This is a genomic window from Lutibacter maritimus (assembly GCF_900116115.1).
In the GTDB taxonomy this organism is placed as follows: Bacteria; Bacteroidota; Bacteroidia; order Flavobacteriales; family Flavobacteriaceae; genus Lutibacter; species Lutibacter maritimus.
Genome location: NZ_FOZP01000008.1, coordinates 65,172 through 122,842 on the forward strand (window position 1 = coordinate 65,172; position 57,671 = coordinate 122,842).

A 57,671-nucleotide genomic window follows, 5' to 3' on the forward strand; every position below is an offset into this window, starting at 1 on the left:
TAGCCGTTGTATTATTTGCAATTTCAACAATGATATCTTGGTCTTATTACGGACTACAATCTTGGAAATTCTTGTTCGGTAGAAGCAAAATAGCAGATATTACTTATAAGTTATTATTTATAGTATTTATTGTAATTGGTGCAGCTGCATCTATGAAAGCTGTATTCGATTTTTCTGACGCCATGATTTTAGCGTTAGTATTTCCAAATATGGTTGGTTTACTATTCTTATTTCCGATTGTTAGAGCCGAGTTGGTTAAATATTTAAAAGCAATAAAAATTAAATTGACTTTAATTAAATAGAAAGATTAATGAAAATATTAAAATCCCATTTCAGTTACAATAAAAGGCAACGAAGTGGGATTTTATTTTTATTATTGTTAATTATTGCATTTCAAATTACCTATTTTTTTATCGATTTTTCTCCAAAAAAAGATTCAAAAGATTATTCAAATGAAATGATTTCATTTTTAAAAGAAGTGGATTCATTACAGGAAATTAAAAATGAAAAAAGTAAACCTAAAATTTATCCATTTAATCCTAATTATATTACCGATTTTAAAGGATATCAATTAGGAATGAGTACTGCTGAAATTGATAAATTATTAGAATATAGAAAATCGGGTGCTTTTATTAATTCTGCGGCACAATTTCAAAAAGTTACAGGAGTAAATGATAGTTTACTTTATATTATTTCTCCATATTTTAAGTTTCCAGCGTGGGTTACTTCAGCTAAAAATAATGAAAAGGAAAAAGAAATTGTAACAAAGGAAGCGATTGTAATTAAAGATATAAATACAGCATCACTTGAAGATTTTAAATCAATTAACGGAATTGGTGATAAATTAGGACAAAGAATTATTAGTTACAGAACAAAACTACAAGGATTTACTTTTAATGATCAGTTATATGAAGTTTGGTATTTAGATAAAGAAGTTGCAGATAAAGTATTAGCAAATTTTAAAGTACTTGAAAAACCTATAATTGAAAAAATAAATGTGAATAAAGCCACTTTTAAAGAGGTACTTTCTATACCATATTTAGATTATGAATTAACAAAAAAGATTTTTCAATATAGAGATGAAGTTGCTGAAATTCAAACAATTGAAGACTTAAAAAAAATTGATGGCTTTCCTTTAGAAAAATTTAATAGAATAGCCTTATATTTGCAAGCTAAATAATAAAGCAAGCCTAAATGAGCAGCATGTATTTTACAGAAGAACACAATGCGTTTCGTCAAAGTTTTAAAGATTTTTTACAAAAAGAAGTATTTCCTAATGTTGATAAATGGGAAAAACAAGGCTTTGTAGATAAGGAAATATGGAAGAAATTTGGAGAAATGGGCTATTTTGGTTTAAATTATCCTGAAGTTTATGGAGGTTTAAACTTAGACTTATTTTACACTACTATTTTTTTAGAAGAGTTGCAAAAAGTAAATTCAGGTGGATTTGCAGCAGCAATGTGGGCACATGTATATTTAGCAATGACACATCTTGAAAAGGAAGGGAGTGAGCTAATTAAAGAAAAATATTTAATACCAAGTATCACCGGTGAAAAAGTTGGTTGTTTATGTATAACAGAACCTTTTGGAGGCTCGGATGTTGCAGGAATGCGAACTACAGCTGTAAAAAAAGGTGATTCTTATATTTTAAATGGATCTAAAACTTTTATAACAAATGGTGTTTATTCTGATTATTTAGTAGTTGCAGCTAAAACAAATAACGAATTAGGTTATAAAGGAATGAGTATTTTTGTTGTTGATAGAGATACTAAAGGAATTTCCTCAACAAATTTAGAGAAATTAGGTTGGAAAGCTTCTGATACTGCAGAAATTGCTTTTGATAATGTGATTGTTCCAAGTGAAAATTTGTTAGGTGAAGAAGGTAAAGGCTTTCCTTATATCATGCAGCATTTTGCTTTAGAAAGAATTGTTATGGGAATTAATGCCCATGCAAGAGCAGAATTTGCTTTAGAATATGCCATACAATATATGTCTGAAAGAACTGCTTTTGGAAAAACCATTGATAAATTTCAAGCTTTGCGTCATAGAATTGCCGATATGTCTAGTGAAGTTGAAATGTGTAAAGAGTTTAATTATTCTGTTATATATAGATTGAATAAAGGAGAATACGTTGTAAAAGAAGCAACCATGTCTAAATTGGTTTCAACAAAAATTGCAGATGAAGTAATATACCAATGTTTACAGCTACTTGGCGGGTATGGTTATATGGAAGAATATCCAATGGCGCGCTTGTTTAGAGATAGTAGATTAGGTCCAATTGGAGGTGGAACTTCAGAAATTTTAAGAGAAATAATAGCTAAGATTATTATTGATAAAAAAGAATACAAACCAATTACACAATAAATTAATATATAAATGCTTGGATATTAAAATTTAATAGTATCTTTGCAGTCCAAAATTAAAAGATAGAACAACTTGAAAGGAGGTGCCAAAATATGTTAATCATACCAGTTAAAGACGGAGAGAATATCGATAGAGCGTTAAAACGTTATAAGAGAAAATTTGATCGTACGAAGACAATGAAAAATTTACGTTCTCGTAAACAATTCGAAAAACCTTCAGTTGTAAAACGCGCACAAGGAATAAAAGCTCAATACGTACAAAGGTTAAGAACAGCAGAAGAGCAAGCTTAATTTTTAGTTAATAAAATTAGAACCGTTAGTTATTACAAATTACAATTCGTAAATTTGTTTACTAACGGTTTTTTTATGCCTATAAAATCCTTTTTAAATTACTTAGCTTTAGAGAAAAAATATTCTCAACATACAGTTATTGCTTATCAAAACGATTTAAACACTTTTCAAGAATTTTGTAAAAATGAATTTGGTACAGATAACATTGTATATGTAAATTATGCTCAAATTAGAAATTGGATCATCAGTTTAGTCAATTCAAATATTTCAAATAGAAGTATTAATAGAAAACTTTCAGCATTAAAATCGTATTATAAATTTCTTCAAAAAACAAAACAAATTGAAATTAGCCCAATGGTAAAACATCAGGCGTTAAAAGTTTCAAAAAAAATTCAAATTCCTTTTTCTGAAAATGAAATTAAAAACGTGTTAAATTCTTCTGAAAACAACACTGATTTTGAGTCTATTAGAAATAAGTTAATAGTTGAACTTTTTTATTCAACAGGCATAAGAAGGGCAGAACTTATCAATATAAAAATAGCTGATGTTAATTTTGTTAATGAAACTGTTAAAGTGTTAGGAAAAAGGAATAAAGAAAGGTATATTCCGTTAATAAAAACAGTTCAAATTCCATTAAAAAAATATTTAGATATTAGAGCTCAAATTGTTAGTGATGAGCCGCGTTTATTTATCACAAAAAAAGGTAAAAAATTATATGATACACTTGTGTATCGAATAATAAATAATTATTTTAGTTGTGTGTCGTCAAAAGTAAAAAAAAGTCCCCATATTTTAAGGCATTCTTTTGCAACACATTTATTAAATGAAGGAGCCGATCTAAACTCAGTTAAAGAATTACTTGGGCATTCAAGTTTAGCATCAACTCAAGTTTATACCCATAGTAGTTTGGGTAAGTTAAAGGAAATATATAATCAAGCTCACCCAAGGAGCAATAAAAACTAATTTATTATGAAAGTGTACGTACAATCGGTTAATTTTAATGCAGACAAAAGTTTAATTGAATTTATTGAAAAAAAACTAAATGGTTTAGAAAAATTTTATGATAAAATAGTAGATTCTGAAGTGTATTTAAAGGTACAGCAAACAAGTGAAAAAGAAAATAAAACAGTTGAAATTAAAGTTAACGTTCCAGGAAATGATATTGTTGTAAAAAAACAAAGTAAAACCTTTGAAGAAGGAACTATGTTGGCAGTAGATTCTATAAAAAGATCATTGGAAAAAATTAAAGAAAAAGTTAAAGTTAAATAATTAAAAAAATAATTAGAAAAGTTTTGTTTAAATATAAAACTTTAATACATTTGCAGTCCGTTAGAAATAGCGGACTTCTTTTATGGAGTAAAATGCCGATGTAGCTCAGCTGGCTAGAGCAGCTGATTTGTAATCAGCAGGTCGTGGGTTCGAGTCCCTCTATCGGCTCAGATCTTTGAAAGAATGGTGAGATACTCAAGTGGCCAACGAGGGCAGACTGTAAATCTGCTGCGCAAGCTTCGGAGGTTCGAATCCTCCTCTCACCACAAATAGTTTTTAGGAATAAAAATTATTGAGGAATTGAAAAAAATATTGCGGGAGTAGCTCAGTTGGTAGAGCTTCAGCCTTCCAAGCTGACTGTCGCCGGTTCGAGCCCGGTCTCCCGCTCTTTTTTTTGGCCGGTGTAGCTCAGGGGTAGAGCGTTTCCTTGGTAAGGAAGAGGTCACGGGTTCAATTCCCGTCATTGGCTCAAAAGTAGAATTGAATTTAACACTATATATAACTAAGATTTAAAAATTAAATAATCATGGCAAAAGCAACCTTTGATCGTTCAAAACCACATTTAAACATTGGTACTATTGGACACGTTGACCACGGTAAAACAACTTTAACAGCAGCAATTACTGTTGTATTAGCAGAAAAAGGTCTTTCTGAAATTAAAAACTTTGATCAAATTGATAACGCTCCTGAGGAGAAAGAAAGAGGTATTACAATTAATACTGCTCACGTAGAATACCAAACAGCAAATCGTCACTACGCTCACGTTGACTGTCCAGGTCACGCGGATTACGTAAAGAACATGGTAACTGGTGCTGCGCAAATGGATGGTGCAATTATCGTTGTTGCAGCAACTGATGGACCAATGCCTCAAACAAGAGAGCATATCTTATTAGGTCGTCAGGTGGGTATTCCTAGATTAGTTGTATTCATGAATAAAGTGGATATGGTTGATGACGAAGAGTTATTAGAATTAGTAGAAATGGAAATCAGAGATTTATTATCATTCTATGAGTATGATGGTGATAATACTCCAGTAATTCTAGGGTCTGCTTTAGGAGGTTTAAATAAAGAGCCAAAGTGGATGGAGAAAATTATGGAATTAATGGATGCTGTTGATACTTGGATTGAGTTACCTCAACGTGATGTTGATAAACCATTCTTAATGCCAGTTGAAGATGTATTCTCTATTACAGGTCGTGGTACTGTTGCAACAGGTCGTATTGAGACTGGTGTAGCTAATACTGGAGATGTAGTTGATATTATTGGTATGGGTGCTGAAAAATTAGGATCTACAATTACAGGAGTAGAAATGTTCCGTAAAATATTAGATAGAGGAGAAGCTGGAGATAACGTTGGTCTTTTATTAAGAGGTATCGCTAAAGAAGATATTAAGAGAGGTATGGTAATCTGTAAAAAAGGTTCAGTAACTCCACACGCTAAATTTAAAGCTGAGGTTTATATCCTTAAAAAAGAAGAAGGTGGACGTCACACTCCATTCCACAACAACTACCGTCCACAGTTCTACGTACGTACAACTGACGTAACAGGTACTATTAATTTACCTGAAGGAGTTGAAATGGTAATGCCAGGTGATAACTTAACAATTACTGTTGATTTACATCAAGCAATTGCTTTAAACGTAGGTTTACGTTTTGCAATTCGTGAAGGTGGTAGAACAGTAGGTGCTGGTCAGGTAACAGAAATGTTAGACTAATTTTTACACCTAAAATAAATTATATACAATATATAGGTGCTTCTTTATAGAGGAGCACCTTATGTTTACGGGTGTAGCTCAGTTGGTAGAGCACTGGTCTCCAAAACCAGGTGTCGGGAGTTCGAGTCTCTCCACCCGTGCAAAATTTGAAAAAATGAATTTAGTTAACTATATAAAAGACTCATTTGAAGAGTTGCGCAATAAAGTATCTTGGATTTCTTGGGAAGAAGCTCAAAAATCAACAGTAGTTGTTGCAGTATTTACTGTTTTATTTGCATTAGCAGTATTTCTAGTGGATAAAGTTTTTCAAGCAGGTTTGACTGAATATTTTAAATTATTTTAATTATAGAAGTTTCTTATGACTGATTCTGTGAAAAAATGGTACGTAGTTAGGGCTATAGGTGGGCAAGAAAATAAAGTGAAAACTTATATTGAGAATGAAATTGCCCGTTTAGGTATGACAGACTATGTAGACAGAGTAATAGTTCCTACAGAAAAAGTTATTCAAGTTCGTAATGGGAAAAAAATAAACAAAGAACGTGTATATTTCCCTGGTTATGTAATGATTGAGGCAAACTTAAGTGGAGAATTACCACATATAATTAAATCAATTACAGGTGTAATTGGATTTTTAGGTGAAGTAAAAGGAGGAGATCCTGTGCCAATGAGAAAATCTGAAATAAACCGTATGTTAGGTAAAGTTGATGAGTTGTCAGTTCAAAATGATAACGTTGCAATACCTTATATTGTTGGTGAGACAGTAAAAGTAATTGATGGACCTTTTAATGGTTTTGATGGAACTATTGAAAAAATAAATGAAGAAAAGCGTAAACTTGAAGTTATGGTGAAAATTTTCGGAAGAAAAACACCATTAGAGTTAAGTTATATGCAAGTTGAAAAAATTTCATAATTGTTACATATATAATGTGGTATTGCATATCGCTTCCAAAAATGTGTAATATCTAATTTAAGATTAAAAAATGGCAAAAGAAGTTAGTAAAGTAGTAAAATTACAAGTTCGTGGAGGTGCGGCAAACCCATCACCACCAGTTGGACCTGCTTTAGGTGCTGCCGGAGTTAACATTATGGAGTTCTGTAAGCAGTTTAATGCTAGAACTCAAGATAAACAAGGAAAAGTTTTACCTGTTGCAATTACTGTATATAAGGATAAATCATTCGAGTTTGTTGTAAAAACTCCTCCAGCTGCTGTTCAAATATTAGAAGCAGCTAAAGTAAAAAAAGGTTCAGCAGAGCCTAACCGTAAAAAAGTAGCCTCAGTTACTTGGGATCAATTGAAAACAATAGCAGAAGATAAAATGGTAGATTTAAATGCATTTACAATTGAGTCTGCAATGCTAATGATGGCTGGTACAGCTCGTTCAATGGGTATTAAAGTAAGTGGAGTAGCTCCAAAAAAACAATAAAACAGTTATTAAAAAATGGCAAAATTAACTAAAAAGCAAAAGGAAGCGCACGCTAAGGTTGATCATAATCAAGCTTATTCTTTAAAGGATGCTTCTGCTTTAGTAAAAGAAATTACTAATGTAAATTTCGATGCATCTATTGATATAGCTGTTAAATTGGGAGTAGATCCTCGTAAAGCGAATCAAATGGTTAGAGGTGTGGTAACATTACCTCATGGAACTGGTAAAGATGTTAAAGTTTTAGCATTAGTTACTCCAGACAAAGAAGCAGAGGCTAAAGAAGCTGGTGCAGATTTTGTTGGATTAGACGAATACCTTCAAAAAATTAAAGAAGGATGGACAGATGTTGACGTAATTATTACAATGCCTAGTGTTATGGGTAAATTGGGGCCATTAGGGCGTATATTAGGACCTAGAGGTTTAATGCCTAACCCAAAAACAGGTACTGTAACTATGGATGTTGCAAAAGCTGTTACAGAAGTAAAAGCTGGTAAAATAGATTTTAAAGTTGATAAAACAGGGATTATTCATGCTGCAATAGGAAAAGCTTCATTTGATGCTGACAAAATTGTAGATAATGCTCACGAGATTATTCAAACTTTGGTCAAAATGAAACCAACTGCTGCGAAAGGAACATATATTAAGAGTATTTACCTATCTAGTACTATGAGTCCTAGTGTAGGTGTAGATCCTAAATCAGTTTAATTAAAGTTAAATCTTAGTAATTATGACGAGAGAAGAAAAATCACAAGTAATAGAAGTTTTAACAACTCAATTAACTGAAGGTAATATTATTTACTTAGCAGATATATCAGGCTTAAATGCTTTAGATACTTCTAATTTACGTAGAGCTTGCTTTAAAGCAAATATAAAATTAGCAGTTGTTAAGAACTCATTGCTTGCAAAAGCAATGGAAAGATCTGATAAAGATTTTGGAGAATTACCTACAGCATTAAAAGGGAATACTTCATTAATGTTTTCAGAAACAGGAAATGCTCCTGCAAAATTAATTAAAGAATTCCGTAAGAAATCAAATAAACCTTTATTGAAAGGAGCTTATGTTGAAGAAGCAATTTATATTGGAGATGACCAATTAGATGCTTTAGTAAACATAAAATCAAAAGAAGAGGTTATTGGAGATATCATTACGTTATTACAATCGCCAGCTAAAAATGTTGTTTCAGCATTACAATCTGGAGGTAATAAATTGTCTGGTATAATTAAAACATTATCAGAGAAATAAATAAGTGCACTAATAAAACTAAATAATAAAATTTAAACAAAGAGAAATGGCAGATTTAAAAGATTTCGCAGAACAACTTGTTAACTTAACAGTTAAAGAAGTAAACGAGTTAGCTAAGATTTTAAAAGACGAATATGGTATTGAACCAGCAGCAGCTGCAGTAGCAGTAGCAGGTCCAGCAGCAGCTGGAGGTGATGATGCAGCTGATGAAAAAACTGAATTTGATGTAATCTTAAAAGCAGCAGGTGCTTCTAAATTAGCAGTTGTAAAATTAGTTAAGGAATTAACTGGTTTAGGATTAAAAGAATCTAAAGAAATTGTTGATAGCGCACCAGCACCAATTAAAGAAGGTGTTTCTAAAGACGAAGCAGAAGGTTTAAAAGCTTCATTAGAAGAAGCTGGAGCTGAGGTTGAGCTTAAATAAGCTCTCAATAGCAAAATCAATTTAAGGTTTAGGTCTTAGGTATACCCTTAGACCTAAACCATTTTGCATATATATTCGTTCTTATATTTTAATAGTTTTTAACCTAAAGTTTTTGTCCATTGGCAACAAAAAAATTTACCGAAAGAATAAACTTTGCATCAGCTAAATTGGTAACTGAATATCCTGATTTTTTAGATATTCAAGTAAAATCTTTTCAAGATTTTTTCCAATTAAAAACAAAAGCTGACGAACGAAGTACAGAAGGATTGTACAAAACCTTCTTAGATAATTTCCCAATTACAGACACTCGTAATCAATTTGTATTAGAGTTTTTGGATTACTTTGTGGATCCTCCACGATACTCTATACAAGAATGTATTGAAAGAGGTTTAACATATTGCGTACCGTTAAAGGCAAGATTAAAGCTTTACTGTACGGATCCTGAACACGAAGATTTTGAAACAATTGTACAAGATGTTTATCTTGGAACGATTCCTTATATGACTCACAGTGGTACCTTTGTAATTAATGGTGCTGAAAGAGTTGTAGTTTCTCAATTACATCGTTCGCCTGGAGTATTCTTCGGACAGTCATTCCATGCAAATGGAACCAAATTATATTCAGCAAGAGTAATTCCTTTTAAAGGTTCTTGGATTGAATTTGCTACCGATATCAATCAAGTGATGTATGCGTATATCGATAGAAAGAAAAAATTACCTGTAACTACATTATTTAGAGCAATTGGTTACGAAAGAGATAAAGATATTTTAGAAATTTTTGATCTTGCAGAAGAAATTAAAGTTTCAAAAAGTGGTCTTAAAAAATATTTAGGTAGAAAATTAGCTGCACGTGTTTTAAAAACTTGGTTTGAAGATTTCGTTGATGAAGATACCGGTGAAGTTGTTTCAATTGAAAGAAACGAAATTGTATTAGATCGTGATACTATTTTAGAAAAAGAACAAATTGATGAAATTGTAGATTCTGGCGCTAAAACTATCTTACTTCACAAGGAAGATAATGAGATGGCGGATTATGCAATTATTCATAACACTTTACAAAAAGATCCAACAAACTCTGAAAAAGAGGCTGTTGAACATATATATAGACAATTACGTAACGCTGAACCACCAGATTTTGAAACAGCAAAAGGAATTATTGATAAATTATTCTTTTCAGAGCAACGTTATAATTTAGGTGAAGTTGGTCGTTACAGAATGAATAAAAAGTTAGACCTTTCTATCGATATGGATGAGAAGGTATTAACAAAAGTTGATATTATTACTATCATTAAAAACTTGATAAAATTAGTAAATTCAAAAGCTGAGGTTGATGATATTGACCACTTATCTAACCGCCGTGTAAGAACTGTTGGTGAGCAATTAGCTAGTCAATTTGGTGTAGGTTTATCTCGTATGGCTCGTACAATTCGTGAAAGAATGAACGTACGCGATAATGAAGTATTTACTCCAATTGATTTGATTAATGCTAAAACATTATCATCTGTAATTAACTCATTCTTCGGTACAAACCAGTTATCTCAATTTATGGATCAAACAAATCCATTGGCTGAGATTACTCACAAACGTAGACTATCAGCATTAGGACCAGGAGGTTTGTCAAGAGAAAGAGCTGGTTTTGAGGTGCGTGACGTTCACTATACACATTACGGACGTTTATGTCCTATTGAAACACCTGAAGGTCCAAACATTGGTTTAATTTCTTCACTAGCTGTTTTTGCAAAGGTGAATAACTTAGGTTTTATTGAGACACCTTATAGAGAAGTAATTGATGGAAATGTAAACATTTCTGATGAACCAAGATATTTAAGCGCTGAAGAGGAAGAAGGAATGAAATTTGCACAATCTAACTTACCTTTAGATGTTACAGGTAAGTTTGAAAGTGAAAAAGTAATTGTAAGAGAAGAGGCAGATTATCCGGTAGTAGATCCAAAAGAAGTAAACTTTATGGATGTAGCACCTAATCAAATTGCATCTATTTCTGCATCTTTAATTCCTTTCTTGGAGCACGATGATGCAAACCGTGCATTGATGGGATCTAACATGATGCGTCAGGCTGTTCCATTATTACAACCTGAATCTCCTATTGTTGGTACTGGATTAGAATTAAGAGTTGCTAAAGACTCTCGTATTTTAATGAATGCAGAAGGTGCTGGTGTAGTAGAATATGTTGATGCAAATACCATCATTATTAAATATGATAGTACTGAAGAGGAAAGAATGGTAAGTTTTGATAGCGATAGCAAAACATACGATTTAATAAAATTCAGAAAAACAAACCAAGGAACTTCAATTAACTTAAAACCTATTGTTAAAAAAGGAGATAGAGTTGAAGAAGGACAAGTATTATGTGAAGGATACGCTACTCAAAAAGGTGAATTAGCCTTAGGTAGAAATATGAAAGTTGCCTTTATGCCTTGGAAAGGATATAACTTTGAGGATGCTATTGTGATTTCTGAAAAAGTTGTAAAAGAAGATATTTTCACTTCTATACATATTGATGAATATTCATTAGAAGTTAGAGATACAAAATTAGGTGCTGAAGAATTAACCAACGATATTCCAAACGTTTCTGAAGAGGCTACAAAAGATTTAGATGAAAACGGAATGATTCGTATTGGTGCTGAAGTGAAGCCTGGTGATATTTTAATTGGTAAAATTACGCCAAAAGGAGAATCTGATCCAACACCTGAAGAAAAATTATTAAGAGCAATTTTTGGTGATAAAGCAGGAGATGTAAAAGATGCATCATTAAAAGCTTCTCCATCATTAAGAGGTGTTGTTATTGATAAAAAATTATTTGAAAGAGCAGTAAAAGATAAATCTAAGAGAGCTCAAGATAAAATAAGTTTAGCTAATTTAGAAAGTAAATATACTGCTAAATTAGAAGATTTAAGAACTGTTTTAATTGATAAATTATTCACTTTAATTAGTGGAAAAACCTCTCAAGGTGTTATTAATGATTTAGGTGAAGAAATACTTCAAAAAGGTAAAAAATTCACTTTAAAAATGTTAAATGCTGTACCTGATTATAGCTATTTAACAAAAGGTGTTTGGACAACTGATGATCATATTAATGTTCTTGTAGCTGAGTTAATTCATAACTATAAAATTAAAGTAAATGACTTACAAGGTTCTTTGCGTCGTGAGAAATTTACGGTTTCTGTAGGAGATGAATTACCAGCAGGTATCTTAAAATTAGCTAAAATTTACATTGCTAAAAAACGTAAATTAAAAGTTGGTGATAAAATGGCGGGTCGTCACGGTAACAAAGGTATTGTTGCTCGTATTGTTCGTCAAGAAGATATGCCTTTCTTAGAAGACGGAACACCAGTTGATATTGTATTAAATCCACTTGGGGTACCATCACGTATGAACATTGGTCAGATTTATGAAACTGTTCTTGGATGGGCAGGTCAAAATTTAGGTAGAAAATTTGCAACACCAATTTTTGATGGAGCAACTATAGACCAAATTAATGCATTAACTGATGAAGCGGGAATTCCAAGATTTGGTCATACTTATTTATATGATGGAGGAACAGGGCAACGTTTTGATCAACCTGCAACAGTAGGTGTAATATATATGATTAAACTAGGTCATATGATTGATGATAAAATGCACGCACGTTCTATTGGACCATACTCTTTAATTACGCAACAACCATTAGGTGGTAAAGCACAATTTGGAGGTCAACGTTTTGGTGAAATGGAAGTTTGGGCACTTGAAGCATACGGTGCATCAAGTACATTGAGAGAAATTTTAACAGTAAAATCGGATGATGTTCTTGGTAGAGCAAAAACATACGAGGCAATTGTTAAAGGAGATTCAATGCCAGAGCCAGGTTTACCAGAATCATTTAACGTATTAATGCACGAACTTAAAGGTTTAGGTTTAGACGTTAGATTAGAAGAATAATAACTAAAAATAGTAAGGAGGTAAAATCCTCCTTACTATTCAATATATTTTTACATTTTTAAATTATCCATCATTATTATGGCAATTAAAAGCGATAAATACACTGTAAAAAAATTTAATAAAATTTCAATCGGTTTAGCATCTCCAGAAGCAATTCTTGAGAAATCAAACGGTGAAGTTTTAAAACCAGAGACTATAAATTACCGAACTCATAAACCTGAAAGAGATGGATTATTTTGTGAGCGTATTTTTGGTCCAATCAAAGATTATGAATGTGCCTGTGGTAAATACAAAAGAATTCGCTATAAAGGAATTGTTTGTGATCGATGTGGTGTAGAAGTTACAGAAAAGAAAGTACGTAGAGATAGAGTTGGACATATTAATTTAGTAGTTCCTGTTGCTCATATTTGGTACTTTAAATCATTACCTAACAAAATGGGATACCTTTTAGGTTTACCATCTAAAAAGTTAGATATGATTATTTACTACGAAAGATATGTAGTAATTCAACCTGCAGGAGCTAAAAATGCAGCAGGAGAACCATTACAAAAAATGGACTTCTTAACCGAAGAAGAGTATTTAGATATTCTTGAAAGTTTCCCTGTTGAAAATCAATATTTAGATGATAACGACCCAGATAAGTTTATAGCTAAAATGGGAGCTGCTTGTTTAATTGATTTATTTAATAGAATTGATTTAGATGAGTTGTCATATGAATTACGTCATAAAGCAAATACAGAAACATCTAAACAACGTAAAACTGAAGCATTAAAAAGATTAAATGTTGTTGAATCTTTTAGAGATGCTGCCAAAAATAGAGAAAATCGTCCTGAATGGATGATTATGAAAGTAATTCCGGTGACTCCACCAGAATTACGTCCATTAGTTCCTTTAGATGGTGGTCGTTTTGCAACTTCAGATTTAAATGATTTATACCGAAGAGTAATAATTAGAAACAATCGTTTAAAACGTTTGGTTGAAATAAAAGCTCCTGAGGTAATTTTACGTAATGAAAAACGTATGTTACAAGAATCTGTAGATTCATTATTTGATAACACACGTAAATCTTCAGCAGTAAAAACAGAATCTAACCGTCCATTAAAATCATTATCAGATTCATTAAAAGGTAAACAAGGACGTTTCCGTCAAAACTTACTTGGTAAACGTGTGGATTATTCAGCGCGTTCTGTAATTGTTGTTGGACCAGAATTAAAATTATACGAATGTGGATTGCCAAAAGATATGGCAGCTGAACTATACAAACCTTTTGTAATTAGAAAATTAATTGAAAGAGGAATTGTAAAAACAGTAAAATCTGCAAAGAAAATTATAGATAAGAGAGAACCAGTTGTATGGGATATATTAGAGAATGTTTTAAAAGGACACCCTGTAATGTTAAACCGTGCTCCTACGTTACACAGATTGGGTATTCAAGCTTTTCAACCAAAATTAATTGAAGGAAAAGCAATTCAATTACACCCATTAGTATGTACGGCATTCAACGCCGATTTTGATGGTGACCAGATGGCGGTTCATTTACCATTAGGACCAGAAGCTATTTTAGAATGTCAGTTATTAATGTTGGCTTCTCATAATATTTTAAACCCTGCTAACGGTGCGCCTATTACAGTACCATCTCAGGATATGGTTCTTGGTTTATATTATATGACCAAAGAAAGAAGATCAACACCAGAAGTTCCTGTGAAAGGTGAAGGGTTAACATTCTATTCTCCAGAAGAGGTTACAATTGCTTTTAATGAAAAAGCTGTTGATTTAAATGCTGTTATTAAAGTTAGAACAAAAGACTTTAATGATGAAAAACAATTAGTTACTAAAATTATTGAAACTACTGTAGGTAGAGTTTTATTTAACGAAGTTGTTCCGGAAGCAGCAGGTTATGTAAATGAGGTATTAAATAAAAAATCTTTAAGAGATATTATTGGTGAAATATTAAAACTTACCGATGTTCCAACTACTGGAAAATTCTTAGATGATATGAAAGATATGGGATATAAATTTGCATTCCAAGGAGGTCTATCATTTAGTTTAGGTGATATTATTATTCCACCAGAAAAACATAAAATGATTGCTGACGCAAACGAACAAGTTGATAATATTATAGCAAACTATAATATGGGTATGTTAACTAACAAAGAGCGTTACAATCAGGTAATTGATATTTGGGGATCTACAAATAACCGTTTAACTGAGTTATCAATGAAACGTTTACGTGAAGATCAACAAGGATTTAACTCGGTATTTATGATGCTTGATTCTGGTGCAAGGGGTTCAAAAGAACAAATTCGTCAGTTAACAGGTATGCGTGGATTAATGGCAAAACCTAAAAAATCAACATCAAGTGGAGGAGAAATTATTGAAAACCCAATTTTATCAAACTTTAAAGAAGGGTTATCAATTTTAGAATATTTCATTTCTACTCACGGTGCTCGTAAAGGTTTAGCAGATACGGCGTTAAAAACTGCCGATGCAGGTTATTTAACACGTAGATTGGTAGATGTTTCTCAAGATGTTATTATCAATGAATTTGATTGTGGTACATTAAGAGGTTTAAATGTTGAAGCACTTAAAAAGAATGACGAAATTGTTGAATCATTAAGTGAAAGAATTGAAGGTCGTGTTTCTTTATATGATGTAGTTGATCCAATTACAGAAGAAGTTTTAGCAAAAGCTGGAGAAGAAATATCTGGAGATATTGCTAAAATAATTGAAAAATCTGCTGTTGAAGCTGTTGAAGTAAGATCTGCATTAACCTGCGAATCTAAAAAAGGTATTTGTTCTAAATGTTATGGACATAGCCTTTCAACTAAAAAAATGGTTCAAATTGGAGAAGCAGTTGGTGTTGTAGCAGCACAATCAATAGGTGAACCTGGTACACAGTTAACACTTAGAACGTTCCACGTTGGTGGGGTTGCAGGTAATATTTCAGAAGAAAATAACTTAAAAACTCGATTCTCTGGTATTGCACATATTGATGACTTAAAAACTGTTCAAGGAAAAGATAATGATGGAAATGAAATTAACATTGTTATTTCAAGAACATCAGAAATTAAAGTAATTGATGAGAAAACAGGTTTAACTTTAAGTACCAATAACATTCCATACGGTTCTATAATTTATTTTGCTGATGGAGATAAAGTTAAAAGAGGTGATGTAATTTGTAAATGGGATCCATTTAACGGTGTTATTGTTTCTGAGTTTGCTGGAAAAATTGAATTTGAAAGCATTGAAAGAGGTATTAACTATCTTGTTGAAATTGATGAGCAAACAGGTTTCCAAGAAAAAGTTATTATTGAATCTAAAAACAAAAAAACAATTCCAACATTATTATTGAAAGATAAGAATGATGAAGTAATTAGATCATACAACTTACCAGTTGGAGCACATTTAATTGTTGAAGACGGAGAGAAAATTGCTGCAGGTAAAATTGTAGTTAAAATTCCACGTAAATCAGGTAAAGCAGGTGATATTACGGGTGGTTTACCAAGAGTAACAGAGTTGTTTGAAGCTCGTAACCCATCTAACCCAGCTGTGGTTTCTGAAATTGATGGTGTTGTTTCATTTGGAAAAATTAAGCGTGGTAATAGAGAAATTGTTGTTGAATCTAAATTAGGTGAAGTTAAGCGTTATTTAATAAAACTTTCTAATCAAATTTTAGTTCAAGAAAATGACTTTATTAAAGCAGGTATGCCATTATCTGAAGGATCTATTACTCCTGATGATATTTTAAATATTGAAGGTCCAGGAAAAGTACAAGAGTACTTAGTAAATGAAATTCAAGAGGTATATAGACTACAAGGTGTAAAAATTAATGATAAGCATTTTGAAGTTGTAGTTCGTCAAATGATGCGTAAAGTTAGAATTATTGATTCTGGAGATACATTATTTTTAGAAGGTCAATTAGTTCACAAAAATGACTTTATTGAAGAAAATGATGAAATTTACGGAATGAAAGTTATTGAAGATGCTGGAGACTCAAAAGTTCTTAGAGTAGGACAGATAGTTACACCTCGTCAATTAAGAGATGAAAATTCTGTTTTAAGAAGAGAAGATAAAAATTTAGTTTCTGCCAGAGATGCAAATCCTGCTACAGCTGAACAAATTCTTCAAGGTATTACCAGAGCTTCATTACAAACAAAATCGTTTATTTCTGCGGCATCGTTCCAGGAAACTACTAAAGTATTAAATGAAGCTGCTGTAAGTGGTAAAGTTGATGATTTAGAAGGATTGAAAGAAAATGTTATTGTTGGTAAACGAATTCCTGCAGGTACTGGAATGAGAGCTTATGATAATATTATTGTAGGATCTAAAGAAGAAATGGATTCAAAACTTTAATTTATGAGTAATCAAAAACCTAAAAATGAGGGACAATTAAATATTGAATTGGATGATAAAACGGCTGAAGGAACTTATTCTAATTTAGCAATTATTAATCATTCGGTATCTGAATTTATTGTTGATTTTATTAGCGTAATGCCTGGTCAACCAAAGGCTAAGGTAAAGTCGAGAATAATTTTAACACCTCAACATGCAAAACGTTTAGCGAAAGCTTTAGCAGAAAATGTTCATAGGTTTGAACAAAGTCATGGAGAAATTAAAGATTATGAACAGCACCCTATTCCAATAAATTTTGGACCAACAGGAGAAGCATAAAAATAAAAAAGCCGAACATTTGTTCGGCTTTTTTATTTTAGAATCATTTTATCATAAGCTCTTTTTAATTTTTTAATAACCGATTCTATTTCTTCTTCATTTAAATGTCCAAAACCAAAACGAATCGCACAAGTGTTTTTATCTTGATAAAGAATTGTTTTTGGAAGAAATAAATCATTTTTTTCAGTTTCTTTAGCTAGTTTTACTAGCGATATTTTAGAATAGAATTTTAGCCAAATAGCTAATCCACCTGATGGAATTTCCCATTGCGCAAATTCTGAAAAATATTTTGTTAAAAGGGTGCATACCAAATCTCGTCTTTTTTTATAAATTACAATATTCTTTTTCATTAGGCGGTATATTTCACCTTCATTAATTAATTCTGAGAGTAGTTGTTCTTGTATTAAGTCGCCTTGTTTATCTAGTAATTCTAAATAATTTTTAGCTTCTGTAATTAGATTTTCGGGAGCTATTATAAATCCTGTTTGAAAACTAGGAAATAAGGATTGCCCAATTTTACCTAAATAAATAACCACACCGTTTGCATCTGCACTAGCCATAGGTAACATTGCTGAACCATCAAACTGAAAATCGTAATCAAAATCATCTTCAATAATAGCAAATCCATACTCCTTAGCAAGTTGTAGTAGTTCTAAACGGCGTTCTGCACTTAATGTTACTGTTGTTGGATAATCTCTATGGGCGCATATATATACACATCTAATACTATGTTTTGCAAAATGCTTTTTTATGTACTCGATATCTAAACCATTCGTATCTACAGGAATTGTTTTTATGCTAGCACCTGTTTGTTGAAAAATCATATTAGATGCATAATTACTTAAATGTCCGACTAATACAATATCGTTTGGTTTTATTAAGAGTTGTGATACAAGGTACAAACTCATTTCTGTACTACGTGTATTTAGTAGGTTATTAGGAATAATATGAAACCCTCTAGTTGCATTTAAATAATTGCTTAATTGAGTTTGAAATCTTGAACTGAAAGATTTGTCTATTCTCTTCCATTTATGTATCAACGTTTTTCGTTTCATGGCAGCGCTATACCATCTTGTAAATTGATGCACAGGATGTAAGCGTAAATCTGGCTTACCATCGTTAATAGTATACTTAGCATTTGTATACTCAATAGTTGATGCTAAATGAAATGATTTTTGAAAAGGAAACCCTGTTGTTTTAGCATAAGTATAGGCTTCATTTACTTTTTGTGAAGTTGCTTTTATTTTTGCTGTATTTTTTTCTGGTTCTAAAACAAATGTGCCTTTATTTGGTATAATTTCAACCCAACCTTGTGAAGCTAACTCTTCGTAAATAGCAACTGCAGTTTTTCTATGGATTTTTAATAATTGACTTAATACCCGGGTTCCTGGTAGAATTGTACCTTTGGTTAAATAGCGGCGCTGTATAGCATTTGTAATTTGTGTTGAGACCTGTAAGTATATAGGTTGGGATATAGATTTATCTATACTGATTAGCTGTTTAAACAGCATATTAACCGGACTATCTATCATTTTAAAATGGGACTATGTTAATCGTCCGGAAAGTTACTATTTTTGTAACGTTTTTAAATTACTATTTATGAAAATTAAAGTTATAATACTATTTGTGTTTACAATTACATTTTTAAATGCACAAAATGATACCATTAAATTAAAGGAAGTAATTGTTTCTGCAAATAGAATTTCATTACCAATATCTGAAGATTCTAAAACAATTTCATTTATAAGTAATGCTATGATTAAAAGTTCACCTGCAACTAACTTATCTGATTTACTACAATCAGTTGCAGGAATTGATATTAGAAGAAGAGGAACTGATGGAATGCAATCAGATTTATATATTAGAGGTGGAAATTTTGACCAAACGTTGGTATTAATTGATGGTGTTAAAATGGATGACGCTCAAACAGGTCATCATACAATGAATGCTATTTTATCATTAGACAATATAGAAAGTATTGAAATTATAAAAGGACCTGCTGCACGAGTTTATGGTCAGAATGCATTTGCTGGTGCAATTAACATTGTAACTAAAAAAATTAATGATGATTCTTTAAATTTTAAATTAGGCTATGGATCATTTGAAAATAAAAAAGTTTCAATAGGTATTCAGGAAAAGTTTACTGACGATGCTTCAATTTTAGCGCATATTGAAAGACAAGAATCTGATGGTTATAGAGTAAATTCTGATTTTAAAAATACTTCAGCATTTATAAAATCTCAACTAAAAAATTACACGTTAATATCTTCTTTTAATGATAGAAAATTTGGTGCAGAAAATTTTTATACTTCCAATCCAAATTTTAAAGAATATGAAGAAACTCAAAATAGTTTAGTTGCTTTATCTTCTTCATATTTTGCAAGTGATTTATTAATAAAACCAAGAGTTTACTGGAGAAGAAATCAAGATATATTTTTGTTAAAACGTGATGAACCATCTTTTTATAGAAATTTGCACATTTCAAATAAAATTGGATTTGAAACAAATATAGTTTATAACTCAAAATTAGGGAAAACCGGTTTTGGAATAGATTTATCAAAAGTTTATTTAAGTAGTAATAATTTAGGAGATAGAAATCGGGTAATGTTTAATTCTTTTTTAGAACAACGTTTTGATAATTTAGAAAAATTTGATGTAACATTAGGGATAGCAATAAGTTCTTTTTCTGATTTTAAAACTCAATTTTTACCTGGTTTAGATTTAGGTTATGACATTAATGATAATTTTAAAATTTTTGGTAATATAGGTTATACCTACAGAGTTCCAACTTATACAGATTTATATTATTCTGATCCAGGGAACGAGGGAAATTCACAGCTTCAACCAGAATCCGCTATCTCTGAAGAGATTGGGATTAAATATTTTGCAGAATCATTTAATTTTACAATGTCTTTATTTAATAGAAATTCAAGTAATTTAATTGATTGGACAAGAAATAATACAACAGAAAAGTGGAAAGCACAAAACTTTAGTGCAGTTGAAACCAAAGGTTTTGAAACCTCAGTTAATTATATTTTTAAATTGGCTAATTTTAATCAAAGACTGGATGTAAGTTATAATTTTATTGATGATAAAATAAAAGATCAAAATGTTGTTTTTACGCGTTATTCATTAAATAGTTTAAAACATCAATTTACAACAAGTTTAAATACTCAATTTTTAAAAATTTTAAATCAAACTATTTCTTATAGATATGTTGAGCGAACCAAAGGAAATAGCTATAATTTAATAGATGCAAAAGTAAAAGCAGAAATTAATAAACTTGTTTTTTCACTAAATGCAAATAATATTCTTAATGCAAATTATATTGAAGTTGGTTTAGTGCCTATGCCAAAAGGAAATGTAATGTTTGGTATTGCTTATAAAGTTTATTAATTACTAAAATATCTTAATAAAAGAAGGAGGTGGTTATACCTCCTTTTTTATATTTCAATTTTTGAAACTTTTTTATGTAAATCATTAAGTAAAATTAAAGCCGCAGAGCCATACCATTCTTTTAACTCCATTGTTAAGATTCCTGCTTGAATTGCTGGGTCTGATTGAGTTAATTTTTTAGCTTCTTCAATAGTTTCCACATTAAAAATATAAATTCCTCTAAGGTCTTCATTACCCAAAAATGGTCCAGCTAAAACTAACTTCCCTTCCTTTGCAAGTTTTGTAATATTATCTAAATGAGCTCTTTGTAATTTATCTGCTGCTGTAGAATCTATACTTTTATAGGGGCCTTTTTTTAAAAAAGCGATTATATATTTTTTCATTCCATAATCATCAGCTCCTAACTTTTTTACTAAAATTTCATCATATACAGTGTCTATAGATTGTTGAGTTTCATTGACGATCTTTTTACTCCCACAACAAGAAAATGAAATGACACTTAAGAGTATTAATAAAAAAATATTTTTCATGGTAGTTAATTTATGTTTTTAGCTAAAATAATTAATAATTTGTAAATTGTTTTATATATGAAAGTTATGACACAAAAAATTAAATCATTTGAAGAATTTTATCCGTTTTATTTAAAACAACATAGTAATAAAATTTGTAGGCTACTTCATATAATAGGAACCACAATAGTTTTTGCTTTAATAATAACTGCCATATATCACAGTAATTATAAATTATTGCTTTTTGTACCGCTGGCTGGATATAGTTTTGCTTGGATTGGCCATTTCTTTTTTGAAAAAAATAAACCAGCTACTTTTCAATATCCACTTTGGAGTTTAAAATCTGACTTTAAAATGTATTTTGATATTTTGTCAGGTAATATAAAATTAGATACAACTAAGGATCCAAAAATATCATAAATTAAATTAATTACATTTTGTTCACTTTCGTTCAAAAATGATAAATAAACAAAATGATTGATTTGTAAATACTAATATGATAAAGAAATGTTTTTTAAATGTTAATAAAATGTAAATATCATAAAATTAGTATTGTTCTAAATTAAATAATTTGTAAATTTGTACCGTTATTTAAACGGAAAATGATAGCGACATTAATTTTTAAAAAGCTTGCAAATTTTTAAACATTAAAAAGGCTATTTAGTCTTTTAATTATAAATTAAATTATACAAAAAATATACATATTAAGTATAAGAAAGAAATAACATTATTAATTGTTTGAATTAAAAAAAGCGATAAATTTTATCGCTTTTTTTTGTATTTATAATTCAGAAAATTCAATGCTTAAATTTTGTAAAAAAGCTATCGTTTTTTTTATTTCTAAGTTTAAAACGATGTCATTTTCAATAAAAGGGACTTCATTTCTATAAATGTTTAAAAATGACTCTAAAAATGAAGATGATTTCAATGGAAATCTAAAATGAAGCGCTTGCGATGCGTTTAATAATTCTATTGCTAAAATAGTTTCAATATTGTTCACGATTTGATATGTCTTTGTTGCGCCGTTGGCTCCCATACTAACATGGTCTTCTTGTCCATTACTTGAAACAATAGAATCTACCGAAGAAGGTGTTGCCAATTGTTTATTCTGACTAACAATGCTTGCTGCGGTATATTGTGGAATCATAAAGCCGCTATTTAAACCTGGATTTTTAACCAAGAAAGGAGGTAAGCCTCGCAACCCAGAAACTAATTGAAATGTTCTTCTTTCTGAAATACTTCCTAATTCTGCCATTGCAATTCCCAAAAAATCAAATGCTAAAGCTAATGGTTGACCGTGAAAATTTCCGCCAGAAATAATTTCATCTTCTTCAATAAATATATTTGGATTATCTGTTACTGAATTTATTTCTGTTAAAAATACATTTTTACAATATTCAATTGCATCTTTGCTCGCTCCGTGTACTTGGGGCATACATCTAAAAGAATATGGGTCTTGAACGTGTTCTTTATATTGTTTAATTAGCTCACTATCTTGTAAAAATTCATTGATTCTTTGTGCGGTTTTAATTTGACCATTATGTGGTCTAATTTTATGAATTAATTCATTAAATGGTGAATTTCTTCCATCAAACGCTTCTAAAGAAAGTGTTCCAATTAAATCAGCATAATAAGAGAGTTTTAATGATTTTAAAATTAAATGTACTCCATAAGCGCTCATAAATTGAGTTCCATTTAACAACGCTAAGCCTTCTTTAGATTTTAAATCAATTTTTTCCCAATTCATTTTATTTAATAAATCTTCACCAGAAATTCGTTTGTTTTTGTAGGTAACTTCTCCTTTTCCAATTAATGGTAAAGATAAATGAGCTAGTGGTGCTAAATCTCCCGAAGCTCCCAAAGAGCCTTGTGTATAAACAATGGGTAATATATCATTATTATAAAAGTCAATTAATCTTTTAACCGTTATAAGTTGTACGCCTGAATGGCCATAACTTAACGATTGAATTTTTAAAAACAGCATTAATTTTACAACTTCTTTTGGTACTTCACTACCAGTTCCACAAGCGTGACTCATTACCAAATTTTCTTGTAATAGTTGTAAATTATTATTGTTTATTTTAACGTTGCATAAAGAACCAAAACCAGTATTAATACCGTAAATTGGAGATTTATCACGCTTAATTTTTTCATCTAAATAAAATCTACAATTATTAATTTTATCTATTACTTCTTTTGAAAGTTGTAACTTTTTATTAGCAACAATTATATCATTTAAAATTTCAAAAGTTACTGTTTCAGAAGTTATAAAATGGGTTGAATTCATAATATATATTTGGTGACCCAAAATTGATTAATACTAATTACATATGCAAATAATTTGTTAAAGTATTATCAATTATTATTTGTATTCTTTTATGTTTTATCTTTGGTCATTAATTTAAAACTGATTGTAAAAAATATGAAAAAAATATGGTTGCTTTTAGCGCTAGTTATTGTTGTTTCTTGTGAAAATGATTCAACGCTTAATTTTGTTATTTTATCTGGAAAAGTAACAAATAATAAATCAAAAGAAATACTAATAAAGGGTATAGATAATTCTATTAGTGAAAGTATTAAACTTTCTGATGATGGTAGTTTTATAGATACACTTTTTGTTGAAAATGGTGTGTACACACTTAATTATGGTAGAAATAAAGCACAAATTTATTTTGAAGGAGGCAATAATTTAATTGTAAATTTTGATAATAAAGATTTTGATAATTCATTAAATTTTTCAGGTGATGGAAGTGGTGAAAGTGCTTATGTTTATGCAAAAGCTAAAAAGCTAAAAGAAGCTAAATTTGATGATATGAAGGTTTATGAATTACCCGAAAATGAATTTAAAAATTATTTAAAGGAAATTAAAAGTTCATTAGAAAATACATTAAATTCTACAGATGGTGTTTCAAGAAACTTTAAATCTAAAGAAGTTAGAAATTTAAATTATGCGTATATTAATAAACTTGAAAATTATAAAGTTTATCACTCATTTTTAACCAAAAATTATGAATATGAAGTTCCAGAAGGTTTTTTAAATGAAACTAAAGAAATAAAATATGATAATGAAGATGATTATTTATTTTCATCAGAATATAGAAACTTATTGTTATCATATTATAGAAAAAAATCTTTTGAACAATTAAAAGATAACGCAGCACCAATTGAATTAACATTTATTAATACAGTTGCTGGAATAAAGAATGAAACTATAAAAAATGGACTTTTATTAAATTATACAAATACAATGTTTAGCAAAATAAAAGATAAAGATAGTTTTTATAAAGCTTTTTTGGCTGCTTCAACAAGTGAAGAAAACAATAAAATTGTTACGGATTTATATGATAAATCTCAACTTATAGCAGAAGGAAAACCTTCGCCAATTTTCACAGATTATGAAAAATTAGATGGTAGTAAAGTTTCCTTAAGTGATTTTAAAGGAAAGTTTGTTTATATGTATGTGTGGTCATCATCATTTAGTCCTAGTACTGAGCAAATTAAAAACTTTAATGAACTTCAAAAAAAATATAGTGATAAAAATATTGAATTTATTGCTCTAAGCGTTGATAGAATATCTAATAAAGATGGGTGGAAAGAAGCTATCAAAAAAGAAGACTTCAACGGAACTCATATAATAGCTGATAAAGGAAAAGAATCAGACTTTATTCAAAATTACGCAATTGTATTTCCACCACGTTTTATTTTTATAAATGCAGAAGGAAATATTATTGATGCTGATGCGCCAAGACCATCAGATTTAAAATTAGAAAAATTATTTAACCAACAAAATATTTAAAAATTAAGCATGAAGAAATTAATAGTACTATTTGCACTGTTTTTAATTGTTTCTTGTAAAAAGGAAGCAACAGACTATGTAAAATTAGAAGGTAAACTAAAAGCCGATGGAGTAGAAAAACTTACAATACAAGGTAAAAATTTTATGAAAGAGATTTCAGTAGACGCAAACGGAAGTTTTTCAGATACCTTAAAAGTAACTGATGGTGTTCACGCAATTTCTAATGGTACCGATAGAATAACATTGTATTTAAAAAACGGATATGATTTAAACCTTGAGTTTAAAGGAGAAAAATTAATGGATGGAATTAAATTTTCTGGAAAAGGTGCAGAAACTAATAATTTTATGGAAAATAAACGTAATTTTTTCATGAGCGATTATGCAAATCCTAAATCTTATTTTTCTTTAGAAAAAGAAGCTTATAATAACCGATTAACTGAAGCAAAATCATTGTTAAAAAAATACAAAGATGAAGTGAAAGATTTAGATTCTTTAATTAATGCAATGGATCTTAGAAATGATGAGATGTTTTTTGGTTATATAGAGTCTAATTACGAAAAAATGCACGAAAATTTAATGCGTTTTGCCAAAGGAAAAGTTTCACCAACTTTTGAAAATTACGAAAATTTTAATGGTGGTACAACTTCATTAAGTGATTTAAAAGGTAAATACGTTTATATTGATGTTTGGGCAACTTGGTGTGCACCTTGTAAAGCTGAAATACCTTATTTAAAAGCTTTAGAAAAAGAATATCATAATAAAAATATTCAATTTGTAAGTATTTCAGTTGATAAACCTGAAGCTCATGAAGCTTGGAAACAAATGGTTGAAAAAGAAGAATTAGGAGGTATCCAATTATTTGCTGATGCAAATTTTGAATCAAAATTTATATTAGATTATGGAATTAATGCTATTCCTCGATTTATTTTAATAGATCCTGATGGTAATATTGTAGATTCTGATGCAGAAAGACCATCAAGTCCAAAGTTAAAAGAATTATTTACGGAATTAGGTATATAATATAAGTTAAAAACAAAAAAAAGCGCTGATTTAATTAGCGTTTTTTTTTGTTTTTAATTTTCGGTTTCAGGTTCTGAGTTTTCAGTTTCAGTTTCTTCATTTGTAAAAATATCTAATAATGCTTCAGCTAAATAATCTATAATTGTTGATGCTGTAAAGGTTTCATAACCAGTTTGTTGAATTGCAATGTCAGCAGTTTTCCCATGTAAATAAACACCAAAAATTGCTGCAATTTGTGGTTCGTAACCTTGAGCCACTAACCCGGTAATTAATCCAGTTAAAACATCGCCACTTCCAGCAGTTGACAAAGCAGGATTTCCTGTAGAATTAAATGTTAAATTTGTTCCGTTTACAATAACCGTATGCGCACCTTTTATAACTAAAACTACGGTATGTTTTTTTGAAAATTCAATTGACTTGTTTAATTTATCATAATCATTTTTCCAAGTACCAATTAATCGCTCTAATTCTTTAGGATGTGGTGTTAAAATGGTATTTTTTGGTAGTAATTCTAATAATTTAGGATTTAATGAAAGTAAATTAATGGCATCAGCATCAATGATTAGAGGATTTGAGTTTTCTTTTAAAAAATTATAAAAACCTAATGCTGTTTTTTCTTGAGTTCCCATTCCTGGGCCAATACCAATAACAGTTGGTTTTGTTTTAATGTTAAAGTAAGACAAGGTGTTGTCATCATCAACTTCAACCATTATTTCAGGAATTGAAATTTGTAAAATATTATAACCACATTTTGGAATATAAGCACTTACAAGTCCGCTTCCAATTTTTAAGGCTGCTTTAGATGCTAATGTAATTGCTCCAATTTTTCCAAAGCTTCCTCCAATTAATAAAGAATGTCCAAAAGTACCTTTATGAGACCATTTGTTGCGTGGTTTATAATAACTTAAAATTTTTTCTTTGGTAATATAATTTATAGTTGGTTTTAAGTTTTCAATAAAATTTAAGTCTAAACCAATATCTATAACTTCCCAAGTGTTAAGAAATTCTTTATTTTCGGGAAGTAAAAATGCTAATTTAGGAGTTTGAAATGTAAGTATATGTCCAGCTTTTAAAACTGAAGTTTTATCATTAACAGATTTATCGCCAAATAAACCAGAAGGAAAATCTATTGCTAACGTAAATACTTTTGTGCTATTTATATATTTAATTAATTTTTTAGTAAAACCTGTAGGTTTTCTTGAAAGACCAATTCCAAAAATTGCATCAATTACAATATCATCAAATGAAACTGTTGGAAAATCATTTTCATTATTAATTATAGTTGGCCATTTGCCTAATTCTTTTAATCTATTATAATTTTCAAGAAATTCGGGCGTTCGTTTGTCACTAAAATTAACAACATAGCAATCTATATTATAGCCATTTTGATATAAATGACGTGCAATTACTAATCCATCGCCACCGTTATTTCCAATACCACAAAAAACATGAATTTTAATATTTTGTCCTTGTAATCTTTGGTGAAGCCACTGAAAACATTGTGTTGCTGCATATTCCATTAATTCAAGAGAAGTAATTCCATTCGTTTTAATGGTTGCTTTATCTGCTTTTGCTATTTGTTGAGGAGAAAGTATATACATAGCAATAAATTTAATAAAAAAAACCTCTCTAATTTTTAGAGAGGTTTTTTATTTTTTAACCTTTAAATTCACCCATTTTGGCGTATTTTTCCATTCGCTTTTTCACAAGCTCGGTTGTACTTAATTTTTTTAATTTATCATAAGCTTCTAAAATTGTTTTTTCAACTTCTTTAAAAGCGGTTTCTCTATCGTAGTGAGCGCCACCTAAAGGTTCTTTTATAATTCCATCAATTAACTTTTGCTTTTTCATATCTTCAGCAGTTAATTTTAAAGCTTCAGCAGCTTGTTCTTTATGCTCCCAACTTCTCCATAAAATAGATGAACAAGACTCTGGAGAAATAACGGAATACCAAGTGTTTTCCATCATATAAACTACATCTCCTACACCAATTCCTACAGCACCACCAGAAGCTCCTTCACCAATTACAATGGTTATAATTGGAGTTTTAAGGCGTGTCATTTCTAAAATATTTCTAGCAATAGCTTCTCCTTGACCACGTTCTTCAGCTTCTAAACCTGGGTAAGCACCAGGAGTGTCTAATAGCGTTACAACAGGAATTCCAAATTTTTCAGCCATTTTCATTAAACGAAGTGCCTTTCTATAGCCTTCAGGATTTGACATTCCAAAATTTCGATATTGTCTGGTTTTAGTGTTGTAACCTTTTTGTTGACCAATAAACATAAATGATTGATCACCAATTTTTCCTAAACCACCAATCATTGCTTTATCATCTTTCACTGTTCTGTCTCCGTGTAATTCCATAAAAGTATTACCAGCCAATGCAGTTATATGATCTAATGTGTATGGTCTGTTTGGATGTCTAGATAGTTGAACTCTTTGCCAAGCAGTTAAATTTTTATATATCTCTTTTTTTGTTTTAAGCAATTTTTTTTCAATGTTTTTGCAACTTTCTGTTACATCAACTTCACTTTCTTTTCCAATTAATTCGCACTTGTCTAATTGTTCTTCAAGTTCCTTAATAGGTAATTCAAAATCTAAATATTCCATATTATTTATTTTTAGATGTAACTACAAATATACTAACTTAAAAAAAATGATTGTTACGTTATGTAGTTTTTTTATTTTTTAAAATTCCATTTATTACTACAGTTATAAAAATTATGAATGCTCCAACATAAAATTGTGGACTCATTTTTTCTTTTTCTCCAAAAATAATAACTGCTAATAAAATTCCATAAATTGGTTCTAAATTGATTGTTAACATTACCGTGTACGGAGTTAAATATTTCATTATTTTAACAGATGCTATAAATGCATATGCTGTACAAAAACTGCTTAAAATAAATAGGTAAATAATATCAGTTTTTGTTAATGAAAATTCTTCAAATGTAAAACCTGTTGTTAAAAGTATAAAGCCAGTGATAAAAACAACACCAAAAAAAAGTTGATAAAATGAAATTATTTCAGCATCATGTTTTTTAACATATAAGCCATTTAATACCGAAAATAGTGCCGACAGAAATGCCGCAATTAAAGCATATATAATTCCTAATGTATAATCACTTTCAACATTAAATATCAAATATAGCCCTGATATTACTAAAAGTCCAAAAAACAACTCTAAAAAATCTAGTTTTCTTTTAAAAAATAATGGTTCAATTAATGAAGTAAATAAAGCACCCGTACTCATTGACACTAGTGCTACAGATACGTTTGCAACTTTTATTGCGGAAAAGAAAGCAATCCAATGTGAGGCTATAATAATTCCACCAATAAATAATTTAATTAATAGTTTAGGTGAAATTTTAATTGGCTTTTTTTTGATAAAAAGATAAATTAATACTATTAAAACTGCAATTAACATTCTGTACCAAACCAGCGGAATAGCTTCAATACTTATTAAAGCCCCTAAAATGGCAGTAAACCCCCAAATAAAAACTATAAAATGTAGGTGTAAATAATGTTTTATGTTAGTTTTTGGCATTTTTTAAATAGAGATAAATTGCTAGTGCTCCAAAAAATATGTTTGGTAACCAAACCATTACAAAAGCATTTGTTTCAGCACCTGCACCTAAAACTTCCGCAATTTTTAATAAAAATACATATACAAACATTAAGGTAATTCCAATAGCTAAATTAATTCCTAAGCCACCACGTCTTTTCTTAGAAGCTAATGAAACTGCAATAAAAGTTAATATATATGAAGCAATTGGTAAACTTGTTCTTTTATGAAATTCAACTAAATAAGTGTTTAGATTACTAATACCGCGTTTTCTAGATTGTTTTATAAATTTATTTAATTGAATTGAATTCATTTCTTTGGCTAAGTCATCAACATTTACTAAATCATCGGGTGTAAATGTAAATAATGTATCAAGTATAATACCTGTTTGTATGGAATCTCTGTTATCAAGAATAATTCTTTTTTGATAGTTTGTTAATTTAAAAACAGTATCGGATTCTATCCACCTAATATTTTCAGCTAGTAATTTATATTTAAGTTTGGTGCCTTCAAATTTTTCATAAGAAAATTTGTATCCTTGTTTGCTATCAATATTCCAATTTTTAAGGTAGATGTAATCGTTTGGACCTAATTGTAAATTAACATGCGTTAATTGATTAGCATTGTATTCTTTCTTTTTTAAATATGCATTATTAAATTCATCAAAAACTTTGTTACTTTTTGGAACAATAAAATGATTCATAGATAATCCTATAAATGCAACAATTGATGCTCCAATAAAATAAGGTTTTAAAAAGCGCGTGAAAGATATTTTTGCTGAATGAATTGCAATTACTTCAGTATTTCCAGCAATTTTAGATGTGAAAAAAATAACGGCTATAAATAATGCCAACGGCATAAAAGTATTACCAAAAATTACAATAAAATTAAAGTAATAATCTTTTATTATAGTGTTAAATGATAAATCAGTATGTCTTAAAAATTTATCAATTTTTTCTGATACATCAATGGCTATTGCAATAGGTAGCAAAAGTGTTAAAATTAAAGCAAAAGTGCTTAAAAATTTTTTTAATATATATTTATCTAATATTCTCAATGTTGCTAATTAATAAGGCAAATTATTTTTATAAACGCTGATCTAATTGTTTCACCATTTGATTTTTCCAAGTTGTAAAATCTCCTGCTAATATATGCTTTCTTGCTTCACGAACCAACCATAAATAAAATCCTAAATTATGAATAGAAGCTATTTGTTTTCCTAATAATTCTTTTGAAATAAATAAATGTCGTAAATATGCTTTGGAGTACATAGTATCTACAAATGTAATTCCCATTTCATCAATAGGAGAGAAGTCATTTTCCCATTTTTTGTTTTTAATGTTTATAGATCCATTTGCTGTAAATAGCATGCCGTTTCTAGCATTTCGTGTTGGCATAACACAATCAAACATATCAATTCCTAAAGCAATATTTTCTAAAATATTAGTTGGTGTGCCAACTCCCATTAAGTAACGTGGTTTATCTTCTGGTAAAATTGCAGTTACAATTTCTGTCATTGCATACATTTCTTCAGCTGGTTCACCTACTGATAGTCCACCAATTGCATTTCCTTCGGCGCCAACCCCAGCAATATATTCAGCAGATTGTTGTCTTAAATCTTTATAAGTACTTCCTTGAACAATTGGAAAAAAAGCTTGGCTATAATCATATTTAAAAGGTGTTTTTTCTAAATGAGTTATGCATCTTTTTAACCAACGATGCGTCATGTGCATAGATCTTTTTGCGTAATTATAATCGCAAGGATAAGGAGTGCATTCATCAAAAGCCATAATAATATCTGCCCCAATAGAACGTTGAATTTCCATTACATTTTCAGGAGTAAATGTATGGTATGAGCCGTCAATATGACTTTTAAATTTTACACCTTCTTCATTTATTTTTCTTCTTTCAGAAAGTGAATAAACCTGATAACCACCACTATCGGTTAAAATATTTCTGTCCCAGTTCATGAATTTGTGTAACCCACCAGCTTGTTCTAAAATAGTAGTTTGTGGGCGTAAATATAAATGATAGGTATTTCCTAAAATAATATCAGGATTTATTTCATTTTTTAATTCTGATTGATGTACACCTTTTACTGTACCAACAGTACCAACAGGCATAAATATTGGAGTTTCAATAATGCCGTGATCTGTTGTAATTATTCCTGCTCTAGCCTTGCTTTGAGCGTCTGTTGTTTTTAATTTAAATTGCATAGTCGGCAAAGATACTGAAACAGTTTTGTTTGAGAAAAATTAAATGAGATTCAACTACCTTTTTCTTCCAAATTTAAAGTTTTTAGATTTTTTTGGAAGGCTTTGTTTCTTTTTATAAACATCTTTAGAAGCTTCTTCGGTTTTAGTAGAATTTGAAACCATTTTATTAATTTGATCCATTTCGACAGAAGTTAATTCGCGCCATTCACCCGAATTTAAGTTGCCTAAACTTACATTCATTATTCGGGTACGTTTTAGTTTAGTTACCTCAAAATCTAGATACTCACACATTCTTCTAATTTGCCTGTTTAAACCTTGAGTTAAAATAATTTTAAAAGTAAAGTCATTCAATTTTTCAACATAACATTTTTTTGTAATGGTTCCTAAAATAGGAATTCCATTGCTCATTTTCTCTATAAATTCTGGTGTAATAAGTTTGTTGACAGTTACAATATATTCTTTTTCATGGTTATTTCCTGCGCGTAAAATTTTATTTACAATATCTCCATCATTAGTTAAAAAAATTAATCCTTCTGATGGTTTATCCAACCTCCCAATAGGAAAAAGTCGTTCAGGATGATTAATATATTTTACAATATTTTTTCGTTCTTTAGTATCTGTTGTACTTACAATTCCAATAGGTTTATTAAAAGCAATATATATAGTTTTAGGTTTAGTTTGCAATGGTTTTCCATTTATTTTAACAATGTCACCTTCAAAAACTCTATTACCTAATTGAGTAGGTTTACCGTTAATTGTAACTTTTCCATCCGTAATTAATTTTTCAGCGTCTCTTCTAGAGCAAATACCTGTACTGCTAATGTATTTGTTTAAATTAACCGATATTTTATTTGTATTTTCCAATCAAAAAATATTTAAAAAACAAAAATACAATTAAATCTGTCATATTCATTATACGCTTGCTTTCTCGTTTAATTAAAGTAATTTTGAATATCAAATAAAATACAATATTACCATGAAAAAATTAGTTAATTATTTACTTCAAGGGTTGCTTTATATAGCTCCATTAGGAATTACTACCTATATAATTTATTCATTATTTACTTTTATGGATGGGTTATTACAAGTGCAATTAATTAAATTTTTTGGAATTGAAATTCCAGGAATGGGTGTGTTAACATTACTTATATTTTTAATTTTTGTTGGCTATGTGGGTAGAACAATTATTGCACAACCATTAAAATTATTATTTAATAAAGTAATAGAAAGTATTCCGTTGTTAAATTTTGTTTACTCGGCTTTTAATGATTTATTTAAAGCTTTTGTTGGAAAAGAGAAAAAGTTTAATCAACCAGTTTTAGTAAAAGTAAATTTAAATTCTGATTTAGAAAAACTAGGTTTTATAACCGAAGAAAACTTAGAATTATTAGGTGAAAAAAATAAAGTAGCTGTGTATTTTCCACATTCATATAATTTTTCTGGTGAACTTTTTATTGTGCCCAGAGAGAATATAAAACCAATTGCATTGAATTCTAGCGATGTTATGAAATTTGTAGTTTCAGCAGGATTAACTGGTTGGGAAAAAAAATAATTTGTTAAAAACTTCAAAAAAACTGTACCCAATAAGTACAATAACCTTAATTTCAAATTGTATATTTACATCTTTATAAATAAATAAACCTATGGAATTAAAATTAAGTAAACCAATTGTATTTTTTGATCTAGAAACAACAGGAATTAATATTGCAACAGATAGAATTGTAGAAATATCAATTTTAAAAATTTATCCTAACGGAACTGAAGAAAGTAAAACTTGGTTGGTAAATCCAGTAATTGAAATTCCAAAAGAAGCATCAGATATTCATGGAATCACTAATGAAAAAGTATTAAACGAACCAACTTTTAAAGAATTAGCTCCGCAAGTGAGTATGATGATTGAAGGATGTGATTTAGCTGGATTTAATTCTAACAGATTTGATATTCCATTATTAGCCGAAGAAATGTTACGTGCTGGTGTAAATTTTGATATGAACGACAGAAATTCAATTGATGTACAAGTAATTTTTCATAAAAAAGAAGAAAGAACATTAAGCGCAGGTTATAAGTTTTATTGCAATCAAAATTTAGAAAATGCCCACTCAGCAGAAGCAGATACTCGTGCAACCTATGAAATTTTAAAAGCGCAACTAGAAAAATATGATGATATTGAAAATGATGTAAAATTTTTAGATAATTTTTCTACACATATAAAAAGAGCAGATTTTGCTGGCTTTATTTTGTTTGATGAAGAAGGTGACGAAATTTTTTCATTTGGAAAATATAAAGGTGAAAAAGCCGTTGAGGTTTTAAAGAAAGATAAAGGTTATTTTTCGTGGATTCAAAATGCAGATTTTCCATTATATACTAAAAAAGTATTAGCTGAAATTAAAGAAAGAATGCACTCAAACTCGCCTAAAAGTACCTTAGAAGATTTAAAAAATAAGTTTAATCAAAAATTATAATATGTTTGTTGATTTTGAAAGTTTAGATAATTCTGCCAGAATTTGGGTATATCAATCCAATAGAGAATTTTCAGCGAATGAAATGGTAATAATTAAAACAAAAGTTGAAAATTTTTTACAAAATTGGGTACGTCACGGTGACGATTTAAAAGCATCGTACACAATAGTGTACAATCAATTTATTGTGTTGGCTGTTGATGAAAACTTTAATAATGTTTCTGGTTGTTCCATTGATGCTTCTGTAAATTTAATAAAACAATTAGAGAAAGAATTTTCTATAGATTTAACCAATAAATTAAACATTTCATTTAAAGATAATGATAATATAAATGTAGTGACTTTAGCTGATTTTCAAAAATTCGCTAAACAAGAAAAAATTACACCAAAAACCATTGTTTTTAATAATATGGTTACTACAAAAGGCGATTTTAATTTAAAATGGGAAGTTGAAGCTAAAGATAGTTGGCATCAACGATTTTTAGTATAAAAATAAGTATTATTATTAGCGTTATTTTTTATTATAACTTTTATAAATCTATAATATAAACTCTTTCATATTTTATTTGAATGTATAAAAGAATACTTTTCACTTTTTTAATATTAAGCAATTTTTTGCTGCAGGCACAAGAACTAGATCCTTTAAAAGCAAAAGATGAATTTGCTCAAAAAAAATGGGTAGATTCTTTGTTAAACATCATGACCATTGATGACAAAATCGGCCAATTATTTATGGTGCAAGCCTATTCAAATTCCGATGAAAAACATAGCGAAGTAATTGATAGTTTAATTGAAAAGTACAATATTGGGGGTTTAATTTTTATGCAGGGAACTCCTGAAAAACAGGCAGTTTTAACCAATAGATATCAGTTAAAATCTAAAATACCTTTATTAATTGGTTTTGATGGAGAATGGGGTTTAGATATGCGTTTAAAAAACACGTATCGCTTTCCTTGGAACATGACGTTAGGAGCCATTAGAAATAATCAATTAATTGAAGATTTTGGTGTTCAATTAGGTAAACACTGCAAACGATTGGGTATTCATATAAATTTTGCGCCTGTAGTTGATGTAAATACAAACCCAGAAAATCCAATAATTGGCAACAGATCTTTTGGTGAAAGTAGAGAAAATGTGACCGAAAAATCTATCGCTTTTATAAAAGGAATTCAAAGTCAACATGTGCTGTCAAGTGCTAAACACTTTCCTGGTCATGGAGACACTTCATCTGATTCGCATAAAACATTACCAGTATTAGATTTTGATTTTAATAGGTTAGATTCTATTGAAATATATCCTTATAAATCGCTTATAAATAATAACTTAACAAGTGTTATGGTAGCGCATTTAAGTGTAAGTGCATTAGAACCCAATATTCAATTACCAACGTCACTTTCTTACAATGTTATTACCAATTTATTAAAAAATAAATTAAAATTTAATGGTTTAATTTTAACCGATGCACTAAATATGAAAGGCGCATCAAATTATGCAGAACCAGGCGAAGTTGATTTAGCAGCATTTTTAGCTGGTAATGATATATTGTTAATTCCTGAAAATGTTCCTGCTGCAGTGTTAAAAATTAAAAATGCACTTGAAAATAAAATTATAACTGAAGAACGTTTAAATTATTCTGTAAAAAAAATATTGAAAGCTAAGTTTTGGGCTGGTTTAAATACTTCAAAATTTGTTGATTTAAATAATTTACAAAACGATTTAAATTCTATAAATGACGATTTGTTGCATAGAAAATTAGTAGAAAATTCTATTTCATTATTAAAAAATGATGGTGTTATTTTTCCTATTCAAAATTTAGATAAAAAGAACATTGCATATGTGAAATTTGGTGACGATGATGGAAGTGCCTTTGTAAATATGTTGAAAAATTACACAAATGTAGATGTTGTTTCTAGTGAAAATTTAGATGATTTAATAACGCAACTTGAACCATATAATTTGGTTATAATTGGTTACCATAAATCGAATGTAAATCCTTGGAAAGGTTATAAATTTTTAAATAAAGAGTTGGTTTGGATTGAAGAAATTGCCAGATTAAAAAAAGTAATTATTGATGTTTTTGCAAGTCCGTATAGTTTATTAGATGTTGATACTTTCGAAAATATTGAAGGCTTATTAGTTTCCTATCAAAACAGTATTCTTTCACAAGAAATTTCAGCACAAATGATTTTTGGAGCTATTGAAACAAAAGGAAAATTACCAGTTTCTATACATAATATTTTTTCTGAAGGTCACGGATTAATATCAACTTCATTAAAAAGATTAGCATACACAATTCCTGAAGAAGTTGGTATGAGTTCTGAAAAGCTAAAAAAAATTGATTCTATGGCCGCTATTGTTTTAAAAGAAAAAATGGCGCCTGGAATGCAAATATTAGTAGCTAGAAGAGGAAAAGTAATTTATAATAAAAGTTTTGGAAATCAAACGGATAGTGATAGTTTAAAGGTTGAAAATAGTAATTTGTATGATGTTGCTTCTTTAACAAAAATTTTAGCATTGTTGCCATTAATAATGGAATTAGAGGAAAAAGGAACTATTAAATTAGAAACTACATTAGGAACGTTATTGCCTAAATTAAAAAAAACCAATAAGAACAAAATAACGGTTAAAGAAGTATTATCTCATTATGGAAGGTTGCAAGCTTGGGTTCCTTTTTACGTAAAAACATTAGATAGTACAAATCATCCCGCTACTGTATATTATAGAAAAGAGTCTTCAAAAAAATTCAACTTAAAGGTTTATGATAGTTTATATTTACGCACAGATTATAAAGATTCAATTATAGATATAATTGCGAAAACTGATTTGTTAGATACTCCACAATATAAATACAGCGATTTATCGTATTTTTTATTTAAAGAGTATATTGAAAAGCTTTATAAAAAAAATTTAAATGAACTAACCCAAGCACATTTTTACAAAGCCTTAGGTGCAAACAGAACCACATATTTACCTATAGAAAAGTTTAATTTAAGTGAAATCGTTCCAACCGAAAAAGATGATTATTACAGATATAATTTAATACATGGCTATGTGCACGATATGGGTGCTGCTATGCAAGGTGGAATAGGAGGTCACGCTGGTTTATTTTCTAATGCTAATGATGTAGCCAAAATCATGCAGATGTATTTACAAAAAGGATATTATGGCGGTAAACGTTATTTTAAAACTGAAACTATAGATACGTTTAATCATAGATATTATGCGGATCAAAAAGTTAGAAAAGGTTTAGGGTTTGATAAACCACAAATTGTAGAAGCTGAAAAAGCTACTTGCGGCTGTGTTTCTGATAAAAGTTTTGGGCATAGTGGTTTTACAGGTACCTATACTTGGGCTGATCCGGAAAGTGAAATTGTATATGTATTTTTATCTAACAGAGTGTTTCCAACAGCAGAAAATAGAGGGTTGGTTAGAGAAAATATTAGAACTATTATTCAGCAATATATACAAGACGCCATTATCTATTAACATTCATTGTTTTGGTTGTAATAATTCCTAACAAAATACACATTAACAAATAAATTAGCGCATATTTTAGGTTGAAAATACTATAAATAACCGCTGTTTGAATTAAATAAAATAATGGAAAAACGGTTGTTATTAAAGCGAATCTAAACGTATTTGTAAAAATAACATCTTTAATTTTAGGTTTTAAATACTTCCAAATAAGTAATGGAAAAACACTATTTATTTTTGCCAAAAAATATATTGGAGCTAACCAATTAATAGTTTTACGTGGTTTTTGTGGTGTTAATTCATCAATTTTTTTTAACAATTCATTCGCTTTAATGGGATTCAAAAAATCAACATTTGCAGCATTTAATTTAGATAAAATTTCATCGTAATTTTTAGTGTCTTCAATATGAAGTGTCAATTTTTTTAGCGCATCTCTAACTTCTTTTATAATAACTTTAAATGTAAAATCTGGATTTTCTAAATCAAAAAACTGATTTGCATTAATAGGTTTTCCATAGTAAATAGATGTGCTACACGGGTATTTTAAATGTTGATCATAATTAATACCAACTGGAACAATTTGAATATTTAATGTTGGGTATTTTTGCAAGGTTCCTAAAATTATACGAGCAAAGCCTTTTTTTAAATGAATAACTCTTCTTAATTGATGATGTTCTCCTTCAACAAAAATTTGTAACCCTTTTTTATTTTTTAAAAACTCAAAACATTGTTCGAAGATTGCTATATTTTTTTGAATACTATTTTTTCCATCTCTTAATCTATAGACAGGAACCATATTTAAACTTCGTAAAACTTTATTGGCTAATTTGTTTTTAAAAGCGCTTGCTCTAGTTAAAAAATGAATATTTCTGCTGTTTGTTGTTGGTATTAAAATAGCATCTAACAAAGCATTTTGATGATTTGCTACAAATAAAACAGCGCCTTTTTTAGGAATATTTTTTGTACCATGAACTTCAATTTTTTTTAACGTAAAAAAAAGTCCAATTTTCACATAAAACCTAACTATTTTGTACCAAATATTCTCCAAAATATTAATTTTTTGTTTTTTGTTTAGCCCAATAAGTTGCTAATGCTAAACCTGAAAAAATATCCCAAATTGCCCAAAAGGCAACTAATAAAGCCATACCGCCTAATCCGTTAAAAAAGCTAAAGATTAGAAGCAATCCTAAACCTGAGTTTTGTATACCAGTTTCAATAGATAATGTTTTTTGATCTTTGTAGGAAAGTTTCATTGCTTTGGCAAAATAAAAGCCTAATAATAACGCTAATAAATTGTGTGCTATTACTAAAATTAATACGTAGTGCACGTAATTCATAAAAATACTTAAATTATCATAAAAGGCAATTACAATAAAAAGCATAAAAATAACTAGACTTAGTGGTTTTAATACTTTTTGTAATTTATGCGCTAAAGCTTCTTTGTATTTTCTAACTAACATGCCAATTATAAGTGGTATTCCTAAAATAAGTGTTACTAATTTCACCAATTCCAAAGGGTCTAATTCAACAGTTTGAAGAATTTCGGCTGTTGGAGCATATAAATTCCCCCAAAAGCTTAAATTAAAAGGTGTCATAACTAAAGAAACTAAGGTGGCAAAAGCTGTTAAACTTATGGAAAGTGCGGCATTTCCTTTTGCCATTTGCGTCATAAAATTCGAGATATTTCCACCTGGGCATGCAGCAACCATCATCATTCCTAACGCTATACTTGGCATAGGATTTACTAGTTTTATAAAAATAAAAGTAACAAAAGGTAATAAAATAAATTGAGAGATTATTCCTGTAAAAAGAATTTTAGGATTTTTAAATAACCGTTTAAAATCTTCTATTGTTATTCCTAAAGCAACACCAAACATGATAATGGCTAAAGTAATATTCAACACCCAAAGGCCTTCTGTATCAAAATTTATTTTTAAGGAATCTAGATTTTCAATCATAGTTAATTTTTAAAAGCATATTCTATAATATTTGCTCCCATTTTTAAGGCTTTTTCACGAATTTCAAAAGGATCTTTATGAATCTCTTCATCTTCCCAGCCATCACTTAAATCGGCTTCATAATCGTAAAAACAAACCAATCGTCCTTCATAAAATAAACCAAAACCTTGCGGAGCTTTATTATCGTGTTCATGTATTTTAGGAACACCTTTATCAAAATTAAATGTTTGATGAAAAATGGGATGATTGTATGGAATTTCCTGAAAATCTAATGTAGGAAATATTTTTCTAATTTCTTTTCTAATAAATTTATCTAAACCATAATTATCTGAAATATGTAAAAACCCTCCAGCAATAAGGTAATTTCTAAGGTTTTCAGCATCGTCTTCAGCAAAAAACACATTGCCATGGCCTGTCATAAAAACTATTGGATAATTAAATAAGTCAATACTATTTACAGCAACTGTTTCAGGATTTTCTTTTATTGAAGTTTTTATAAAACTATTACAAAACTTAATTAAGTTGGGTAACGCAGTTGGATTTGCATACCAATCACCACCGCCATTATATTTTAAAACAGCAATTTGTTGTGAAAAAACTGTGTTAAATGTTGCAATGCAACTTATAAAAAAAAGTATTTTTAAAGACTTCATTTAGTTTATTCATTTACAAAAGCTACACTATGCACGGCAACTACACCAGCTGTTTCAGTGCGCAATCGACTTTCTCCCAAAGATACAGGAATAAACGAATGTTGCAAACTTTGTTTAATTTCTTTGGTTGAAAAATCACCTTCAGGTCCAATTAAAATGGTAATTTTAGTTTGGGGTTTTAAAGTAGATTTTAAAGATTTTTTATTGGTTTCTTCGCAATGTGCAATAAATAATTGTCCTTCAAATGTTGAATTTATAAAGGCATTAAAACTAATAGGTTCGTTTAATTTTGGGTAATGAAATTTAAGTGATTGTTTAGCTGCAGATTGAATTATTTTTTCCATTCTGTCGGTTTTCAGTACTTTGCGTTCAGAGTGGTCACAAATAATTGGGGTAATTTCATCAATACCAATTTCAGTTGCTTTTTCTAAAAACCATTCAAATCTATCGTTTAGTTTTGTGGGTGCAATGGCAATGTGCAAATAATAATTCCAAGTTTTTTGTTTAGTTTCAACTGCAGTAATTTCAACCAAACATTTTTTATCATTTGCAGCAATTATTTTTGAAGTAAATAAATCTCCTAAACCGTTGGTAATAAAAATTGTATCGCCTTCATTTTTTCGAAGAACTTTCACAATATGTCTGCTTTCGGTTTTATCGAAAGTAAATTGTTTTGTGGTTATTGTTATTGCAGGATTGTAAAATAATTGCATTAAATATCTTTTCTAAAAGTACAACGTTTTTTATAGGTTTCAGGTGAGAAATTTTTCCAAACAGCTGCTATTGCTTTATTACTAGCCAATTCTGGTGTTCTAATACAATTTACAATACCTAGCTTTTCAAATGTTTTTTGATATTCTAAAAATATTAAGGCGTGAATTCCTTTATTTTGATAATCAGGTCGTACGCCAATTAAATAAAAAATTGCATCTTTACTTTCTCTTTTTGCTTTTAATAAATGAAATATACCAAATGGTAATAACTTGCCTTTTGCTTTTTGTAACGCTCTTGAAAAAGAAGGCATTGTAATTGCAAAAGCTATCATATCATCATTTTTATCAACAACAAATTTTATGTAATCTGGATTTATAAATGAGATATATTTTCTTTTAAAATAATCAATTTCTATATCGGAAATTGGTACAAACGATGGCAAAGACGCGTAACTTTTGTTAAACAAATCAAACATTTTATTTATATAAGGCATAATGTCTGTTGTTTTTGTAAAATTTAGTGAAGTAAGCTCATAACGTTTCTTTAAAATTTCTGAAACACGTTCAATTGGTTCTTTAACTACATTTTTAAAAGGGAATTTATTTTCTAAATATTCTTTTTCAACCGTAAAACCCATTTGTTTAAAATGATCTTGATAATATGGATAATTATACCAAGTTACCATAGTGCCAATATGATCAAATCCTGCTGTAAGCACGCCAACTTTATCTAAATTAGAAAAACCAACAGGACCTTCCATAAACTTTAGTTGATTATGTTTTCCAATTTCTTCTACTTTTGATAAAAGTAATGATGATACCTCTATGTCATCAATAAAATCAAACCAACCAAAACGCATTTTTTTTAGGTTTTGATTATTTATTTCTGTGAAGTTAATAATTGCAGCTATGCGTCCAACAATTTTATTGTTTTTTATAGCTACAAAAAATCGGGCTTCTGCATGTTTAAAAACCGGATTAATATCTTTGTTGAAAGATTCTAATTCATCATTAATAATTGGTGGAACCCAATAAGGATTGTTTTTATATAATTCAAAAGGGAATTGAACAAATTGTTTTAGTTCCTTCTTTGAAATCATTTCTTTTATGGTAATCATATAATATTTTTAATTTCTTTTTTTACTAAAGAGGCGTTTAAAAAAACCTTTTTTATTTTTAGTTGAATTTTTTTTAATAGGTGTGTTTTTAAAAATAATAGCATCTTGATGTTTATCTAATCGCCAAGAAATACCAGCTGAAGCATATACAAATGAATAATTATCAAAAAAATTTGTTCTTGCAGCTGCATCTACTTGTAGGTTTGGAGATATTAGATAGGCTAAACCTGTTCCAAATTGTTGTTCTGGTGAATAATCTGTTTTAAATTTTCCATGATTTTCTATAAAAAATGACCAATTTTGGTTTACAGCATACGTTAAAGTAACAATGTATGAGTAATAATCATTTTCCGATCCAATTCTATCAGCTATTAAATTTGTAAGAAGCACTAATCTATCATTAAAATCATTTTGCAAAAGTAAGGCGCCTTTATAACTCATACCATCCTCAAAAATATTGCTATCAATAAATGCGTCTTTATGTAAAAATAATTCATTCACAAAAAAGTTTGTATGTACACCACCATAAACTCCAACGGAAGGAATTAAACGTTTAAAATCAAATGCTGTTCTTTTTTTCCAACTTCTAATTTCTTTAGATCTATCGGCAAATTCTTGCTGATATACTAAGTATTTTGCTCCAATTGTTAAATCACTTATTCCATGAATAAAATAATTTTTGTCAAACGGACTTTTAACTTCATCAATTTGATAGGTTAAATTTAAATTCAATTCTAATTTTTCGTCAAACTTTCCATATCTTAAAAAAATATCACTTCCGTAAGATGATGGTCTGCCTAAAATAGATGGATTATTACTTGATCTGTAAAAAAAATCAGCTTCAACTTGATACACATTAGTTCCAATACTATACGGACTTTCCGAAAATCCAGGACGTTTAGAATTAATTATTTCAGTATATTGAGCACTAACAATTTGAAAACCAGTTATTGCAATTATTAACAAAAAATATCTTTTCATAAAGTTTGTAGATTTGGCTGTAAATATAAGATTTTATATAATTAAACGTTTTAGTTACTCTCAAATTGTTATTTTTGAAAATTATAAATATTTTATGAAATGGGATTGTTAAGAACAATAGCAATTATTCTAATTGTATACTATGTATTTAAATTTATTAGCAAATATATTTTGCCATTATTTGTGCAAAAAATTGTAAAAGATGTTCAAAAAAAATACAACGAACAACAGCAAAATCAATATAATGAAAATACAGGAAAAGTTGGCGAAACTGTAATTGCTAAAAAACCAAATGAACCAAAAAGCAACAAAGATGTAGGTGATTATGTTGATTACGAAGAAGTTAAAGACTAATTTATGAAAGATAATTTTAAAAAGCTTACTCCTTATTTTATTATAGTAATTGCCTTTGTATTAATTTCTGTAGCTTATTTTTCACCGGTTCTTGAAGGCAAAAAAATATTCCAAAATGATATTAAGCATTTTATTGGAATGGCAAAAGAGGTGAACGATTTTAGAGCCGAAAATGGAGAAGAGCCCTATTGGACAAATGCTGCTTTTAGCGGAATGCCAACATATAATTTAAGTACAAAATACCCAAATAATTTTGTAAAAGCCTTAGATGATGTATTGCGTTTTTTACCAAGTCCTGCAGATTATTTATTCTTATATTTATTAAGTTTCTTTATACTTTTGACGGTTTTAAAAGTAGAATGGAAATTAGCACTTTTAGGAGCTTTAGCCTTCGGATTTTCAACATATTACATTATAATTTTAGGCGTTGGTCATAATGCAAAAGCACACGCAATTGCTTATATGCCAATGGTTTTATCGGGAATTTTACTCACATTAAATAAAAACTATTTATGGGGATTTGTGCTAACCGCAATTGCAATGGCTTTGGAGGTAAGTGCTGGGCATCCGCAAATGACATATTATTTATTATTTGCAGTTTTAATTCTTGGAATTGTTTACATAATTGATGCATATAAAGAAAAACAATTACCAGATTTTTTTAAAAGTATTGCTGTTTTGGTGGTTGCTGTGGTATTGGCAATTGGTGTAAATGCAACAAGTTTATTGGCAACCAAAGAATATGTAAATTACAGTACACGTGGAAAAAGTGAACTAACAATTAAGCCTGATGGAACTGAAAAAGAAAAAGTTAAAGGCTTATCAAAAGATTATATAACCGAATATAGTTACGGAATTGCAGAAACGTTTAATTTATTTATTCCTCGTTTTACAGGTGGAGGAAATTATGAAGATGTTGGATTAGATTCTAATATTTATCAGTTTTTAAAAGACAAAGCAGATCCACGTCAGGCAAAAGAATTTGCACAATATGCACCATTATATTGGGGAAAACAGCCAATTGTTGAAGCGCCAGCATATATTGGCGCCATACTCATATTTTTATTTGTTTTAGCTATTTTCTTAGTAAAAGGGAAACTCAAAAATTGGTTAGTTGCTGTAGTTATATTTTCAATTTTATTAAGTTGGGGAAAAAACTTTAATGTTTTAACCAATTTATTTATTGACTATGTGCCAATGTACAATAAATTTAGAGCAGTTTCTTCTATTCAAGTATTAGCAGAAATGGCAATTCCAATATTAGCAATTTTAGGTTTAAAAGATTGGTTTTCAAATAAACATGCCGTTGAAATTAAATTTAATGCCTTAAAAAAAGCATTGTATATTGTTGGAGGTTTAGCCTTAATATTTACCTTGTTTGGTACTAGTTTATTTGCTTTTGAAGGTGTAAGAGATGAAAGTTATAATCAACTTTTACCAGGTTTATTAGATGCAATTATTGCTGATAGAAAAGCTGTTTTCTTTGCCGATAGTTTACGAACATTAATTTTGATTGTTGTTTCAGCAGGAGTTTTATGGTTATTTTTAAAAGATAAGATAAAGATAAATGCTACAATTCTGGTTTTGGGTATTTTAATTTTATTTGATTTAATTACTGTTGATAAACGATATGTAAATGCTGATGATTTTAAAAATGCTCGTGAAATTGATAAACCTTTTGTTGCTTCTGAAATTGATAAAGAAATACTAAAAGATACAACGTATTACAGAGTAGCTAATTTTGCGGTTGACCCAATGAATGATGGAAGTACTTCTTATTTTCATAATTCAATTGGGGGTTATCACGCTGCAAAATTAGGAAGATATCAAGAGTTGTTCGATTTTCAAATTGCTAAAAATAATATGGAAGTGTTAAATATGCTAAACACTAAATATTTTATGTTTGAAGATGGTAATCAACGATTAAATGCACAACAAAACCCTGATGCAAATGGAAATGCTTGGTTTGTAAATACCATTAAAGTTGCTGAAAATGCAGATGAAGAAATTACAGGTTTAGATAGTTTAAAAACAAAATCAGAAGCAATAATAGATAAAAGATTTGTTACTGATAATTTTAGCACTCAATTTGAAAAAGACTCTACAGCGACAATTAATTTGGTAAATTTTAAAGATAATCATTTAACATATAGCTCAAATACTTCTACAAATCAATTTGCAGTTTTTTCTGAAATATATTATAAAGATGGTTGGAATGCCTATATTGATGGTGTTTTAAAATCGTATTATAGAGTCAATTATGTGTTGAGAGGGATGGAAATTCCTGCAGGTAAACATACAATTGAGTTTAAATTTGAGCCAACAATCATAAAAAAAGGAAATACCATTGCATTAGTTTCGTCTGCCTTTTTATTGTTAATTGTTGTTGGATGGTTTTTTATAGATAAAAAGAAGAAAAATGTACGCTAAAATACCATCAAAACGTTATAAACATACGTTGGAATTTTTACAAGCTGTTTTACCAGCACCAGCAACAATTTTAGATTTGGGTGTTCGCAATCCATTTTCTGAAATTATGGAACAAAATGGTTATACAGTTATTAATACGTTGGGTGAAGATTTAGATGAATTGCCAGAAATTGTAAGAAAACATACAGTTGATGCTGTAACTGCCTTTGAAATTTTTGAACATTTACTATCACCTTACGAAGTATTAAAAGCTATTGAATCAAAAAAAATAATAGCAACCATTCCATTAAATTTATGGTTTGCAAAAGCATACAGAAGTAAAACTGATATGCGTGATAGACATTATCATGAGTTTGAAGATTGGCAATTTAATTGGCTCATTGAAAAAACGGGTTGGACAATTAAAAAAACACAAAAGTGGACTAGCCCTGTCAATAAAATTGGAATTAGACCAATTTTACGAATGTTCACACCAAGATACTACGCGATTTACGCCGAAAAATAGATACAATGCGCATAGGAATGATTTTAGACAAAACATTTCCACCTGATCCAAGAGTGGCAAATGAAGCTATTTCATTAATTGAAAATGGCCATGAAGTATTTTTGTTTTGTTTAAAATATGCTGATGAACTAAAAAATGAAACTATTAACGGTATTCAAGTAAAGCGTTATAAATCTAATAAATTTATTTATAAATCGTCTGCACTTGCCTATACAATTCCAATTTATTCAAAATTATTAGTCAAAAAAATCTACCATTTTTTAGTAAAAAACGCTATTGAAGTTATTCATATTCACGACATTCAGATTGCTGAAGCTGTTTTTACTGCAAACAAAAAATTGAATTTAAAAACAGTGCAGGATTTGCATGAAAACAGACCTGAAATCATGAAATTTTATCCACATTTACAGAAATTTCCTGGAAAGTTTTTAATTTCTTCAATAAAATGGAAAGCAAAAGAAGAAGAATTTATAAAAAAAGCAGATGCCGTTGTTGTTGTAACTGAAGAATCTAAGGAAGAGATAGTTAGTAGAGTAGGGAAAGATTCACAATCAATTGTGGTTGTTCCAAATACGGTTCATAAATCATATTTTACAAAGGCAGAAATTAACCAAAGTATTATTGAAAAATATAAACATAATTTTATGTTGTTATATGTTGGTGATACTGGTTTAAGAAGAGGTTTGCAAACAGCTATTGAAAGTGTTGCTGTTTTAAAAGATAAAATTCCATCAATAAAATTGGTAATTGTTGGTAGTAATACCTCTGATATTTTTTTAAAACAACAGGCGGAAGATTTGGACATTGAAAAATATGTAGATTTTGAAGGTTGGCAAAACGAAAAATTATTTCCATCGTATATTTTAGCTAGTTCGGTTTGTATTTCGCCACTACATAGAAATTTACACCACGATACCACGTACGCAAATAAAATATTTCAATACATGAGTTTTGGAAAACCATTATTGGTGAGCGATGCTTTATCTCAAAAAAATATTGTTGAAAAAGCAAATGCTGGTTTGGTACATAAAGCTGAAAATAGTATAGATTTTACAGAAAAAGTATTGGAATTATTTTATGTAAAAGTGTTACAAACTAAATTTGGTGAAAGCGGAAAGGCATTTATTGAAAATGAATTTAACTGGGAAAAAACTTCAGAAAAACTGATAGAATTATATCAAAATTTTAATCAATGAAAAAAGCACTGATAATTACATATTATTGGCCGCCAGCCGGTGGTTCTGGAGTGCAGCGTTGGTTAAAATTTGTAAAATATTTTCGTGATTTTGGTATTGAACCCATTGTTTATACGGTTGAAAATGCCAATTACCCAATTCAAGATGCTTCATTACAAAAAGATATTCCAAACGAAATAGAAATACTAAAACAACCAATTTGGGAACCAAATAATTTACTTTCATTCTTCGGAAAAAAGAAAACTGAAAGTGCCGGATTTTTAAATCCAAACCCAACTTTTTTTGGGAAAATACTACAATATATTCGTGCAAATTATTTTATTCCTGATGCTCGTAAATTTTGGGTGAAACCTTCCGTTAAATTTTTAAAGGAATACATTTCAAAAAATAATATTGATGTAGTAATAACTACAGGTCCGCCTCATAGTTTACATTTAATTGGTTTACAATTAAAACAACAATTAGGAATAAAATGGATTTCAGATTTTAGAGATCCTTGGACGGAAATAGATTATTTTCATCAGTTACCTTTATCAAAAAAAGCGATTAAAAAACATCATCAATTAGAGCAAAATGTATTGAAATTATCTGATGCTGTGTTGGTTGTAGGCGAAACAATGAAACAGAATTATCAGCCATTTAACAAAAATATTTTTGTTGTAACCAATGGTTTTGATGGTGAGGTTCAAGATAATAATATGTTGGATAAAAAGTTTACTTTAACACATATTGGTTTAATGAATGCAGATAGAAATCCTGTAATGTTGTGGAAAGTTTTAGCTGAAATACTTTTAGAAAACACTGATTTTGCGTTGGATTTTCAGTTGAAGTTAATTGGAAAAGTTGATGATTCAGTTAAAAATGATATTGAGAAATTCAGACTTTCAAAAAATGTGAGTTTAATTGATTATGTTTCTCATAATGAGGTGGTTGAATTTCAAAAAAAATCACAAGTTTTGTTGTTGATTGTAAACAATGTGCCAAGTGCAAAAGGTATTCTTACGGGTAAAATATTTGAATATTTAATGGCAAAACGTCCAATTTTGGCAATTGCTCCAGCCAATGGAGATTTAGCCGAAATACTAAATAATTCTAATGCCGGAAAGGTTATTGATTTTAATGATGAAATTAGTTTAAAAAACCATATTTTAGAGTTGTATTCACAGTTTAAAAATGGGAATTTAACCATTAATTCAAATGGAATAAATAAGTTTCATAGAAAAGAATTGACTAAAAAAGTGGTAGAAATAATTAATCAAATTACTACATGAAAAAAATTGTAACCATTTTGGGAGCTCGTCCACAATTTGTAAAAGCTGCCGTTTTAAGCAGAATAATTTCTAATCATAATGATTTTGAAGAAGTGATTGTGCATACTGGGCAACATTATGATGCAAATATGAGCGACATTTTTTTTAGTGAAATGGAAATTCCAAAGCCAACATATAACTTGGCAATAAACGGATTAGGTCACGGTGCTATGACTGGACAAATGTTGCAAAAAATTGAAGAAGTTTTAATTGCAGAAAAACCAGATGCAGTTGTAGTTTTTGGTGATACAAATTCCACATTAGCCGGTGCATTGGCAGCAAAAAAGTTGCACATAAAAGTAATTCATATTGAAGCTGGTTTACGCTCTTTTAATATGAAAATGCCCGAAGAAATTAATAGAATTTTAACTGATAGAATTTCTGATTTATTGTTATGCCCAACAGATAGTGCTATTGATAATTTGGTGAATGAAGGCTTTGAAAATATGCCATCAAAAATTATAAAAAGTGGTGATATTATGAAAGATGCTGTGGAATATTACAGTCAATTTTCACAAGAAAAATCTACCATTATTTCTGATTTAAATTTGAAGAAAAATGAATTTGTACTAGCGACAATTCATCGTCAAGAAAACACCGATGATTTGGTAAATTTAAATTCCATTTTTGCAGGTTTAGAAACTATTGGTAAAGAAAAAACAGTGGTTTTACCATTGCATCCTAGAACTAAAGCAATTTTAAAATCAAATAATTTAAACTTCAATATAAAAGTAATTGATCCGGTTGGTTATTTTGATATGTTAGAATTACTAAAGAATTGTAATTTGGTAATTACTGATAGTGGAGGACTTCAAAAGGAAGCATTTTTCAATAAAAAGCATTGTATAATTGCCCGAGAAGAAACAGAATGGATTGAACTGGTTACTAATGGATTTGCTAAAATGGTTGGTAGCGATGCTGTTAAAATGGTAAAGGCTTTTATTGCATTTCAAGATTCAACCGCTAATTTTAAAATGGATTTATATGGAGCCAATGTTGGTGAAAATATGTACAAAGAAATACTAAAAATACTCTAATGGGAATTGTATTAAAACAATCTTTTATTAATACCATCATTCTATTTTTAGGATTTGGAGTTGGCGGTATTAATGTGTTGTTTTTATATACTCACTTTTTGCATGCAGACTATTTTGGCTTAATTACTTTTTTACTTTCTGCAGCAAATATTTTATTACCGCTTTTGGTTTTTGGGATGCAAAATACCATTATTAAGTATTATTCATCCTACAAAACGAAGTTTGAGCGCGATAATTTTTTAGCAACAACATTAGTAATTCCGTTATTTATAATTATTCCGTTAGCTTTAATAGGAACTTTAATTTATGAAAACATTGCCAATTGGATTTCAGAAGAAAACCCTATAATAAAAAATTATACCTATTTAATTTTTATTACCGCCATTTTTATGGGCTATTTTGAAGTTTTTTATGCGTGGACAAAAGTGCATTTAAAATCGGTTTTTGGAAATTTTATTAAAGAATTATTTCCGCGTATTTGCACCTCATTTTTATTGGTGGCTGTGTATTTAAAATGGTTAACAAATGAGCAGTTTATTTATAGCGTTGTAGTTGTTTACGGTTTAAGTACGCTTATTATGATGTTGTATGCGTTTTATGTGTATAAACCAACGCTTAAATTTGTGTTGCCAAATAATATAAAGGAAATAATGTCCTTTTCATTTTATATAATTGTTGCAGGTTCAGCCGCTGGAATTTTGCTTGAAATAGACAAATTTATGATTCCTCAAATGGAAAAAATAGCACAAGTTGCTTATTATTCTGTGGGAATTTATATTGCAAGTGTTATTGCAATTCCTACACGTGCAATGCAACAAATTACAAGCCCTATTACTGCAAAAGATATGAATGATGATAATTATGTAGAAGTTGAAAAAATGTACCAACAAACTTCTATAAATTTATTAATTGTTGGTGGGTTATTTTTCTTGCTGATTAATTTAAACATAAATGATATGTATGAATTAATTAATAAACCAGAATATACAAAAGGTGTTTGGGTAGTGTTAATAATATCATTATCAAAATTAGTAGAATTAGCTTTAGGAACAGGAAATGCTATTTTAGTAAATTCTGTGTATTACAAAATATTCTTCTATTTGTCAATTGCAATGGCTGTTACAGTAATATTTTTAAACAAGTGGTTAATAGCATTAATTGGTATTGATGGCGCAGCACTTGCAACTTTAATAGTTATGGTTGTGTATAGCGTAATTAAAATATTTTACATAAAGTCTAAATTTAAAATCCAGCCATTTAGCATTCAAACAATTAAAATTTCAATTGTTCTTTCTGTGGTTTTTATAATTTTTTATTTTTGGAATTTTCCTTTCCATCCCATTATAAATATGGGAATAAAAGGAATTTTAATTTCAGGAGTTTATATTTTTTTAATCAATCAATTTAAAATTTCAAAAGAACTGAATGAATTGTTTCTTAAGCTTTTAAAAAAACAAAAAAACCACTAACATTTTGTGCTAGTGGTCTTTTATAAAAAATTAAGATTACTCTTAACTTTCAGCAGTGTTATATATCTAATTTCAATTCAAATTTACATTTATTGTTGCTCATGAATTGTAATTAAAGTTACCGTATGAGCCTATTTTATTGATATATTTAGCATTTTTAATTTAAACTTTAAGATGGATTATATTTTACACGTATTTTATGGGATAATAATGGCATATTTTGGATTAATATCACCAGGAATGTTAAATATGACAGCGTTAAAAATTAGAATTAATAATGGAATTTCAGAAAGTGTTAAGTTTGCAATTGGCGCATCTGTAATTGTATTTATACAAGCAGGAATAGCCTTGTATTTTGCCGATTATTTTAATAAAAATCCACAAATTATTGAACGATTAAAAATTGCTGGTGTCGTGGTATTTTTAATGCTTTCAATTTTTTTCTTATATCTTTCCAGAAAGGAATTAAATCCAAAAGCGTCCAATACAAAAGGGAACTATTTTTTAAAAGGAATTGGAATGTCATCCATTAATATGTTAGGAATTCCATTTTATTTAGGAATTAGCATATTTTTAGCTGCTGAAAACAAGATTTTAATAGAGCAACCGTATATAATTTTGTTTGTTTTTGGTGCTTCAATTGGTTCGTTTTTATTGTTTAGCACTTATATAATATTCGCTAAATATATAAGCGATAAGGTTTCTTTTATTGCCAAAAATATTAATTTGATATTAAGTATACTGTTTTTAGGATTAGGAATATTTACTCTGGTTAAAATATTATTTTAAAATTATTTTATATTTACAAATCTTAAAATTTTCCTAGCAATTATGATTGAAGCTATTGAAAAAAATTTATTACGTGGTGTAAAGCTTTTACAATGCATTTCTGATGCAGATTATAGCAATACTTCCATAGCTCCATATTACTCAAGTATTGGAGGTCATATGAGACATATTCTAGATGTTTTCGATTGTATTTTTGATGGTTTGGAAAGTAACAGTATTAATTTAATTAACCGAAAGAGAAACGAATTGGCCGAAAATTATACCACACACGGAATTGATTATTTTAATGCTACTATTCAGAAATTGAAATGTTTAAATCCAACAGATTTTAATAAAACAGTTAGGGTTACAGATGATTTAGGGCTTGGTGTTGTTTCTGCAAATTATACTTTAATAGCCATTTTAATACAAGCACACAGTCATGCAATTCATCATTTTGCAAGTGTTGGTTATGTAATTTTTCAATTAGGCATACAATTACCCGATGAAGATTTTGGTTTTAATCCAACTACACCAAAACTAAATAAAACTAATTAGCATTTAACTTCGCAATTTCTTTTAGGTATTTTTTATATTTGAAATAGGTATTTAAAAAATCAGAAAGATTTATATAAGTACCAAATCCAAGTTTTTTATTGGAAGTTCCAATTTTATAAATAAGTTGCCAATGTTTTTTAATGCTAAGTAAAGCATCAAAATAAGTTCCTTTTGATGCATCATAAATATGTGTAGGTTCGGCAATAATTCCGTTTATTTCTAACACTTTAAAATTTTCACCTTTTAATAATTCATCAAAAGTATTGTATTTAACATCAATTCTACCATAGCACCAACCATCAATATTTTTGTTTAAATCGTTTAAGATGGTAATTAAATTACTGTTTATTAAATGATTACCGTTAATGAATTGTGTTCCTTTAGAATGATTTCCGATAACATTTAATAGTATCTCTTCATTTTTTTTATAAACAACATCTAATTTACTTTTATTGATTTCTAAAATACTTTGCAAATAATTTTGCGAACGTTGATCTTTTTTAATTAATTCTGATAGAGTAGAAGTGCCATCACCTATAACAGCCAAATATTTTTTTAAAGTTAATGATGTAATTTTTCCGCTTTTTTCTGTTGGAAATCTATGATAAAATATACCACATTCATTTTTTAAATCTATAAATTCTTGAATTATTAAATTTATTGAATTGTATTTTTTTGAATAAGAAGAAAGTTCTTGTTCGTCAGCTATTTTTTTTACAAGTAATCCTCTAAATCCAATATCAGGTTTAATAATTATAGGATAATGTATGGCTGAAGTTTTTAATTTTTCAATGACGTTTGCCAAAGTTTCATTTTTTGGAATAAAAATAGACTTTGGTTTACAGTAATCTGGCAGTAATTCAATAGTTTTAAATTTAGATTCCAATCCATTTCCAGAACCTTCAATACCTGGGTTTACAGCTGAAAAAAAGCCAAAACTTTTTGCTTTTATAGCTAAATAGAATGCGTAGGGAAGCAATGGTACATAAAACATTGAAGCCGACCAATATTCCCAATTTTTAATTTTAAAAACACTCATTTTTTCTTATCAAATAAAGCATCTAAAATAATTTTTATTCCCATAAAACCCAATATAATTGCAGTAATTGCCATGATAATACCAACAATTAACCACAAATAATTGTTCTGAAGTTTTATAGCTTTATAACCAATAGTTATAATAATTGGTGAAAATAATAATAAAGGCAATGCGCCAAGTTCGTATTTCAAACCTTTTACAAGTTCTTTTTTATTGGTTGCCATTGGTATATTTTTGTATTGCTAATCGTACGTTTTTATGCTCTAACAGTAATTTGTTAGCAGCTTCTTCAGAAATATTAAGCTCTTCCATTAACATTTTTGTTCCTCTGTCAACTAGCTTGTTATTAGATAGTTGCATTTCAACCATTTTATTCCCTTTCACTTTACCTAACTGAATCATTACACTTGTTGAAATCATATTTAAAACCAGTTTTTGAGCAGTTCCAGCTTTCATTCTAGAACTTCCAGTAACAAATTCGGGACCAACTACAATTTCAATAGGATATTTTGAAACTTGTGATAAAGGACTATTTTCATTACAAGTAATACAACCTGTTAATATTTCATTTTCATTGCATTTTTCTAATCCACTAATAACATATGGTGTGGTTCCAGATGCAGCAATTCCAATTACAGAATCTGTTTTATTAATGTTATATTTTTGAAGATCTTCCCAGCATTGCGTGGTTGAATCTTCAGCAAACTCTACCGCTTTTCTAATAGCCATATCTCCACCAGCTATTATTCCAATAACCATAGAATGTGGCACTCCAAAAGTTGGAGGACATTCGGATGCGTCTACAATACCAAGTCTTCCACTGGTTCCAGCGCCAATATAAAAAAGACGACCACCTTTTTTCATTCTTTCAACAATTTTAGTCACCAAAATCTCTATGGAAGGAATTCCTTTTTCAATAGCAAAAGGAACTGTTTTATCTTCATTATTAATAGAAACTAACAATTCTTTTACACTCATTTTTTCTAAATGATTGTATTTTGATGGTTGCTCTGTAGTTTTTGTAAAATTCATAATTCAAAAATACTAAAAGATAAGTTGTTAAAATAAAATTATTTTTGACGGTTTTTAAAACAAAGTATTGGAATTAGTTTTTAGAAATTAAACAGTAGAAAATTGTAATTTTTTTTGTGACGTTTTAAAAAAATTGGTGTCATAAAACTATATAGTAAAGAACAAAATTAAACTTAAGTCCCCATAATAAATAGTTTAAATTGATTGGAATAGAAGAGGTTTGGTTAGAAAAAAAGCGAGAACTTTAATTCTCGCTTTTTAATTTTAGTTAAAGTATTTTAGGAAATACTATTTATAATAGTATTCAATGTTTTACTAGGTCGCATTGCATTTACCACTAAGGTTTCGTTTGGTTCATAATAACCGCCAATATTAACTGGCTTACCTTGCGCATCATTTAATTCTTTAGTAATAACAGTTTCTTTAGACTGCATTTCTTCTGCTATTTTTCCGAATTTATTTTTTAGTTCAGTATCTTTAGTTTGAGCTGCTAAAGCTTGCGCCCAATACATTGCTAAATAAAAATGACTTCCTCTATTATCTAATTCATTAACTTTTCTTGAAGGAGATTTATCTTTATCTAAAAATTTATCAGTAGCATCGTCTAAAGTTTCAGCTAAAATTAATGCTTTTGGATTGTTTGAAGTTTCACTTAAATGTTCAAGTGAAGCAGCTAATGCTAAAAATTCACCTAAAGAATCCCATCTTAAATGTCCTTCTTCAATAAATTGCTCTACGTGCTTTGGAGCAGAACCTCCAGCGCCAGTTTCAAATAATCCTCCACCATTCATTAACGGTACAATTGAAAGCATTTTTGCACTAGTGCCTAATTCTAAAATTGGGAATAAATCAGTTAAAAAGTCTCTAAGTACATTTCCAGTAACTGAAATGGTATCTTCTCCGTCTTTTAATCTTTTTAAAGTGAAAAGAGTTGCTTCTTTTGGAGCCATAATTTGAATATCCAATCCGTTTGTATCAAAATTTGGTAAATATGTATTTACTTTTTTAATGATTTCAGCATCGTGAGCTCTATTTTTATCTAACCAAAAAATGGCAGGAGTATTTGTAGCTCTTGCTCTAGTAACAGCTAGTTTAATCCAGTCTTGAATTGGTGCATCTTTAACCTGACACATTCTCCAGATATCTCCGTTTTCAACAGTGTTTTGTAGCAAAATATTTCCTGAATTATCTACAACTTGTACAATTCCATCTTCTTGAATTTCAAAAGTTTTATCGTGAGAACCATATTCTTCTGCTTTTTGAGCCATTAAACCAACGTTAGGAACTGTTCCCATTGTTGTTGGATCAAAAGCACCATTTTTTTTGCAAAACTCTATTGTAGCTTGATAAATTCCAGCATAACTACTATCTGGTATAACAGCTTTTGTGTCTTGAAGTTTTCCTTCAGCATTCCACATTTTTCCTGAAGTACGAATCATTGCAGGCATTGAAGCATCAATAATTACATCACTTGGCACATGTAAATTTGTAATTCCTTTATCGGAATTTACCATTGCCACAGCTGGACCATTTTCAAAGCTCGATTTAATAGTTGCCTCAATAGCTTCTTTTTTATCTTTAGGTAAAGTTTGAATTTTGGTTATTAAATCTCCAAAACCATTATTCACATTAACGCCTGCTTCTTTTAAATCTGCACTGTATTTGTTAAAAACATCTTTAAAGAAAACCCTAACAGCATGTCCAAAAATTATTGGGTCAGATACTTTCATCATTGTAGCTTTCATATGTAATGAAAATAGCACATTTTTTTCTTTAGCGTCTTTTATTTGAGTATCTAAGAAGTTTAATAATGCTTTTTTACTCATTAAAGTAGCGTCAATAATTTCACCAGCTAATAATGGAAATTTGTCTTTTAAAATGGTAATACCTCCTTTAGAATTAACAAATTCTATTTTTATATCTGTAGGATTTACAACGGTAATAGATTTTTCATTTGAGTAAAAATCTCCGTGTTGCATAGTAGCTACATGTGTTTTAGAGTTTGCAGACCAGGCACCCATAGAATGGGGATTCTTTTTTGCGTAATTTTTTACAGATTTTGGAGCTCTTCTGTCTGAATTTCCTTCTCTTAAAACAGGATTTACTGCAGATCCTTTTACTTTATTGTAACGATTTTGAATGTCTTTTTCTTCATCGGTTACTGGATTGTTTGGGTAATTTGGGATTTTAAATCCTAAAGATTGTAGTTCAGCAATGGCAGCTTTAAGTTGTGGTACAGAGGCAGATATATTTGGTAACTTAATAATGTTTGCTTCTGGTGTTTTAGCTAATTCACCTAGTTCTGTTAATGCATCTGGAACTTGTTGTTCAGGTCTTAAATAATCTGGAAATAATGCTAAAATTCTTCCTGCTAAAGAAATATCTTTTGAAATAACTTCAATTCCTGATGTTTTAGTAAAAGCTTCAACAATTGGTAAAAATGAATAGGTAGCCAATGCTGGCGCTTCATCTGTTTTAGTGTAAATAATTTGGGTTGTATTACTCATAGTTTTATTTATTATGTCACTATAATTATCAATGTTTATTTATAACTATAGTACTGCCTTTAAGTATTAAAATTAAGCACGGCAAATATAAAAAATAAATATAGAAAAATCGATAGCGAAAACGTTATAAATATAGGGTTTAAATTATAGTTTAAATAAAAAAAACAAAGTAAAATTATGATAATAGTAAAAAGATAAAATAACAAAAGCCATAATATTGATTTCTCAGTATTATGGCTTTCTGCTGGATTACTTTTTTTAATAAGTTTTCAGT

Annotated in this window: 52 protein-coding genes and 5 tRNA genes (1 of these 57 only partly in view); 38 read left to right on the forward strand and 19 right to left on the reverse strand. The window is 29.2% G+C overall.

Features of this window, described 5'->3' with window-relative positions; translation table 11 throughout:
* From BM335_RS13045 to BM335_RS13145, 21 genes are all read left to right on the forward strand, one after another.
* Positions 1 to 302, forward strand: partial view of an alanine/glycine:cation symporter family protein gene (locus BM335_RS13045; RefSeq protein WP_090228801.1) — the final stretch only. It extends 1,303 nt beyond the left edge of the window; the window shows 302 of its 1,605 coding nt (coding positions 1,304–1,605); its start codon lies beyond the left edge, outside the window; it ends in the stop codon at positions 300 to 302.
* A gap of 8 nt (positions 303 to 310) precedes the next feature.
* Complete coding sequence (locus tag BM335_RS13050) at positions 311 to 1,180, forward strand: ComEA family DNA-binding protein (RefSeq protein ID WP_090228806.1); 870 nt, start codon at positions 311 to 313, stop codon at positions 1,178 to 1,180.
* Between the two features lie 14 nt (positions 1,181 to 1,194).
* Entirely contained in the window at positions 1,195 to 2,364 is a 1,170-nt protein-coding gene (locus tag BM335_RS13055; protein WP_090228809.1) for an acyl-CoA dehydrogenase family protein, read from the forward strand.
* A gap of 92 nt (positions 2,365 to 2,456) precedes the next feature.
* On the forward strand, positions 2,457 to 2,654 hold the full coding sequence (rpsU, locus tag BM335_RS13060; RefSeq protein WP_090228814.1) for a 30S ribosomal protein S21: 198 nt from the start codon (positions 2,457 to 2,459) through the stop codon (positions 2,652 to 2,654).
* 75 nt (positions 2,655 to 2,729) lie between these two features.
* Positions 2,730 to 3,617 carry a tyrosine-type recombinase/integrase gene (locus BM335_RS13065; RefSeq protein ID WP_090228817.1) on the forward strand — a complete coding sequence of 296 codons (888 nt, stop codon included), beginning with the start codon at positions 2,730 to 2,732 and terminating at the stop codon, positions 3,615 to 3,617.
* A gap of 6 nt (positions 3,618 to 3,623) precedes the next feature.
* Positions 3,624 to 3,923, forward strand: coding sequence for a ribosome hibernation-promoting factor, HPF/YfiA family (gene hpf, locus BM335_RS13070; protein ID WP_090228823.1), 300 nt, complete (start codon positions 3,624 to 3,626; stop codon positions 3,921 to 3,923).
* A gap of 94 nt (positions 3,924 to 4,017) precedes the next feature.
* A tRNA-Thr gene (locus tag BM335_RS13075) sits at positions 4,018 to 4,091 on the forward strand.
* A 17-nt stretch (positions 4,092 to 4,108) separates the two neighbouring features.
* A tRNA-Tyr gene (locus BM335_RS13080) sits at positions 4,109 to 4,189 on the forward strand.
* A gap of 48 nt (positions 4,190 to 4,237) precedes the next feature.
* Positions 4,238 to 4,310: transfer RNA gene (locus BM335_RS13085), tRNA-Gly, on the forward strand.
* A gap of 10 nt (positions 4,311 to 4,320) precedes the next feature.
* Positions 4,321 to 4,392, forward strand: a tRNA-Thr gene (locus tag BM335_RS13090).
* A 57-nt stretch (positions 4,393 to 4,449) separates the two neighbouring features.
* Positions 4,450 to 5,637 (forward strand): elongation factor Tu, encoded by a 1,188-nt coding sequence (gene tuf / locus BM335_RS13095; RefSeq protein WP_090228827.1) that lies wholly within the window; start codon positions 4,450 to 4,452, stop codon positions 5,635 to 5,637.
* 67 nt (positions 5,638 to 5,704) lie between these two features.
* Positions 5,705 to 5,777, forward strand: a tRNA-Trp gene (locus BM335_RS13100).
* A gap of 14 nt (positions 5,778 to 5,791) precedes the next feature.
* Positions 5,792 to 5,980: a preprotein translocase subunit SecE gene (gene secE, locus BM335_RS13105; protein WP_090228831.1), complete on the forward strand. Its 189-nt coding sequence runs from the start codon at positions 5,792 to 5,794 to the stop codon at positions 5,978 to 5,980.
* Positions 5,981 to 5,995: 15 nt separating this feature from the next.
* Positions 5,996 to 6,547, forward strand: a complete 552-nt coding sequence (gene nusG, locus BM335_RS13110) for a transcription termination/antitermination protein NusG (protein WP_090228834.1) — start codon at positions 5,996 to 5,998, stop codon at positions 6,545 to 6,547.
* A 70-nt stretch (positions 6,548 to 6,617) separates the two neighbouring features.
* Entirely contained in the window at positions 6,618 to 7,061 is a 444-nt protein-coding gene (gene rplK, locus BM335_RS13115; protein WP_090228837.1) for a 50S ribosomal protein L11, read from the forward strand.
* A gap of 15 nt (positions 7,062 to 7,076) precedes the next feature.
* On the forward strand, positions 7,077 to 7,766 hold the full coding sequence (gene rplA / locus BM335_RS13120; protein ID WP_090228840.1) for a 50S ribosomal protein L1: 690 nt from the start codon (positions 7,077 to 7,079) through the stop codon (positions 7,764 to 7,766).
* 22 nt (positions 7,767 to 7,788) lie between these two features.
* On the forward strand, positions 7,789 to 8,304 hold the full coding sequence (gene rplJ / locus BM335_RS13125; protein ID WP_090228843.1) for a 50S ribosomal protein L10: 516 nt from the start codon (positions 7,789 to 7,791) through the stop codon (positions 8,302 to 8,304).
* A 46-nt stretch (positions 8,305 to 8,350) separates the two neighbouring features.
* Complete coding sequence (gene rplL, locus BM335_RS13130; RefSeq protein WP_090228846.1) at positions 8,351 to 8,728, forward strand: 50S ribosomal protein L7/L12; 378 nt, start codon at positions 8,351 to 8,353, stop codon at positions 8,726 to 8,728.
* 119 nt (positions 8,729 to 8,847) lie between these two features.
* Positions 8,848 to 12,663: a DNA-directed RNA polymerase subunit beta gene (gene rpoB / locus BM335_RS13135; RefSeq protein ID WP_090228851.1), complete on the forward strand. Its 3,816-nt coding sequence runs from the start codon at positions 8,848 to 8,850 to the stop codon at positions 12,661 to 12,663.
* A 78-nt stretch (positions 12,664 to 12,741) separates the two neighbouring features.
* Positions 12,742 to 17,016, forward strand: a complete 4,275-nt coding sequence (gene rpoC, locus BM335_RS13140) for a DNA-directed RNA polymerase subunit beta' (RefSeq protein WP_090228854.1) — start codon at positions 12,742 to 12,744, stop codon at positions 17,014 to 17,016.
* Positions 17,017 to 17,019: 3 nt separating this feature from the next.
* The gene (locus BM335_RS13145; protein WP_090228858.1) at positions 17,020 to 17,334 is read left to right on the forward strand and encodes a DUF3467 domain-containing protein; all 315 of its coding nucleotides are present in this window, start codon (positions 17,020 to 17,022) and stop codon (positions 17,332 to 17,334) included.
* A 32-nt stretch (positions 17,335 to 17,366) separates the two neighbouring features.
* On the opposite strand, the gene BM335_RS13150 is transcribed toward BM335_RS13145, so the two are convergent.
* Positions 17,367 to 18,866, reverse strand: coding sequence for an aminotransferase-like domain-containing protein (locus tag BM335_RS13150; protein ID WP_090228861.1), 1,500 nt, complete (start codon positions 18,864 to 18,866; stop codon positions 17,367 to 17,369).
* 67 nt (positions 18,867 to 18,933) lie between these two features.
* On the opposite strand from BM335_RS13150, the gene BM335_RS13155 reads away from it, so the two are divergent.
* Positions 18,934 to 20,730 (forward strand): TonB-dependent receptor plug domain-containing protein, encoded by a 1,797-nt coding sequence (locus tag BM335_RS13155; protein ID WP_090228866.1) that lies wholly within the window; start codon positions 18,934 to 18,936, stop codon positions 20,728 to 20,730.
* A 47-nt stretch (positions 20,731 to 20,777) separates the two neighbouring features.
* On the opposite strand, the gene BM335_RS13160 is transcribed toward BM335_RS13155, so the two are convergent.
* Positions 20,778 to 21,260, reverse strand: coding sequence for a YciI family protein (locus tag BM335_RS13160; RefSeq protein ID WP_090228869.1), 483 nt, complete (start codon positions 21,258 to 21,260; stop codon positions 20,778 to 20,780).
* Between the two features lie 66 nt (positions 21,261 to 21,326).
* Between BM335_RS13160 and BM335_RS13165 the strand changes: the two genes are divergently transcribed.
* Positions 21,327 to 21,659: an Mpo1-like protein gene (locus BM335_RS13165; RefSeq protein ID WP_090229427.1), complete on the forward strand. Its 333-nt coding sequence runs from the start codon at positions 21,327 to 21,329 to the stop codon at positions 21,657 to 21,659.
* Positions 21,660 to 22,020: 361 nt separating this feature from the next.
* Here BM335_RS13165 and hutH read toward each other — a convergent pair whose 3' ends face one another.
* Positions 22,021 to 23,526: a histidine ammonia-lyase gene (gene hutH / locus BM335_RS13170; protein WP_090229430.1), complete on the reverse strand. Its 1,506-nt coding sequence runs from the start codon at positions 23,524 to 23,526 to the stop codon at positions 22,021 to 22,023.
* A 135-nt stretch (positions 23,527 to 23,661) separates the two neighbouring features.
* Between hutH and BM335_RS13175 the strand changes: the two genes are divergently transcribed.
* A complete protein-coding gene (locus BM335_RS13175) occupies positions 23,662 to 25,035 on the forward strand; it encodes a TlpA family protein disulfide reductase (RefSeq protein ID WP_090228872.1) in 1,374 nt (457 codons plus the stop codon).
* 9 nt (positions 25,036 to 25,044) lie between these two features.
* Positions 25,045 to 26,055 (forward strand): TlpA family protein disulfide reductase, encoded by a 1,011-nt coding sequence (locus tag BM335_RS13180; protein WP_090228875.1) that lies wholly within the window; start codon positions 25,045 to 25,047, stop codon positions 26,053 to 26,055.
* Between the two features lie 53 nt (positions 26,056 to 26,108).
* Here BM335_RS13180 and BM335_RS13185 read toward each other — a convergent pair whose 3' ends face one another.
* Genes BM335_RS13185 through rluF form a run of 6 tightly spaced genes read right to left on the reverse strand, consistent with a single transcriptional unit; the run spans position 26,109 to position 32,700 of the window.
* On the reverse strand, positions 26,109 to 27,656 hold the full coding sequence (locus tag BM335_RS13185; RefSeq protein ID WP_090228879.1) for an NAD(P)H-hydrate dehydratase: 1,548 nt from the start codon (positions 27,654 to 27,656) through the stop codon (positions 26,109 to 26,111).
* Positions 27,657 to 27,711: 55 nt separating this feature from the next.
* Positions 27,712 to 28,665 (reverse strand): acetyl-CoA carboxylase carboxyltransferase subunit alpha, encoded by a 954-nt coding sequence (locus tag BM335_RS13190; protein ID WP_090228883.1) that lies wholly within the window; start codon positions 28,663 to 28,665, stop codon positions 27,712 to 27,714.
* Between the two features lie 58 nt (positions 28,666 to 28,723).
* Positions 28,724 to 29,602 carry a DMT family transporter gene (locus BM335_RS13195; RefSeq protein ID WP_090228891.1) on the reverse strand — a complete coding sequence of 293 codons (879 nt, stop codon included), beginning with the start codon at positions 29,600 to 29,602 and terminating at the stop codon, positions 28,724 to 28,726.
* Positions 29,589 to 30,677 (reverse strand): LptF/LptG family permease, encoded by a 1,089-nt coding sequence (locus BM335_RS13200; RefSeq protein ID WP_090228896.1) that lies wholly within the window; start codon positions 30,675 to 30,677, stop codon positions 29,589 to 29,591. The genes BM335_RS13195 and BM335_RS13200 overlap by 14 nt, the downstream gene beginning before the upstream one ends.
* Before the next feature lie 28 nt (positions 30,678 to 30,705).
* Positions 30,706 to 31,836 carry a tRNA guanosine(34) transglycosylase Tgt gene (gene tgt, locus BM335_RS13205; protein WP_090228900.1) on the reverse strand — a complete coding sequence of 377 codons (1,131 nt, stop codon included), beginning with the start codon at positions 31,834 to 31,836 and terminating at the stop codon, positions 30,706 to 30,708.
* Positions 31,837 to 31,890: 54 nt separating this feature from the next.
* Entirely contained in the window at positions 31,891 to 32,700 is an 810-nt protein-coding gene (rluF, locus tag BM335_RS13210) for a 23S rRNA pseudouridine(2604) synthase RluF (protein WP_090228904.1), read from the reverse strand.
* 112 nt (positions 32,701 to 32,812) lie between these two features.
* Here rluF and BM335_RS13215 point away from each other — a divergent pair, with 112 nt between their 5' ends.
* From BM335_RS13215 to BM335_RS13230, 4 genes are all read left to right on the forward strand, one after another.
* Entirely contained in the window at positions 32,813 to 33,388 is a 576-nt protein-coding gene (locus tag BM335_RS13215; protein WP_090228907.1) for a DUF502 domain-containing protein, read from the forward strand.
* A 91-nt stretch (positions 33,389 to 33,479) separates the two neighbouring features.
* Entirely contained in the window at positions 33,480 to 34,298 is an 819-nt protein-coding gene (locus BM335_RS13220; RefSeq protein WP_090228912.1) for a 3'-5' exonuclease, read from the forward strand.
* A 1-nt stretch (position 34,299) separates the two neighbouring features.
* The gene (locus BM335_RS13225; RefSeq protein WP_090228916.1) at positions 34,300 to 34,785 is read left to right on the forward strand and encodes an ABC transporter ATPase; all 486 of its coding nucleotides are present in this window, start codon (positions 34,300 to 34,302) and stop codon (positions 34,783 to 34,785) included.
* Positions 34,786 to 34,865: 80 nt separating this feature from the next.
* Positions 34,866 to 37,781: a serine hydrolase domain-containing protein gene (locus BM335_RS13230; RefSeq protein WP_090228920.1), complete on the forward strand. Its 2,916-nt coding sequence runs from the start codon at positions 34,866 to 34,868 to the stop codon at positions 37,779 to 37,781.
* Here BM335_RS13230 and BM335_RS13235 read toward each other — a convergent pair.
* The 6 genes from BM335_RS13235 to BM335_RS13260 are packed head-to-tail and all read right to left on the reverse strand — an operon-like array spanning position 37,771 to position 43,192.
* The gene (locus BM335_RS13235) at positions 37,771 to 38,817 is read right to left on the reverse strand and encodes a 1-acyl-sn-glycerol-3-phosphate acyltransferase (RefSeq protein ID WP_177219218.1); all 1,047 of its coding nucleotides are present in this window, start codon (positions 38,815 to 38,817) and stop codon (positions 37,771 to 37,773) included. The genes BM335_RS13230 and BM335_RS13235 overlap by 11 nt on opposite strands.
* A 4-nt stretch (positions 38,818 to 38,821) precedes the next feature.
* On the reverse strand, positions 38,822 to 39,727 hold the full coding sequence (locus BM335_RS13240; RefSeq protein ID WP_090228928.1) for a bile acid:sodium symporter family protein: 906 nt from the start codon (positions 39,725 to 39,727) through the stop codon (positions 38,822 to 38,824).
* A gap of 2 nt (positions 39,728 to 39,729) precedes the next feature.
* Entirely contained in the window at positions 39,730 to 40,380 is a 651-nt protein-coding gene (locus BM335_RS13245; RefSeq protein WP_090228931.1) for a DUF4159 domain-containing protein, read from the reverse strand.
* Between the two features lie 5 nt (positions 40,381 to 40,385).
* Positions 40,386 to 41,093, reverse strand: a complete 708-nt coding sequence (locus tag BM335_RS13250; protein ID WP_090228934.1) for a 16S rRNA (uracil(1498)-N(3))-methyltransferase — start codon at positions 41,091 to 41,093, stop codon at positions 40,386 to 40,388.
* Positions 41,093 to 42,211, reverse strand: a complete 1,119-nt coding sequence (locus tag BM335_RS13255) for a GTP cyclohydrolase (protein WP_090228938.1) — start codon at positions 42,209 to 42,211, stop codon at positions 41,093 to 41,095. The genes BM335_RS13250 and BM335_RS13255 overlap by 1 nt, the downstream gene beginning before the upstream one ends.
* Before the next feature lie 9 nt (positions 42,212 to 42,220).
* The gene (locus BM335_RS13260; protein WP_090228943.1) at positions 42,221 to 43,192 is read right to left on the reverse strand and encodes a transporter; all 972 of its coding nucleotides are present in this window, start codon (positions 43,190 to 43,192) and stop codon (positions 42,221 to 42,223) included.
* Positions 43,193 to 43,291: 99 nt separating this feature from the next.
* Between BM335_RS13260 and BM335_RS13265 the strand changes: the two genes are divergently transcribed.
* The 9 genes from BM335_RS13265 to BM335_RS13305 all read left to right on the forward strand — a co-directional run bounded on the left by BM335_RS13265 (position 43,292) and on the right by BM335_RS13305 (position 52,819).
* Positions 43,292 to 43,546, forward strand: coding sequence for a DUF4834 family protein (locus BM335_RS13265; RefSeq protein ID WP_090228946.1), 255 nt, complete (start codon positions 43,292 to 43,294; stop codon positions 43,544 to 43,546).
* A 3-nt stretch (positions 43,547 to 43,549) separates the two neighbouring features.
* Entirely contained in the window at positions 43,550 to 45,976 is a 2,427-nt protein-coding gene (locus BM335_RS13270) for a YfhO family protein (protein ID WP_090228949.1), read from the forward strand.
* Positions 45,966 to 46,481 carry a class I SAM-dependent methyltransferase gene (locus BM335_RS13275; protein ID WP_090228953.1) on the forward strand — a complete coding sequence of 172 codons (516 nt, stop codon included), beginning with the start codon at positions 45,966 to 45,968 and terminating at the stop codon, positions 46,479 to 46,481. The genes BM335_RS13270 and BM335_RS13275 overlap by 11 nt, the downstream gene beginning before the upstream one ends.
* Before the next feature lie 5 nt (positions 46,482 to 46,486).
* Positions 46,487 to 47,677 (forward strand): glycosyltransferase family 4 protein, encoded by a 1,191-nt coding sequence (locus tag BM335_RS13280; RefSeq protein ID WP_090228958.1) that lies wholly within the window; start codon positions 46,487 to 46,489, stop codon positions 47,675 to 47,677.
* Entirely contained in the window at positions 47,674 to 48,948 is a 1,275-nt protein-coding gene (locus BM335_RS13285) for a glycosyltransferase family 4 protein (RefSeq protein ID WP_090228962.1), read from the forward strand. The genes BM335_RS13280 and BM335_RS13285 overlap by 4 nt, the downstream gene beginning before the upstream one ends.
* Positions 48,945 to 50,024 carry a non-hydrolyzing UDP-N-acetylglucosamine 2-epimerase gene (gene wecB / locus BM335_RS13290; protein WP_090228965.1) on the forward strand — a complete coding sequence of 360 codons (1,080 nt, stop codon included), beginning with the start codon at positions 48,945 to 48,947 and terminating at the stop codon, positions 50,022 to 50,024. The genes BM335_RS13285 and wecB overlap by 4 nt, the downstream gene beginning before the upstream one ends.
* Positions 50,024 to 51,493, forward strand: a complete 1,470-nt coding sequence (locus BM335_RS13295; protein ID WP_090228970.1) for an oligosaccharide flippase family protein — start codon at positions 50,024 to 50,026, stop codon at positions 51,491 to 51,493. The genes wecB and BM335_RS13295 overlap by 1 nt, the downstream gene beginning before the upstream one ends.
* Before the next feature lie 174 nt (positions 51,494 to 51,667).
* Positions 51,668 to 52,282: a hypothetical protein gene (locus BM335_RS13300; protein WP_143102429.1), complete on the forward strand. Its 615-nt coding sequence runs from the start codon at positions 51,668 to 51,670 to the stop codon at positions 52,280 to 52,282.
* 42 nt (positions 52,283 to 52,324) lie between these two features.
* Positions 52,325 to 52,819: a DinB family protein gene (locus tag BM335_RS13305; protein ID WP_090228978.1), complete on the forward strand. Its 495-nt coding sequence runs from the start codon at positions 52,325 to 52,327 to the stop codon at positions 52,817 to 52,819.
* On the opposite strand, the gene BM335_RS13310 is transcribed toward BM335_RS13305, so the two are convergent.
* The 4 genes from BM335_RS13310 to BM335_RS13325 all read right to left on the reverse strand — a co-directional run bounded on the left by BM335_RS13310 (position 52,812) and on the right by BM335_RS13325 (position 57,397).
* Positions 52,812 to 53,858, reverse strand: a complete 1,047-nt coding sequence (locus BM335_RS13310) for an ATP-grasp domain-containing protein (RefSeq protein ID WP_090228982.1) — start codon at positions 53,856 to 53,858, stop codon at positions 52,812 to 52,814. The genes BM335_RS13305 and BM335_RS13310 overlap by 8 nt on opposite strands.
* Entirely contained in the window at positions 53,855 to 54,082 is a 228-nt protein-coding gene (locus tag BM335_RS13315) for a DUF6095 family protein (RefSeq protein ID WP_090228986.1), read from the reverse strand. The genes BM335_RS13310 and BM335_RS13315 overlap by 4 nt, the downstream gene beginning before the upstream one ends.
* Positions 54,069 to 54,890: an N-acetylmuramic acid 6-phosphate etherase gene (murQ, locus tag BM335_RS13320; RefSeq protein ID WP_090228989.1), complete on the reverse strand. Its 822-nt coding sequence runs from the start codon at positions 54,888 to 54,890 to the stop codon at positions 54,069 to 54,071. The genes BM335_RS13315 and murQ overlap by 14 nt, the downstream gene beginning before the upstream one ends.
* A gap of 278 nt (positions 54,891 to 55,168) precedes the next feature.
* Positions 55,169 to 57,397, reverse strand: a complete 2,229-nt coding sequence (locus tag BM335_RS13325) for an NADP-dependent isocitrate dehydrogenase (protein WP_090228993.1) — start codon at positions 57,395 to 57,397, stop codon at positions 55,169 to 55,171.
* Between the last annotated feature and the right edge of the window lie 274 nt (positions 57,398 to 57,671).

Coding starts and splice junctions, on each gene's coding strand:
- wecB (WP_090228965.1), top strand. CDS start 48,945: ATGAAAAAAATTGTAACCATTTTGGGAGCTCGTCCACAATTTGTAAAA.
- rpsU (WP_090228814.1), top strand. CDS start 2,457: ATGTTAATCATACCAGTTAAAGACGGAGAGAATATCGATAGAGCGTTA.
- rplA (WP_090228840.1), top strand. CDS start 7,077: ATGGCAAAATTAACTAAAAAGCAAAAGGAAGCGCACGCTAAGGTTGAT.
- BM335_RS13185 (WP_090228879.1), bottom strand. CDS start 27,656: ATGTATATACTTTCTCCTCAACAAATAGCAAAAGCAGATAAAGCAACC.
- rpoC (WP_090228854.1), top strand. CDS start 12,742: ATGGCAATTAAAAGCGATAAATACACTGTAAAAAAATTTAATAAAATT.
- secE (WP_090228831.1), top strand. CDS start 5,792: ATGAATTTAGTTAACTATATAAAAGACTCATTTGAAGAGTTGCGCAAT.
- rplL (WP_090228846.1), top strand. CDS start 8,351: ATGGCAGATTTAAAAGATTTCGCAGAACAACTTGTTAACTTAACAGTT.
- BM335_RS13255 (WP_090228938.1), bottom strand. CDS start 42,211: ATGATTACCATAAAAGAAATGATTTCAAAGAAGGAACTAAAACAATTT.
- tuf (WP_090228827.1), top strand. CDS start 4,450: ATGGCAAAAGCAACCTTTGATCGTTCAAAACCACATTTAAACATTGGT.
- BM335_RS13270 (WP_090228949.1), top strand. CDS start 43,550: ATGAAAGATAATTTTAAAAAGCTTACTCCTTATTTTATTATAGTAATT.
- BM335_RS13315 (WP_090228986.1), bottom strand. CDS start 54,082: ATGGCAACCAATAAAAAAGAACTTGTAAAAGGTTTGAAATACGAACTT.
- BM335_RS13325 (WP_090228993.1), bottom strand. CDS start 57,397: ATGAGTAATACAACCCAAATTATTTACACTAAAACAGATGAAGCGCCA.
- BM335_RS13180 (WP_090228875.1), top strand. CDS start 25,045: ATGAAGAAATTAATAGTACTATTTGCACTGTTTTTAATTGTTTCTTGT.
- rplJ (WP_090228843.1), top strand. CDS start 7,789: ATGACGAGAGAAGAAAAATCACAAGTAATAGAAGTTTTAACAACTCAA.
- BM335_RS13295 (WP_090228970.1), top strand. CDS start 50,024: ATGGGAATTGTATTAAAACAATCTTTTATTAATACCATCATTCTATTT.
- rplK (WP_090228837.1), top strand. CDS start 6,618: ATGGCAAAAGAAGTTAGTAAAGTAGTAAAATTACAAGTTCGTGGAGGT.
- BM335_RS13055 (WP_090228809.1), top strand. CDS start 1,195: ATGAGCAGCATGTATTTTACAGAAGAACACAATGCGTTTCGTCAAAGT.
- tgt (WP_090228900.1), bottom strand. CDS start 31,836: ATGCAATTTAAATTAAAAACAACAGACGCTCAAAGCAAGGCTAGAGCA.
- BM335_RS13300 (WP_143102429.1), top strand. CDS start 51,668: ATGGATTATATTTTACACGTATTTTATGGGATAATAATGGCATATTTT.
- BM335_RS13225 (WP_090228916.1), top strand. CDS start 34,300: ATGTTTGTTGATTTTGAAAGTTTAGATAATTCTGCCAGAATTTGGGTA.
- hpf (WP_090228823.1), top strand. CDS start 3,624: ATGAAAGTGTACGTACAATCGGTTAATTTTAATGCAGACAAAAGTTTA.
- BM335_RS13280 (WP_090228958.1), top strand. CDS start 46,487: ATGCGCATAGGAATGATTTTAGACAAAACATTTCCACCTGATCCAAGA.
- BM335_RS13155 (WP_090228866.1), top strand. CDS start 18,934: ATGAAAATTAAAGTTATAATACTATTTGTGTTTACAATTACATTTTTA.
- hutH (WP_090229430.1), bottom strand. CDS start 23,526: ATGAATTCAACCCATTTTATAACTTCTGAAACAGTAACTTTTGAAATT.
- BM335_RS13145 (WP_090228858.1), top strand. CDS start 17,020: ATGAGTAATCAAAAACCTAAAAATGAGGGACAATTAAATATTGAATTG.
- BM335_RS13150 (WP_090228861.1), bottom strand. CDS start 18,866: ATGATAGATAGTCCGGTTAATATGCTGTTTAAACAGCTAATCAGTATA.
- BM335_RS13260 (WP_090228943.1), bottom strand. CDS start 43,192: ATGAAAAGATATTTTTTGTTAATAATTGCAATAACTGGTTTTCAAATT.
- BM335_RS13275 (WP_090228953.1), top strand. CDS start 45,966: ATGTACGCTAAAATACCATCAAAACGTTATAAACATACGTTGGAATTT.
- BM335_RS13160 (WP_090228869.1), bottom strand. CDS start 21,260: ATGAAAAATATTTTTTTATTAATACTCTTAAGTGTCATTTCATTTTCT.
- BM335_RS13245 (WP_090228931.1), bottom strand. CDS start 40,380: ATGAAGTCTTTAAAAATACTTTTTTTTATAAGTTGCATTGCAACATTT.
- BM335_RS13220 (WP_090228912.1), top strand. CDS start 33,480: ATGGAATTAAAATTAAGTAAACCAATTGTATTTTTTGATCTAGAAACA.
- BM335_RS13215 (WP_090228907.1), top strand. CDS start 32,813: ATGAAAAAATTAGTTAATTATTTACTTCAAGGGTTGCTTTATATAGCT.
- BM335_RS13265 (WP_090228946.1), top strand. CDS start 43,292: ATGGGATTGTTAAGAACAATAGCAATTATTCTAATTGTATACTATGTA.
- nusG (WP_090228834.1), top strand. CDS start 5,996: ATGACTGATTCTGTGAAAAAATGGTACGTAGTTAGGGCTATAGGTGGG.
- BM335_RS13195 (WP_090228891.1), bottom strand. CDS start 29,602: ATGCCAAAAACTAACATAAAACATTATTTACACCTACATTTTATAGTT.
- BM335_RS13175 (WP_090228872.1), top strand. CDS start 23,662: ATGAAAAAAATATGGTTGCTTTTAGCGCTAGTTATTGTTGTTTCTTGT.
- BM335_RS13165 (WP_090229427.1), top strand. CDS start 21,327: ATGACACAAAAAATTAAATCATTTGAAGAATTTTATCCGTTTTATTTA.
- BM335_RS13285 (WP_090228962.1), top strand. CDS start 47,674: ATGAAAAAAGCACTGATAATTACATATTATTGGCCGCCAGCCGGTGGT.
- BM335_RS13310 (WP_090228982.1), bottom strand. CDS start 53,858: ATGAGTGTTTTTAAAATTAAAAATTGGGAATATTGGTCGGCTTCAATG.
- BM335_RS13240 (WP_090228928.1), bottom strand. CDS start 39,727: ATGATTGAAAATCTAGATTCCTTAAAAATAAATTTTGATACAGAAGGC.
- murQ (WP_090228989.1), bottom strand. CDS start 54,890: ATGAATTTTACAAAAACTACAGAGCAACCATCAAAATACAATCATTTA.
- BM335_RS13050 (WP_090228806.1), top strand. CDS start 311: ATGAAAATATTAAAATCCCATTTCAGTTACAATAAAAGGCAACGAAGT.
- BM335_RS13065 (WP_090228817.1), top strand. CDS start 2,730: ATGCCTATAAAATCCTTTTTAAATTACTTAGCTTTAGAGAAAAAATAT.
- BM335_RS13190 (WP_090228883.1), bottom strand. CDS start 28,665: ATGGAATATTTAGATTTTGAATTACCTATTAAGGAACTTGAAGAACAA.
- BM335_RS13250 (WP_090228934.1), bottom strand. CDS start 41,093: ATGCAATTATTTTACAATCCTGCAATAACAATAACCACAAAACAATTT.
- BM335_RS13305 (WP_090228978.1), top strand. CDS start 52,325: ATGATTGAAGCTATTGAAAAAAATTTATTACGTGGTGTAAAGCTTTTA.
- BM335_RS13230 (WP_090228920.1), top strand. CDS start 34,866: ATGTATAAAAGAATACTTTTCACTTTTTTAATATTAAGCAATTTTTTG.